Source organism: Microbacterium sp. cx-59 (assembly GCF_020805625.1).
GTDB lineage: Bacteria > Actinomycetota > Actinomycetes > Actinomycetales > Microbacteriaceae > Microbacterium.
The window spans coordinates 1-54,558 of record NZ_JAJHGO010000007.1 but is presented as its reverse complement, the minus strand read 5'-3'; the positions used below and the strand labels follow the sequence as shown (position 1 = coordinate 54,558).

Genomic DNA, 54,558 nt, shown 5'->3' with positions numbered 1-54,558 from the left:
GCCGAGGTGTGGTCGGGGCTGCAGGCGGCGTACGCCGACCTCGTCGCCGACGTGCGAGCGCGCTATGACGTGCCGATCGAGAACCTCGCGGCGATCGGTGTTTCGGCGATGATGCACGGCTACCTGCCGTTCGATCGTTCCGGCGAGCTGCTCGTGCCGTTCCGCACCTGGCGGAACACGAACACGGGAGCCGCGGCCGCAGAACTCAGCGCGCTGTTCGGCACCAACATCCCGCTCCGCTGGTCGATCGCACATCTCTATCAGGCGGTGCTCGACCGCGAGGCGCACGTGCCCGAGGTGAGCTTCGTGACGACCCTCGCGGGTTACGTGCACTGGCAGCTCACCGGGCGTCGAGTGCTCGGCGTCGGCGACGCGTCGGGCATGTTCCCGATCGATTCGTCGACCCGCGACTACGACCGCGAGCTGATCGCGCGTTTCGACGGCGTCGCGGCGGATGCGGCTCCCGGGCTCCGGGTCGCCGAGCTGCTGCCCGAGGTGCTCGTGGCAGGAGAGGCGGCCGGAAACCTGACCGCCGCGGGCGCTGCCCTGCTCGATCCCGCCGGCGTGCTCCGGCCCGGTGCCCTGTTCTGCCCGCCCGAGGGTGACGCCGGCACCGGGATGGTTGCGACGCAGTCGGTCGCACCGCGCACGGGAAATGTGAGCGCCGGGACGAGCATCTTCGCGATGGTCGTGCTCGAGAAGCCGCTCGCGCACGTGCACCACGAACTCGATCTCGTCACCACGCCGGCCGGAGACCCGGTCGCGATGGTGCACTGCAATAACGGCGCGAGCGAGCTCGCCGCCTGGGTCGAGATGTTCACGCGGTTCTCGGCCGCCGCGGGTGCGCCGGTCTCGGCCGATCAGGCGTTCGAGACGCTCTTCCGCGAAGCGCTCGCGGGAGAGGCGGATGCGGGCGGCCTGCTCGCCTACAACCACCTCGCCGGCGAACCGATCGCGGGCCTCACCGAGGGGCGGCCGCTCTTCGTCCGCACGCCCGACAGCAGGTTCACGCTCGCGAACGTGATGCGCGCTCAGCTCTACGGGGTGTTCGGAACGTTGGCGCTCGGCATGCGGGTGCTGGCGGACGAGGGCGTCGATCTCGACCGCATGTTCGCGCACGGCGGCATGTTCCGCACCGCCGGTGTCGCGCAGCGTTTCCTCGCCGGCGCGCTCGATGCGCCCGTCGCGGTCGCCGATACGGCGTCCGAGGGTGGCGCGTGGGGGATCGCGGTTCTCGCCGCGTTCGCGGCCGCCGCATCCGGACACAGCCTCGACGAGTTCCTGCGCGACCGCGTGTTCGCGGGCGCCGTGTTCGAGACCGCACACCCCGACCCGGAGGACGTCGCGGGCTTCGCGTCGTACCTCGACCGCTATCGCGCCGGCCTCGCTGTCGAAGCCGCCGCCGTCCAGTCCCTCTGACCCCGCCGCATCCGCGCAAGGAGAACCGTCATGACTCGCACCCCGTTGTCCACCTCGCTCGACCACTACGAAGTCTGGTTCGTCACCGGTAGCCAGAACCTCTACGGCGAGGAGACGCTCCGCCAGGTCGCCGAGCAGTCGCAGGCCGTCGTCGCCGGCCTCGAGGGGCTGCCCGTCACCGTCGTGTGGAAGCCGGTGCTGAAGGACTCAGACTCCATCCGCCGTCTCGCGCTCGAGGTGAACGGGCGCGACGACGTCATCGGCGTGATCGCGTGGATGCACACGTTCAGCCCCGCGAAGATGTGGATCTCGGGCCTCGACGCGCTCCGGAAGCCCCTCCTCCACCTGCACACGCAGGCCAACGTCGAGCTGCCCTGGGCCGACATCGACTTCGACTTCATGAACCTCAACCAGGCCGCCCACGGCGACCGCGAGTTCGGATACATCCAGACGCGTCTCGGCGTGGCTCGTAAGACCGTGGTCGGGCACGTGTCGAACCCGGTCGTGCGCCAGCAGATCGAGGACTGGGAGCGCGCCGCTGCCGGGTGGACCGCCGCCCGCACGTTGAAACTCGCCCGGTTCGGCGACAACATGCGCTACGTCGCCGTCACCGAGGGCGACAAGACCGAGGCTGAGCTGCGGTTCGGCGTGCAGGTCAACACGTGGGGTGTGAACGAGTTGGCGGATGCGGTGGCCGCCGCATCCGAATCCGAGATCGACGCCCTCATCGAGGTCTACGAGGCGGAGTACGACGTCGCCGACGAGCTCCGCCGCGGCGGGGAGCGGCACTCGTCGCTGCGCGACGGCGCGGCGATCGAGGTGGGGCTGCGCTCGTTCCTCGAGGAGGGCGGCTTCGGCGCCTTCACGACGAGCTTCGAAGACCTCGGCGCACTGACGCAACTCCCGGGCCTCGCGGTGCAGCGCCTGATGGCCGAGGGCTACGGCTTCGGCGCGGAGGGGGACTGGAAGACAGCGATCCTCGTGCGGGTCGCGAACGTCATGGGGGCGGGCCTGCCGGGAGGTGCGAGCCTCATGGAGGACTACACCTACGACCTCGTCGCGGGAGACGAGAAGATCCTCGGCGCGCACATGCTCGAGGTGGCTCCGTCGCTCACGACCGCGAAGCCGCGGCTCGAGATCCACCCGCTCGGCATCGGCGGCAAGGACGACCCGGTGCGCCTCGTCTTCACCGCCGACCCGGGGCCCGCGGTCGTCGTCGCGATGAGCGACATGCGCGATCGGTTCCGGCTCGTCGCCAACGTCGTCGAGAACGTCGAGGCTCCCGACCTGCCGAACCTGCCGGTGGGCCGCGCGATCTGGAAGCCCGCCCCCGACTTCGCCACCTCTGCCGCCTGCTGGCTCGCCGCCGGCGCGGCGCACCACACCGTCATGTCGACCGCGGTCGGCATCGAGGTGTTCCGCGACTTCGCCGACATCGCGAAGACCGAGCTCGTCGTCATCGACGAGTCGACGACGGTTCGCGACTTCCAGCGGGAGCTGCGCTGGAACCAGGCGTACTACCGCCTCGCTCAGGGGCTGTGATGGGCGGCATTCCGCTCTCGGGCACCCCGCACGTTCTGCGCTCGGGTGCGTACGAGGCGTCCATCTCGAGCGTGGGGGCGACGCTTCGCACCCTCACATTCGACGGACGCCACCTGGTCGTGCCGTTCGCGGCCGACGAGGTGCGTCCCGCCTACCGCGGTGCGACGCTCGCGCCCTGGCCGAATCGCGTCGTCGATGGCCGATACGAGTTCGCCGGCACGGAGTACGAACTCGCGCTCACCGAGCCGGGCCGCGGCCATGCCCTGCACGGGCTCGCCGCGTGGCTCGACTTCGAGGCGATCGACAAGGGCCCCGACCACGTGACGGTGAGCGCGGTCGTGGAGGCGCAATCCGGTTACCCGTGGCGCATCCGGATCGAGACGCGCTTCTCGCTCGATGCCGACGGTCTCACCCAGACGGTGCGCGCGACGAACGAATCGGATGCGGCGGCGCCCTACGGCACCGGTCCGCATCCGTACCTGGTGGCCGGCGCCGGTACCGTCGACGACTGGACGCTGGAGCTGCCCGCGGCGGACGTGCTGCACGTGACGCCCGACCGTCTCATCCCGACGGAGCTGCGCGCCGTGGACGCCGATGACCCCGCACGGTTCGACTACCGCATCCCGCGGACAATTGGGGACGCCGAGATCGATCACGCCTACACCGGGCTTCGTCGCGACGGCGACGGCATCGCGACCGTGCGGGTGACGGATGCGGACGGCTCCGGCGTGGCGATGACGTGGGATGCCGCGTGCGGCTGGGTGCAGGTGCACACGGCCGACCTGCCGATGACGTGGGATGCCGCGTGCGGCTGGGTGCAGGTGCACACGGCCGACCTGCCGACGCGCGGGCCGGGGCATCGCGGTGGCCTGGCCGTCGAGCCGATGACCTGCGCACCGGATGCGTTCCACGCATCCGCGTACCCGTTCGACACGGGGCTTCTCGTGGTGGGACCGGGGGAGTCCGTCGACGCGGGGTGGCGTATCGCCGCCATCTGAGCGGGATCGCTCGCGGGTCGTCCGGGGCCGAGGTCAGGATGACGGCGGGCCTTGGCCGATCAGTGCCCGTGGCCCGGGTCGACCATGTGCTCGCTGTGACTCGGGGCGAGCTGGCCCGCCTCGGTGGACGCGAGTGCGGGAGTCACGAGGGCGCCGACGACGGCGGCCCCGATCAGCACACCGATCGCGCTCGCGCGGGCGGTGCGGGGCGCTGCCGTCGGATCGGTCGCTCGTGCGGTGCGCCGTGCCTGCAGGGCGCACGCAACGCCCACGACGACCAGCATCCCGACGGCGACGCCGACCGCGAGGATGCTCGTGCGGGCAGGCTCGACCATCAGCATGGCCGTCAGGACGAGGATCGAAACCAGGGCTCCCAGCATCCCGAGTCGCGGACCGACGATCCGGCCGCGGGTCAGGGAGAACGCGGCCCAGCCGAGTGCTGCCGGTCCGAGGACCAGCAGCACTGCGGCCAGGACACCGGGGCCGGTGGCGCGCGATTCGCCTCCGGCCCCGGTGACGACGCCCGCCGCGATGGCGAGCTGGATCAGCCCCGCACCGACCGCGGCCAGCGATGGCCACGACCGGGTGAAGCCGACGTCCTCTTTCACGCCACGGCCGTCCGCGTGTCGCGGTAGCCGCGCTCGGTGCCGAGTCCGACGCCCAGGAGCACGAGGGCGCTCGCGAGGTGCAGGAAGTGGTCAGCCGTGTTCAGCGCAAGGATGTTGGCGGCGGTGCCGGCGAGGAAGAAGCCGACGATGCCGAGCAGCAGGTAGACCGCGCCGATCGTGACGTTGACCGACTTGGCGCCGCGGACGGACGAGAGTCCGGCGACGAGCAGTGCCGCTCCGATGAGCAGGTGCGCGATGTTGTGCAGCGGGTTGACCTCGAAGATGCCCAGCAGCAGGCCACCCTCGGTGGCGATGAAGTCGACGCCACTCGTGGCGGCGAAGCCGAGTGCGCCGACGAGCAGATAGACCGCGCCGAAGATGGTCGCGACGATCCGGTTCGGTGAAGAGCTCATGTTCGTCCTCTCTGATTGATGCAGTGTGAGCGACGAATGCCGCACCATGTATTCGGACCGAGGGCCCGAATGGATGTGAGTTGGCTGAATCATCCCTGTGAGCACCATCCGGCTGGCCCGAACGTATTGCCCCGGTCGGGGCCGGATCCTGGGCTTGCGCGTGCGCGGAGCGGTATGCATTCCGGGGGCGGCGGGAGCCCGCCATACTGTGCCGATGCGCTTCGAGACGACCCTGTCGCAGTTCGGGAACAACACCGGTGTCGAGGTGCCGGCGCACGTGATCGAGGCGCTCGGGGCCGGGAAACGCCCGGCCGTGCGGATCACGGTCAACGGGTACGAGTACCGCTCGACGGTCGGCGTCATGAACGGGCTGTCGTTGGTGCCGTTCAGTTCCGACAAGCGTGCCGCGACGGGGATCGCGGGCGGCGACCCGATCGCCGTCGACATCGACCTCGATACCGCACCGCGCGAGGTCGAGGTGCCGACCGATCTCGCGGGGGCGCTCGATGGGGCCGGGGTGCGGGCCGCGTTCGACGCGCTCGCGCCGAGCCGGCGGAAGGCCCATGTGGTCGCCGTCGAGGGGGCGAAGGCCGCGGAGACCCGTGCCCGGCGCATCGCAGCGGTCGTCAGCGCGCTCGGCGACTGAGCGCTCGCGTCGGAGTGCTCGCGGATCTCGGCTCACCCGGGGCGTGTCGGGGGCTCGCGGGTAAGATCGATGCGAGGGGAGTGTCGTGCCCGAAGATGAGGATGAGTCGGTCGCGCGCGGTGCGTTGAGCGCTGTGCGCGCGAAGCTGTCGCCCCGTCCGAGCCTCGCCGATATCGTCGCCGAGGGGCTGTACATCGCCGCGGCGGCCACGCGACTCGCGCTGAAGAACCGCATCCTGGTCGACATCCTCTCCGCCGGCGAAGGCTTCGACGCCGACCGGTTCGTTCCGGACGCGAAAGAGACGTTGCTGGCGCTGGCCGCCGAGGCGGAAGCGGATGCGGAACGGGCGGAGCGCGAGCGGAAACTGGCCCGCCGGCGCTTCAGTGATTCGGATGGCACGCACGATTACCGCAGCCGCGACGTGCGGAACCTGCGCCGCCGGCGCAAGCAGTCCGAGCGCATCGCACAGGAGCTTCGGGAACGCGCCGAAGACACCGACGAACTCGTCGCGCTGGTCGAGGCCGCGCGAGAAGCCGCGTGGTCTGAAGTCGCTCGCAACATCGACAGCACGCTGCGGATCGAAGCGGCGCGACCCGACCTCGAACCGGGTTACGCGCAGATGCGGCAGGCTCGGATGCAGAGCCTCCGCCTCGTCGATCTGCCACGGCTCGCGGCGCATCGTCGTCGGGTGAAGGACCGCACCCGCGCCGACCCGAAGAAGGACTGACCGCGAAGCCCGTCTCGATTCGCGACGCGCTCGCGGTTGGGGTAGTCTCTCCTAGTGCCCGCGCGCCGGTTCGGACGCGGCACGAGCGCCCGTAGCTCAATGGATAGAGCATCTGACTACGGATCAGAAGGTTAGGGGTTCGAGTCCCTTCGGGCGCACACTGTGTTGAGACAGTGAAGACCCGGGATGCGTCTGCATCCCGGGTCTTGTCTTTTTCCCGGGCGGCCGCTTCGCTCCGCCTGCGCGTCGCTGTCGCGTCGCGAGATTCGGAGATGCGACGGGATTCGGGCCGGATCGGGCGTCAGCATCCGAATCTCGCGACATCTCCGAATCTCGTGACGACTCAGAGCAACGGCGTCACTCGCAGGCGGGGCGCAGCTTCTCGGTCAGCGCCAGCAGGGTGCGTAGCTCGTCGTCGTCGAGCGCCGCCATCCGTTCGGCGATCGACCGGCCGTGCACCGCGGCGATCGACCGGAAGGTGCGCGCGCCCTCTTCGGTGGCGGCGACGAGGGCGCCGCGGCCGTCTTCGGGATCGGCGCACTTGCGCACGAGGCCGCGTGCCACCATCCGGTCGACGAGCCGGGACACGCTCGGCTGGCTGATGAGCATGTTGCGCGTGACATCGCGCAGCCGGGTGGTCATCTCGGGTGCGCGGGTGATGGTGAGGAGCACGTCGTACTCGCCTTGAAGCAGCCCGGTGCCCTCGAAATCCGCGCTGATCTCGCCGAAGATCTCGTGCTGGGCGCGGAACAGGCTCTCCCAGGCATCGATGGCGAGGCGGCGGTCGGTCATGCGGTTAAGCGTATCGGCGACCTAGGCTGTCGGCATGACGGAGCGACGGATGCCGCACGCCCTGGTTCGCTATCTTCTCGCCACCGCGGCGACCCTGCTGCTCGTGTGGGGCGTGGGGGTGGCGCCCGCATCCGCCGACGATGACGACGATGCGCTGAACGACTTCACCTTCACGAGTCTCGACGCCGACTACACGCTGACGCGTGCGGACGACGGGACGAGTCGGTTGCGGGTCGTCGAGACGTTCACGGCGGAGTTCCCGGATGCTGACCAGAACCACGGCATGCGACGCGCGATCCCGACCACGTACAACGGGCAGCCGCTGCATCCGGAATTGGTGTCCGTGACGGATGGCGACGGCGCTCCCCGCCCGGTCGAGACCGACACCGACGACGGCGCCTTCACGATGACGTCGGCCGATGAGGACTTCGTGCATGGCACGCAGGTGTACGTGTTCACCTACGACCTCGAGAACGTCACCTGGCGCTTCCCGAACACGGATGCCGACGAGTTCTACTGGGACGTCAACGGGGTCGACTGGCCGCAGGACTTCGGGCGCATCACGGCGACCGTGCACGTCGCCCCCGAGCTCGCCGGCGCGCTCACGGGCGATTCCGCCTGCTACATCGGGACGCAGGGCGAGCAGGATCGCACCTGCGATATCGACCTCGACCGCAACCCGGACGACGCGGTCGCGGTGGCGTCCGCATCCGGGGTCGCTCCCCACGAAACCGTGACCGTGGCCGTCGGCTTCGAGCGCGACACGTTCGTGCTCTACGACACGGGCTACTTCGCGTCGCCCTGGGGCTGGTGGCAGGCCGGCTCGTTCCTCGTGCTGCTGATCGGCCTCGCGTGGGGGATCGTTGTGCGGATGCGGGCTCTCCGCGATGCCCCCGGGCGGAGCGTCATCATCGCCGAGTACGAGCCGCCCGCCGGAGTGGATGCCCTGACGGGCGCCGTATTGCTCGGCAAGACCTCGAAGGCCATCCCGGCCGAAGTGCTCGAGCAGGCGGTGGTCGGCAGCATCCGCATCGAAGAGGGCGAGTCCTCGCGGTGGCGGGGCGCCAAGCTCCGGGCCGTGCTCGTCGACCGGTCCCGGGCCGACGGCGACGGCGCCCAGCTGCTCGACGGAATCTTCGGGGCGGATGCGGCGCCCGGCGCCGAGTTCGAATTCGGGTCGACCGACACGCGCCTGTCGTCGACCGCGCAGAAGCTGCTGGCATGGGCCGCGGGGCACCTCAAGGACGACGGGTACTACCGCGCGGTGCGACCCGGCACCCGGCTGATTCCCGCGGTGCTGGTCGGCATCGGCGCGCTCGCCACGCTCGGCTTCGGGATCGCGGCGCTTTTCGCGTTCGTCTCGCCGGCGCTGCCGGTCACGCTGCTCGTGCTCGCTCTGCTGCTCGCCGTAGTGCTCGGCATCGTCGTCGCGCATCGCCCGCTGAGCGTGCGCGGCGCCGAAGCGCGGGATCACCTCGAGGGCCTGCGCGAGTTCATCGCCTGGGCGGAGGCGGACCGCATCCGGATGCTGCAGTCCCCTCGCGGCGCGGAACGCACGCCGGTCGACACGGGCGATCCGGCGCAGGTGCTGAAGATCTACGAGCCGCTGCTCCCATATGCGGTCGTGTTCGGCCAGGAGAAGGAGTGGGCGGCGCGTCTCGCCGACCTCTACGGCGACGGCGTCTCGCCCGCGTGGTACGCGGGCGCGGCCGCATTCAACGCCTCGGCGTTCTCGTCCGGGATCGGGTCGCTGTCGGCCAGCGCGATGGCGTCCTCGAGCACGACCGGCGGGTCCACCGGCGGCGGTTCGGCCGGCGGGGGCGGGGGCGGCGGCGGAGGCGGCGGGGTCTGAGACCGGGCCGGCGTTGCCTTCGCCGAGCGGCCTGCGATGGATGCAGTAAGGGCCGGTCGGAGAGGCTTCCGACCGGCCCTTGTCCCTTTGCACCAAGAGAGTCCTGCAATCACATGTCGGTAGCTGCCACAGCAAAACAACTACCGTTCCTGAACTGTATAACGGCGAGGTAACGGAACGGAAGGGCGCGCCGTTATCTTTTCGTGATTCTTTGGTGACGCATAGCTTCGGCTCCGCGGATGCATAAGAAATCGGCCCGGCGCCTTCGTGGACCCGAGCGTGGCGGAGCTACCTCGTGGGTTTCGCCGTAGCATCGTCACGTGTTGACGGCCGTCGATCCGATCCCACTCCGGCCGCGACGCATCGTGGTGGCGGGGGTGGCCGGAGTCGGCAAGACGACGCTCGCGCGTCGCATCGCCGAGGTCGCGAAAGTGCCGCACATCGAGATCGACGCGCTCTTCCACGGGCCGAACTGGACCCCGCGCCCGACGTTCCTCGGCGACGTCGACAGACTCGTGGTTCAGGATGCGTGGGTCACCGAGTGGCAGTACGCGGCCGCGCGGCCGCTGCTCGCGGCCCACGCCGACGTGCTGGTGTGGCTGGATCTGCCCTTCTGGACCCTGACGTTCCCGCGTGTGGTGCGCCGCACCGTGCGTCGGCGCGTGCGACGCGAAGTGCTCTGGAACGGCAACATCGAACCACCGTTCCGGCGGATCGTGACCGACCCGGAGTACATCGTCCGGTGGGCGGTATCGACGCGGCACAAGTATCGCGATCGCATTCCTCAGCTCGATGCCGATATGCCCGGCCTGTCGGTGGTGCGGTTGAGGTCGGACCGAGACATCGAGCGATGGATGGCGGGCCCCCTCGCGCGCGCCGTCGCGCCGCACGCGTCATAGACGCGGGAGCGCCCGGGTATCCCTCTCGCAGACGCCCTGGTTGGATGGGCGGATGACCGAGGGTGCGCGCCGTCTTCGCGTCGGTCGCGCTTCTCCCCGGTCGGTCGATGACCTCGTTCAGACGTCGAAGGAGTGCAGTCCGAGGTCGGCGCTGAGCCGGTCGCTCACGCGGTGGCCGCGCACACTGGTCCCGCGTTCGTCCAGCGGCGGACTGACGACCGCCGCGCCCAGCACGCCCGGCGCGGCGAGCACGATCGCACCGGACACGCTCGACTTCGCGGGCACCCCGACCTCCCGCATCCAACGCCCGGAACCGTCGTAGACGCCGCAGGTCGCCATCACGGAGATCACGTCGCGGGCGACCTCGCGAGAGACGACGCGCTCGCCGGTGCGGGGGTTCACCCCGCCCGCCGCGAGGGTTGCGCCCATCGTCGCGAGAGCTTCTGCATCGACCAGCACCGCACAGGCACGGGCATAGACGAGGATCGCCTCGTCGGCGTCGACTTGCAGCGTGCCCTCCGCGCGCATGAGGTGCGCGAGGGCGTGGTTGCGATCGCCGAGCAGATGCTCGCTGGCAGCGATGTCGTCGTCGATCTCCAGTGATCGGCCGGCGAAGGCGGAGAGGCCCGAGACGATCCGCTCGGTGCGCGCATCGACATCGCCCCCGTCGACGATCGAGCTCGTGAGGATCGCGCCCGCGTTCACCATCGGGTTCGGCGGCCGGCCCGTGCCGCTCTCGAGCTTGATGGCGTCGAACGCCTCACCGGTCGGCTCGATACCGACCCGGCCCAGCGCCGCGCGACCGGTGTCGTGCAGCGCCAGTGCGAAGAGGAACGGCTTCGCCGCCGACTGGATGCTGAACGGCGCATCCGCATCCGGCGTCGTCCGCAGCTCGCCGTCGATCGTGACCACGGCGATCGCGCAGAGGTCCGGATCGGCATGTGCGAGCTGCGGGATGCTGTCGGACACGGTTCCCGAGGTCTCCGGCATCACGCGATCGCGGAGGGCGTCGAGGTCGTAGGTGAGGATGTCGGTGGCGGCAGTCACTCGTCCAGCCTGCGGGACGAGGCGGGCTTCGACGACCGCTTGCGTTGCCGCCGGCGTCTGCGCAGTCCGCGGCCGGAGTGCCGACATGGCCGTCGTCCGGGCAAGAAGAAGGGCCGGTCGAAGAGGCTTTCGACCGGCCCTATTCCCTCTGCACCAAGAGTTGTCCTGCAATCACATGTCGGTGACCGCCACAGCAAACGATCACCGTTCGATGACTATATAACGGAAAGATAACGGAAGGGAAGAGGTGTCGTTATCTTTTTGTGATCATGTGCTCGCGTTCGCCCGAATCCATTGTCCGATGACAACCCAGCTGTAGTTTCTGCCGTCGATTCTGTGGTTCTGACAGACGACCTGTAGTTTCTGCCAACCGATCTGTAGTTCGGGAGGTCAAGCAGGTCGCAGATCCAGTACGACTTCTGCGCGGGCGGGCCCGTCGTCGGCAGCGCGCATGACGGCCCGGCGCTCGGCATCGATGGGTCGAGGGGATTGGTCTGTCACCGACCTGGATCCGACCAGGTCCTCCGTCTCCATCGCGTGGACGATCACCGGCCCGTCGCCGGTGTCGATAAGCATCGCCGTCTCATGGGCGACGCCCTCCGCCGCGAGCGACTCGAGTGCTTCTGCGCGGCGCGGGCCGTCGACCTCGCCTAGCGAAGCTGCGACGCGGTCGCGCTGGTCGAGTCGGATCCGGCGGGCGACAAGGTGAATCACGACACCAGCGTACGAGTCGTTTGAGTGATGTAACGGTTAGTATCTGTTACATGACAGATGTCGCGACTCTATCGTTGAGTGAGTTGACGACGCTGTCGACGGCTGTGGCTCGCGAGATTCGCGCGCGGCGGTCGCCAAATCGGATATGCGCGGCTTGTGGGCGCGGCTTCGCAGCGCGCAGTGACGCGCTCTACTGCAGCGGTCGGTGTCGCGTAGCCCAGCACCGCCTGCGTCATCGGAAGGAACGAGACGTGAGCATCGAAGGAATCGGATACGAGGGGCAGGCCGTCGACGCTCTAGTCTCGAAGCTGCGTATTCGCGGAGTAGCGACGCTCGTCGACGTGCGACTTAACGCGATCTCTCGCAAACGTGGATTCAGCAAGCGTGCTCTCGCGGCCGCTCTCGCGGAGGCGGGCATCGCGTACGTCCACATGCCGGTGCTGGGCAACCAGCGCGACAACCGCGCTGGTTATGGCGAGCTCGACTCCCCGCTCGCCCGTCAGGTCCGCGAAAGGTTCACAGCGGAACTCGAAGCACAGGGCGCAAGGAAGGCTCTGGAGGAGCTGGCCGATCTCGCTCGAACGGGGCCCGTCGCGGTCTTCTGCTACGAAGCGGACGAGCAGCACTGCCACCGCGAGCAGGTGCTCGAGCAGGTGCGGGGGATCCGCGATCGCGATCTCGTCTCGCGCTAGAAGAGTGCCGGCTGGGGAGCGACGGCGTCTTCTGCCTTCGGCCAGTACACGCCCAACACGCTGAACTTGCCGCGGCGGGCCGCGAGTTCGAAGTTGCCCATGTAGAACCCCGTCCGCCGGTCCGAGGCGAACATCTGATCCAGGAACTTCTCTGTCACGCCAGCCTTGACGTCCTTCCCGTCGTGGCGGAGCCGGTTCTGCAGGGCCGTCAGTTCCCAGTCGAGGATTCGGCCCTGGTGTCCACGACAGGTTGTGCTCTCGCAGCGGTAGCGGTAGCGAACCTTGAACGCTGGCTCCTTCAACACGGAGGGTATGGAGCCGCTCATTGGAATGAGGGCCGTTGACTCCTTGAGAATGCGGTCCTGCATCTTCGCGAGTTGTTCCGGCGTCCACTTCGGGTGAGGCTCGAACTCGAGTCGGTCCACGTCGGCTGGGTAAACGAGTCCTAGGGACGTCGCCGCCGGGTCTGCGGATGCGGCGGTCATTAGCTCGCAGGTCGTGGTCACCGGGAGGCGGCCGATCACCTGGTGGCGCGACTTGCCTGGCCGGAGGTGGTTGATCTTGTGCCACGAGTCCTGGGCGGGGGAGTAGCTCTCCGTCCGGGTGTCGGAGTCTCGGCGGCGCACTTCGAGTTCGATGACGTCGTACTTCGCGAATTGAGACTCGCCGTCGAGCCATCGAAACGCGATCGGATAGAGGCGAATCCAGGTCGGCGCATCGCCGTCGATCCGGATGCCCGCGACGCACGATGTGTCGCCATAGCTCGCGGAAGGCTGTGGCGTTGCCTTCACTGTGACGAGCACCTGCGCCCGCTCTCCCTCGACTCGCATGGCGTGATCCTATGGCGGGGCACGGACACTGCCGCACGCTTTCTACTCCGCCGAGCGCTCGGGACTGCTGCACGAGTAGGTGACAAACCCACTGTCACCTACTCGTGCAGCAGTCCCGATCGTGTCACGAGGCAAAGCGGCCGTGGAAGCCGCATTCGGCATGCGCCAAAGGACCCACAACAAGCGACCCGCCGCCCTCGAAAAGGCACTCATCGCCAGCTCGCATCGTCACCGCAGTTGCCTGCTCCGACACCTCAGCACCGTCCGGATCCAGATCCGCCCGTTCACACCCGGTCTCGCCGCGCCCAAGAACAGCGTGCTAATCAACCGTCGACCGCAGCCCGACTGAGACTTCAGTCCACGCTGCACTGAGACGAGAGCTGCATGTGAATTAGTCCATCGATCGTTGTGGAGTCGCGGATGCTCATCTTCTCCACCGGCAACGCGTCGCTGTAGCGGATGTCCTCTTGCATGGCTTGGTCTGGGGAGTAGCCCTCGGCATCCCAGACTTGGAGGATTCGTGCCAGCGAGGAGCCGTTATCCGCGGTCGCAAATGTGAACCCGAGCCCACTTCGGGAACCGTCCTCCCCGCACGCGGTCGCCACTACTGAGAGCTCAGCGGGGTCGAGTAGCCCCCCTGAAGAGTCGCGCACCGGGCCGACCGCTGCCTCCAATGACGCCGCGATCATGTTCTGGAGGCCCGCTCGTGCCTCATCCGCGTCGTAGGTCGGCGTTGCGGGGGCTGGAGGGATAGGCGTACGTGCGCCTGTGCTGACCCCGCAAGAAAGCGTGCGGTCGGTGAGCTTCGGGACCGTGAACGCAGGGTCGCCGTCGGCGGACACCGGCGTTGCCGAGTAGTCGAAGGCGAAGCTGTACCAGACGTCGAGTGAATCGCCCGTATCGACCACGGTATACGCGCCGTCCGCGAAGGGGTGGTAACCGTCATCAGCGGTGAACTGGTCGACGGCGGTGACCAGCAGACCATCCCGCCGGTACACAGTCCCCCACGCCGCGAAAAGAAACGACTCCTCTTCGACTACGTATCCGGTTTCACAGCCCGCGGCCACCAGCGGCACGACGGTTGCCGAGGAAGTGAGTATCCACATGGCCCCGGTTAGCGCGGTGGCACCGATGGCTATGATGCGGGCAGGAATGAGCAGGAGGAGCCAAGCCCTACCTACTGGAATGACGCACAGTCCGACTGAGAGAGCGGCGAGAGCGATGCCAAGCGCAAGAGCGGCGAGTCGGTCCGAATCGAGAGTGCCGATTAGCACAGAGGTCTCGCCATCCGATGCTGTAGAGACGAGCAACAGCATCGCGAGCGCGGCGGTGGCGCACAGAAGGCTCGCTCCGGCGACCAAGAGAACGATGCGTCGACCTCTGCGCGGCAGCGGCGGCGGGTTGCCCTCAGCCGCAATTGCTGTCACAGGTGCAGCCGACACACTTAGAGAGTACGAGAAGCGCAGACCGAACCTGTCGCGGCCTCAATCGAATCCGCTACGGTCATGTCATGAAGCTCGCTGGCAAGGTCACTGCGGGGATCGCAGTTCTCGTCGTGGGCGGGCTCGTCGTCTTGGCTGCACCAGCCGTTGCTGCCGTGCATGGTGAGCTGTCGTCATGGAGGGTCTTCGCTCCAGTTGAAGAGGAAGAACCTGAGGTTGCGTCGGCAGACGACCCACTCGGTGAAAAGATGATCGACGAGCTGGGCGACGATTACGTGTACGTCGGGGGTGGGACCGCCATTCCGAAGGACAGTCCGCCCGGCTGCGATGAGCCCGCCTGGATGCATCTCGGTGCGATGAGTGCGAGCCTCAGCGGTAATCTCATCGACCGCGGCGCAAGCGACTTCGCGGCGGGGACCGTAGGCCTAGGTGAAGAAGGTCAGATCCTCACGTACACCGTGGAGGCCGGTGACGCGCTGTATTCGATCGGTGACAGATTCTGTATTGCGAATGCTCTGACGATCGCCACCCTCAATCACACTCGAACGATTCAACCTGGCGAGGTGCTTCTGCTCGCCCCAGACAGCTCCATCCCCTGGATCCCGTATTTCAACCCGGCTGACGCCCCCGCTGGTTATCAGCAGATCCCATATCAGCTGGCTGTCGAAGCGATGAGTTCCGCCGCGCAAGCGGGCGACGTCGGCGCGATGCGCGAGATCTTCGAAGGCGAGCTATCCGCGCTGTTCCCCAACTCAGCCGACGCTGACCTGATCGCCGATGCGCTCGAGACTGGCGATCTCAAAGTGCTGCGCCAGATGTTTGCATAGTCGACGGCAAGACGATTGTCGTCGGCTCCTCGCGGTGCCGAGCGCGAGTCTGCTTCCCAGGTCCAAGGTGCGCGCAGACTCCACTCCGCGGATCCAAGCTTCGATGACGAACTACAGGTCTAATGGCGCGCGACCGCGCCGGGCGATTGGCGCCTCAGTTGCAGGTGCCGCGAGTTCCTCCAGACTCAGCCACAACATCGTTGACACAAACTACTGATGGCTTGTCATTGGACATCCATCCGCGTCGGTCCCGCGCAGCGGCCGAGGCCGTTCACGTGGTCCGTGGGCCCGCGAGAGTCCTAAGTGCTGCGAAACCGGTCCGTAGATCTCCATCTAGCGAAGGAGGCCCAGCCAAGATGCTCCTCCTAACCTGGGAGACATGGACGACTTTCTTGGCTGGGGTGCGATCGTGGTTGTGCTCGCCATCCCGATCGTCTTCGGGGTGGTGGGAATCGCAACGCGCTGGCGCCATCGTGCAGGCGACGCTGGCGCGCCCTCATCCGCCGGTTTGCTCGGCTTTGATGAGCTCTTCCACCCGTCCGCTCACAACGCGCGGATCGCGTGGGAAGCCGAGCAGATGATTCCTGTCCCGGCACCGACGCCCGACAAGGGGCCGGGGGTCATCGACGGCGACAACAGGATCGTGATCGAGATCTCCGAATGATGCAGTCGTCGGACGACTGGCCTCGCTATCGCCAGAGCACATCTGCTCTGCGGAGGCGGGACACACGACACGGCGCATCCGGGATGTTCCCGGATGCGCCGTGTGATGGTGCGGTCGGCGTGCTTACGCCTGGATGAAGGCGAGCAGGTCGGGGTTGATGACGTCGGCGTGCGTGGTCAGCATCCCGTGCGGGTATCCCTCGTAGATCTTGAGCGTCGCGTTCGGGAGGAGCTCGGCCTGCTTGAGCGAGGCATCTTTGTACGGAACGACCTGGTCGTCGTCGCCCTGCGTGACCAGAACCGGCACCGTGATCGCCTTCAGGTCTTCGGTCTGGTCGGTCTCGGAGAACGCCTTGATGCCCTCGTAGTGGGCCAGCGCGCTACCGGTCATGCCCTGACGCCACCAGTTGTCGACGACCGGCTGCGAGAGCGTGACGCCGGGCCGGTTGAAGCCGTAGAACGGCCCCGAGGCGACGGCGACGTAGAACTCGGCGCGGTTCGCGGCCAGCGCGCTGCGGAATCCGTCGAAGACCGAGACCGGGGTTCCGTCGGGGTTCGCGTCGGTCTGCACCATGAGCGGCGGCACGGAGGAGACGAGGATCGCCTTCGCGACACGGCCCTGCGGCTCGCCGTACTTCGCGACGTAGCGCGCGACCTGCCCGCCCCCGGTGGAGTGCCCGATGTGGATGACGTTGCGGAGATCGAGGTGCTCGACGACCGCTGATGCGTCGCTGGCGTAGTGGTCCATGTCGTGGCCGGTACCGATCTGCGACGAACGACCGTGACCGCGGCGGTCGCTGGCGATGACGCGGTAACCCTTCGAGAGGAAGAAGAGCATCTGGGCGTCCCAGTCGTCGGAGGACAGTGGCCATCCGTGGTGGAACATGATCGGCTGGGCGTCGGTGCTGCCCCAGTCCTTGTAGAAGATTTCTGCGCCATCTTCTGTGGTCACAAACGGCATGATCGACCTCCGAGTTCGTCTCGCGCCGAGTCGTGCTCGGTACGATTCCTGGGAAATTCGCTCCTCGACGAATGCGAGGCGCGCGATCACCGTAACGCGGTGAGGGTGGCCGGGTCCCGGCTGCCGGCGAAGTCCCGACACCTGTCCAGTCGCGTTCGTTCCGATGTCGATTTCTCGGCGGATGCCGGTGCTGCCGAGTGACCGGCCCCGTGAGCGGGGTGGGGGCGGGTTCGCGCTCGAGCGCGGCGCGGGGCGTGCTCAAGTGGCGCAATACGTCGCCCCGGGCTGCGGATCGCGACACGTGAGCGGAGTGGGGGTGGGCTCAGGTGGCGCGATCTGTCGCCCCGGGCTGCGGATTGCGATACGTGAGCGGGGTGGGGGCGGGTTCAGGCTCGAGCGCGGAGTTGGGGGCGTGCTCAGGTGGCGCGATCTGTCGCCTCGGGCCGCGGATTGTGACACGCGAGTGGGGTGGGGTGGGGCACGGGGCATGGCGGATGTCGGACGCCCGCGCGATGATGGTCGCGTCAGCCCCTCGCCGATCGGAACCCCTCATGACCGAGCCCGCGCGCACCGTCGCATCGGACGCGCCCGTGCCCGGGCCCGCGACCATCCGGAACTTCTACCAGGTGCTCGTCAACACGCTGATCGCCAACGTCACGACGAGCTACCTCTGGTTCGCCCTCACCTTCTGGGCCTACCTCGAGACGCGGAACGTGCTCGCCACTTCGATCATCGGCGGCAGCTACATGCTGCTCGTCGCTGTCTTCGGAGTCGTGTTCGGGGCGATCGTCGACCATCTGAAGAAGAAGGCCGTCATGGTGCTCTCGAGCGTGATTACGCTCGTCACCTATCTCGCCGCCGGGGCGCTGTTCCTCGCGTTCCCCGAATCGACGCTCATCGACTGGGGCGGGCCATGGTTCTGGGTCTTCGCCGGGGTGATCCTGATCGGCGGTGTGGTCGAGAACCTCCGCAACATCGCGCTGTCGACGACGGTCACGCTGCTGGTCCCGGCAGACCGGCGCGACCGTGCCAACGGGCTCGTCGGCACGGTGCAGGGCGTCGCCTTCATGGTGACGAGCGTGTTCTCCGGGCTGTCGGTGGGCCTGCTGGGGATGGGGCCGACGGTCTTCATCGCGATCGCGGCGACAGCGGTCGCGCTCGTGCACCTGCTGTTCGTGCGCATTCCCGAACGCGGTGTGCTGCGCGATCCCGACGCCGCGCCGAAGAAGATCTCGTTCCGTGGCGTCATTCCGGCGATCCGATCGGTTCCGGGACTCATGCCGCTCATTCTGTTCACGACGCTCAACAACCTCGTCGGCGGCGTCTTCATGGCACTCATGGACCCCTACGGACTCACGCTCTTCTCGGTCGAGATCTGGGGTGTCGTGCTCGGGATCACCAGCATCGGGTTCATCATCGGCGGCGGGCTCGTGGCTAAGTTCGGGCTCGGCAAGAATCCGGTGCGCACCCTGCTGCTCGTGAACGTCGGGGTTTCGGTGCTCGGCCTGACCTTCGCGATCCGCGAATGGTGGTGGCTGTATGCGGCGGGGATGCTCGTGTTCATGGCGCTGATGCCGATCGCGGAAGCGGCGGAGCAGACCGTCATCCAGCGGGTCGTCCCCTTCGAAACGCAAGGTCGGGTGTTCGGGTTCGCCGCCAGCGTGGAATCGGCCGCGTCGCCGATCTCGGCATTCATGATCGGACCGCTGGCCCAGTTCTGGCTGATCCCGTACATGAACACGGATGCGGGGCGAAACGCCTGGGGGTGGCTGCTGGGTGACGGCGAGGCGCGGGGGATCGCGCTGGTGTTCGTGCTCGCGAGCCTCGTGATGCTCGTGCTCGTTCTGCTCGCCCTGATGTCGCCGCCGTACCGACGGCTGTCACGGTCGTACGCGAGTGCCGCGCCGCCCCTCCCGGCGGAGGTCCCGGCCTGAGCCGCGGCGGAGCAGGCGCCCCGGGCGGGGGAGGATGGAGGGGTGACCGCATCCGCATCCGCATCCGTTCCCGTGCTCGCTGACCGACTCGACCTGCGGCTCGTCGCCGTCGACATGGACGGCACTCTGCTCGACGAGCACGGCCAGGTGCCCGAGGGGCTGTGGCCGATGCTCGACCGGCTGCGAGAGCGCGGCATCCTCTTCGCCCCCGCCAGTGGCCGCCAGTACGCGACGTTGCGGCGAGAGTTCGGCGCCCACGGCGATGACATGGTGTTCATCGCCGAGAACGGAACGTACGTCGTGCAGCACGACGAGGAGATCAGCTCGGATGTGCTCACGCCCGCGGTCGTCGCCGACGTCCTCGCGGCAGCCCGCGCGCTCACGGTCGACGCCGGCGTCGTGCTGTGCGGCAAGCGTTCGGCGTACATCGAACGGACGGATGCCGCGTTCCGCGCCGAAGCCGACCGCTACTACGCCGAGCTCGCCCCGGTGTCGGACCTCGGCGCCGTCGACGACGACATCATCAAGATCGCGGTCTTCGTGTTCGGCAACGCCGAGACCGAGGTGGCGCCGGAACTCGAGCGCTTCCGCAGCTCGCTGCAGGTCGTCGTGTCGGGTGAGCACTGGGTGGACGTGATGAACCCGGGCGTCAACAAGGGCGAGGCGCTCCGGCGACTGCAGACCGCCCTCGGGGTGACCGCGGCGCAGACCGTCGTCTTCGGCGACTACCTCAACGATCTCGAGATGATGGATGCGGCTGAGCACTCCTACGCGATGGCGAACGCGCACCCCGACGTCCTGGCGCGAGCCCGCCATCGCGCCCCGTCGAACCGCGACCACGGCGTGATCCGCGTGCTCGAGCAGTTGCTCGATCGCTGACCCGGGCCGCATTCGCGCGACCGACTCGCCCCGCGCTGACCCGGCCCGCGATCGCGCCCCGCGGGGCGCCCGCTCAGGCGCTCCGAGACAGGCGCGGGAGAAGCACGGGAGTGCGCCGCTTGTACGCCTGATAGTCGTCGTCGCCACCCCACTTCCGCTCGGCCTTCGCCTCGAGCAGGGGGATGCCGCTGACCCGGGTGAGCAGCAGGATCACGAAGAGCGGCGAGATGACGGCGATCCACTGCCAGCCCGACAGCACCGGCGCGGCGACGAGGAACACCCCGATCCAGAGCACGATCTCGCCGAAATAGTTGGGATGCCGTGAGCGGGACCACAGACCCGACGCGATGAATCGCCCCGAGTGGGCGGGATCCGCCGTGAAGGCGTTCTTCTGCGCGTCGGCGATGACCTCGATCGTCATGCCGAGCACCCAGACGAGCACTCCCACGATCGTGAGCCAGCCGATCGGCTCGCGCGCGGTGCCGCTCATCGCGATCCAGGCGGCGGATGCGGTGAGGCTCACCCATGCGCCCTGGATCACCCAGACCTGCAGGAACCGCACCGGATCGCCCTTGATGTCATCGAAGCGGTCGTCGGCGCCCGAGCGGCGGATGCGCAGGAACAGGAACGAGCCGAGCCGTACCGCCCACAGCGTCACCATCGCGGCGAGGATTCCGCTCCGCACGTCGGCGCCGGGCGAAAGCACGAACAGCCCGATCGAGATGAGCGTGAAGGTCACGGCGCCGGTGAGGTCGAAGAAACGCTCTGTGCGCGCGATCACCGACGGGATGTAGACGAGAACCTGGATGCCGAACGCGGCGGCGACGGCGATCGCGAAGAGCGGGATGCCGCCGAGCGTGGCGCCGTTCGCACTGCCGGCGAGGGCGACGAGCGCGCCGATGACGAGGGCGACGACGATGGTCGCGATCGAGGTGCGGGTCTTCTTGGTTGCCATCCGTCGGAGGCCTTTCGGTGCAGAGGAGTGCGATTCGGATGCGGACGCGGTCCGCGGGGTCAGCGGTAGAGGTTCTCGATCGACGAGGCCGCGCGGGCGAGCACCGCACGGCGCTTGATCTTGAGCGTCTGGGTGACGAGCTCGGTGTCATCGAGGTCGGCGAGCACGATCGCGAAGCGTCGCACTTGCTCGCTGCGCGAGACCCGCGCGTTCGCGCTGTCGACGATCCCGCGCAGATGCGCGCGGAGACGCGTGTCGGTCACCTCGGTGAGAACGCCCGCCGCATCCCGCTCGAGCGCACTGCCCGCCGCATCCGCCCACGTACCGGCGGCAGCGGGGTCGAGCACGAGGAGCGCGGAAAGGTACGAGCGGCCCTCGCCGATCATCACCGCGTGGGCGACGAGCGGGCTCGCTTCGACGGCGCGTTCCCAGGCGCTCGGCACGACGGTCTTGCCGTTGCTCGTGACGATCACGTCTTTCAGGCGACCCTCGAGCACGACCCGGCCCTCTGCGTCGAGGCGACCGAGGTCGCCGGTGCGGAAGAACCCGTCGACGAAGGCGTCGGCCGTGTCCGCGGGATCGCGGTAGCCCGCGAACACGCCCACGCCGCGCGCGAGGATCTCGCCCTCGGCGGAGATACGCACGGTCGACCCGGGGAGCGGGCGGCCGACCGTGCCGGAGCGGATGTCGCGGGGCAGGTTGCCGGTGAGGGGCGCGGTCGTCTCGGTCAGCCCGTATCCCTCGATGACGGGAACGCCGATGCCGCCGAAGAACAGCGACAGCTCGGGGTCGAGAGCCGCGCCGCCGGAGAGCACGTAGTCGACTCGGCCGCCCATCACGGCGCGCAGCCTCCGGAAGAACAACCGGTCGAAAAGGGCGCGGCGGGCGCGCACCGAGAGGCGCGCAGGCGCGCGGTCCTCTGCGGCGGAGCCCGCGGTGACGGCCGTGGACACCGCGGCAGCCCACACCCGGCCGAGCCGCGCGTCGGCGGCTTTCTGCGCCGCCGCGGCCTGGATCTTCTCGAGCACGCGCGGCACGGCGACGAGGAACGTGGGGCGGATGGTGCCGAGCGTCTCGACGACGCGGGTCGTGTCGGAGAGGTGGGCGATCCGCATCCCGCTCGCGAGGCAGATGAGCTGCAGCCCGCGGGCCAGCACGTGGGCGAGGGGCAGGAAGATGATCGTGTTGCCGCCGGGATGCACGACCTCGCGGTAGGCGGCCGCGATGTTCAGCACCTGGCCGACGAAGTTGCGGTGGGTGAGGATCGCGCCCTTCGGCTCGCCGGTAGTACCCGACGTGTAGACGATGGTCGCCGGAGCATCGAGGTCGGCGTGAATACGTCGCCGCTCGAGTTCTTCGTCATCGACCTCCGCGCCACGAGTCGCGAGCAGGGCGACGCCGTCCGCCGCATCCATCGACCAGGCGCCGAGACCCCCAGTGCCGGTCTGGGTGAACGCCTCGCGGAGCACGTCGACCTGGGCCGCGCCTCCGATCGCCAGGCGCACCCGGGCGTCGCGCACGATCGCGGCCACCTGTGCCAGTGACGAGGTCTCGTACACGGGCACGACGACGCCCCCCGCGAACCACGACGCGAGATCGGCGACCGCCCAGGCGTACCGGGTGGGAGCCATGATCGCGATCGCATCGCCCGGCGCGATGCCCGTGGCGATCAATCCCTTCGCGAGTTGCCGCACCTCGGCGAGGAACGCCGCGGTGGTGACCGGATGCCACGGCGCGGCGGGGTCCGCATCCGGCACCTCGAAAGCCACGTGCTCGGGTGCTATCGCGGCGCGCTCGATGAGCAGATCGGTCACATTGCGCCGGTCGTCGATGTCGACGAGTGGTTCGGTGGTGTGCTCCTGCATAGCGCGGGTAGTCCTTCCTGCCGTGATCTGCCGTGCGCGCTGCGGTGACGACAGCGCGGGCGCACGCGGAAGCAGCCGCTTCCGCCCCGGAGCGCGATCGGCTCGGGCGCCCGCAAGGTCTTCGGAGCGGTCGGCTCAGCGGATGGCAGGAGGATGCAGCGGAGGGTTACGCGTTCTTGAATGCGCGCAGGCGCGCGAGCAGCGCGGGAGCGTTGCGATCGAATGAGCGACCGCCGAGGAACACCCCGCCCACCGCGAATACGGCGCCGAGACCGAACCCGGCGACCAGCGCGACCCAACCGAACAGCGCCTGTCCGGTGGCCGCGGCGAGGATGGCGGGCACGAGCGAGGGGAGCCCGAGCACACCGATTCCGAGCCAGATGCCGAGCATCGTCAGGCCGGCGAGGGCGTTCGTGCCGGGGACCCGCTTGAACGGGCTGTCGCCGGGCGCCGGAACCGGCACCACGATGTACGCCGACGTGACCGCGCTGACGCCGTATCCGGTGAGCAGAAGCCCGATGCTCGCACCGAGCACCGGCGGCAGCAGCTCCCAACGCCCCGACAGCCCCGTCGCGAGCAGGTCGATGGCGATGATCAGCGGCACGCCGATCGCGCTGGCGGCGAGGATCCGTCCGGCGCGGTCTTGACGGCCCCGGATGCCGGTGGTCAGCACCGTGGCGAACGCCGTGCCGTCGTACGACACGTCCGCGTAGGGCACGACCCCGAGGATGAACGCGACGAGCACCCCGGAGAATGCGAACAGCGGACTCGTCACGTCGCCGCCCGAGTAGAACAGCATGAGCAGCGGGAAGATCGGCACGACCAGCAGCTGCCGGAGGTAGCGCGGATCGTGCAGCCAGTAGGTCTGCGCGCGCGCCCAGGTGGCGCCGGTCGGGCTCGTCCGCATCCGCCCGAACCAGCCGAGCTTTCCGGACTTCACGGTCGCGGCGCTCCGGTGCGAGGGCGAGGTCAGCGCGGTGACGAGGCTGAGCCGCCAGAGCAGCCACAGTGCCACGAGGGTGGCGATCGCGATGAGCAGCTTGCCGAGCGCCGGCAGGAGAGCTCCGGCGGCGAGGTCGCCGGGCACGGCCCAGGCTGCGGCGAGCGGCGTCCACGAGAGTGTCGCGACGAACCCGCTGATCCGGCCGAGGGGGTCAGGTCCTGCCGTGACGCCCGCCTCGACGAGGTTCAGGATGCCGAGGGTGAGGGGGCCGGCGAGCAGGATCACGAGGAACGCGGCCCCGCCGATCAGCTCTCGCGTGCGCCGGTTGCCGCCGGCTCCGCTCGTGAGCGCGGCCACCAGGCGCGACGCGACGACGACCGTGAGCAGGCCCAGCGGAACGCACAGCACGGCGGCGGCTGCGGCGGCCGGCCAGCGGAAGTACGCCAGGAAGATGCCGAGCGCGCCCACGGTCGTGGCGAGGCCGGGAACGCCGGTCAGCCCGGCGAGGGTCAGGGCGCGCATCAGCTGACCGGTCGTGATGGGGAAGGGCGCGAGCTTGGCGGGATCGAGCGTCGTGTCGACACCGGCGATGAACAGCGGGCCGAGCGTCCACCCCAGGAGGAGCACGGCCCCGGCGATCGTCACGACGAGGCGACTCGCATCCAGTCCGGCGAAGCCGACCGCGAACAGGCCCGCCCAGACGAGCGCGAGCATGCCGAGCGCACCGAGGGTGCCGAGGATGAAGCCGACGAGCTGCCAGGGGCTCGAGGCGAGCGTGTTGCCGAGGACGCGGAACCGGATCCTCAGGAGAGTCGCAACCACTCGGGGCCTTCCGTGTGGTGGCGGCCGCCGACGAGTTCGACGAAGCGATCCTGCAGGGTGTTCGCCCCGCGCACCTCGTCGACGGTTCCGGCCGCGAGCACGCGCCCGCCGGCGATGACGGCGACGTGATCGCACATGCGCTGCACGAGGTCCATCGAGTGGCTGGAGACGATGACGGTTCCGCCGCTGCTCGTGTAGCTGCGGAGCACGTCCTCGATGTTCGCCGCAGAGACCGGGTCGACCGATTCGAAGGGCTCGTCGAGGACGAGGATGCGGGGCGCGTGCACGAGCGCGCAGGCGAGGGCCACCTTCTTGGTCATGCCGGCGGAGTAGTCGACGACGGGGGTGCCCGCGGCCTGACCGAGATCCATCAGCGCCAGAAGATCCGCGGTGCGACCGGCGAGTTGGTCGCGCGGGACGCCGAACATCATGCCCGTGTAGGTGATGAGCTGCTCGCCGGTCAGCCGGTCGAAGAGCCGTATGCCGTCGGCGAGGTTGCCGATCATGGCCTTCGCGGCGACCGGGTCGCGCCAGACATCCACTCCGTGCAGGACCGCCGCACCCGCGTCGGGGCGGAGAAGTCCGGTCGCCATGGACAGGGTGGTCGTCTTGCCGGCGCCGTTCGGGCCGACGAGTCCGTAGAACGACCCGGTCGGCACGTCCAGATCGAGCTGGTCGACCGCGACCTTCTCGCCGAACCGTTTGAGGAGACCGCGCAGCTGCAGCGCGGGCCCTGCGGCGGAGGGGACATCGATCGGAGGAATCGCGGCTGCCGGTGTCGTCACGGCCTCATCCTAGGAGGTCGCCGCGACCGGGATCCAGATTCCTCGCCCGGGCGACGCCGTTACAGCTGTGCGCCGTCGTCGTCGCGATCGTAGATTCCGACGTTGCGCCCGCGCCACGACTCGTAGGCGATCACCCAGCCGACCGAGACCGCGGCGGCGATCAGGAGGCCGACCCACACGCTCCCGAGGGCGAGGCCGACGAACACCCCGACCGCGAAGAGGAGGACGGTGCCGAGGGCCCATGTGGTGCGGCCACGCGGCCAGCCGGTTCCGGATGCGCTCATGGACTCAGGCTAGGGGACCGCGTCCGGATGCGGCGCATCACGCGTCGGCCGCCACCATCCACGGGATCCCGAAACGGTCGATGAGCATGCCGAACTTTCCGCCCCACGGCGGGATCTCGTACGGCAGCGTCACCGTTCCGTCTGCGGCGAGCCCGTCCCACGCGGCCTGCAGGGCCTCGCTGTCGTTGCCCGAAAGCGAAACCGAGACGCCCGCGGCCGCCTGATACGGCATGCCGGGCGGGGTGTCCGACGCCATCAGGACCAGGCCGCCCGGGGTGGTGAGCTGCGCGTGCATGACCAGATGCATGTCATCGGGCGAGATGCCCATCTCCTCGTAGCCCTCGAACGTGTCGATCACGAGGTCCCCACCCAGAACGGACTGGTAGAACTCCATCGCGGCACGGGTCTCGGCCTGGAACGACAGGTACGGATTGAGGCGCAGCATGGTTTCTCCTTCGAAACGGGTTCGGACACGGCCAGTGTGACCGCGGGGCCCGACGGCCACAAGAGGGGGTCAGCGCGCGCGGTGGTCCTCCGGATGCAGTCGAGGCCCTCGGCGCGGTTCCTGCACCCCGCTCGCGCCGATCAGCCGAATGACCCGCTGGCGGTGCCCGGCCCAGGGGGCGAGCAGCGCGAGCATGCCGTCGTCGTCGGTGCGGGTTCCGGTGAGGGCGTGACCCACCTGGTGCGCGAGGTGGTAATCGCCGACGCTGACCGCATCCGGATCCCCATAGGCGCGGATGCGGGTCTCGGCCGACGTCCACGGCCCGACTCCGCGGAGGGCGGTGAGAACCGATTCGCGCGCTTCGCCGCCCGCCGCGGCGTCGAGGGTGCGGACGAGGGAGGTTCCGCGCGCTGCGACCTGCACGACCGTCCGGGACTGGGGCGGCTCGAGGCCGGCACGGTGCCACGACCACGACGGAATTCGCCGCCACTGGTCGATCGAGGGCGGTGCGAACATGGGGCGCGGCGTCGGGCCGGGCGCGCGCTCACCGAACCACGTCACGATCCGTCGCCAGGCGCCGAACGCCTGCATCCCGGTGACCTTCTGCTCGAAGATCGCGCTCGCGAGGGCGTCGAAGACCAGGTCGGTGCGTCCGAGCCTGAGCCCGGGGTGGCGGTGATGGCTCGACGCGATGAGCGGATGCCGATCGGCGTCGAAGCCGTCGGGATCGTCGTGGGCGCCGCAGAGCGCGGGCAGTTGATCGAGCGCCCAGTCGGCGCCCGGTCCCCATGCCGCGGCGCGCACCGCGCCTCCCGCCGTGGCGCGCAGGGCGACCGTGGCGATCCCCGCCGGGGTGCGGCTCGCCCGCCAGATGACCGGCCCGTCGACGACGAGGCTCGGGTCGTTGCTCCCGTGCCGTTGGTGCACGACCGTGCGGTGCAGATCGAGCGCGTGCCGCGGCGTGTACGTCGTCTCGAGCCGGGCGTGCGGGGCCCGGGGCGCGTCTCGCTCCGCCGGTGCCGGTCGCTCGGCCTGCTCCGCTCGCTCCACCGGTGCCGCGCGCGGGGCAGTCGCGGTTCCGGTCGGGGTCATGGGCTCACCCTAAGCGTCCCCCGCCGACATCCGCCGCCCGCATCCGCCGTCCGCCCTGTCGATACCGGACCGCGAGACAGCAGTCGAGCGGCGAGACAGCGGCTCCCGACCAACGTCTCGCCGCGAAAGTGCAGTCTCGCGGTCAGAAGCGGTCGGGGGAGGGAGTGCCGTGGCCGTAGCGGATGGCGACGTCGGCGTGACGGTCGAAGCGGTAGCCGACACCGCGCACGGTGCGGACGATGTCTTCGAAGCGACCCAGCTTGGCGCGCAGACGCCGCACGTGCACGTCGATCGTGCGCTCGCCGGGGGCCTCGTCGTCGCCGAGCTGCCAGAGCGAGGAGACCAGCTCGGTGCGCTCGATCGTGCGTCCCTCGCGGAGCACGAGGTACTGCAGCAGCTCGAACTCCTTGAACGTGAAGGCGGCGGACTCGCCGTCGATCAGCACGCGCTTGCGAGAGATGTCGACGACGACGCCGGCCTCGGCGCGCTCTTCGACCTCGATCTCGGGCTTCGTGCGGGCGACCGCGGACGGCTCGTGCAGGGCCAGACGCACGACGTCGACGTCACGGCCACCGGCGCCGGCCGGGGCGAGCGCGACGGTCGCGTAGGTCTCGGCGTCGGGGGCGAGCTCGTGCAGCGTGCGGCGGAGGGCCTCGACGATCCGGCCGAGCGAGACACCGGATGCGGCGGCCTTCGCCTCGTCGAACCCGACGTACAGGCCGAACCCTCGCGGTGCGGTGCCGGCGGGGATGCTGCGGTCAGCGGCGGGCGCCTCGGGAGCGGGAGCGGATGCGGCGACGGATGCGTCGTCCACGATGCGGAGGGCGGGACGCGTGGCGGGGGCGGTGTGGTCGATGAGGGCAGTGGTCGACATGGCAGAAGTCCTTGCGGAGAGTGAGCCGGCGCGCGGCGCCCGGCTCTTCGTGTTGTTGTTCTCGGCCCGTCGTGGGGCCGGGTGCGCGGCACTCGCTCGAATGAGCGGCACCGGGGACTCGCTGCGAGGATTCAGCGGGCGAGTCCGACGGGGGTCACCGATTCAGCTGCACATTCGACAACACAGAACAATGCGACCGGCCATCATGGTGCCGGCAGTCCCGTTCGCCTCCCAGGCGGACAGAGAACGTGCATTGTCAGTCATGACCCCGATTATCACGGAGTCCGCTGTGCCCGTCAAACTGCGCCGCCCCGGCCCCGGCCGTGTGACGAATTATGACGGTGCCCGCGAACGGATCCGGGGCCTCCCCGGCGGCGTAGCCTGGGCGGGTGACCGATCTGCGATTCACGGACGAGAAGGATGCCTCGCGCTACACGCTGCACGATGGCAACGATCTGGTGAGCGTGCTCGATTACCGCGATGACGGCCGATCCGTGGCGATGACCCGGGCGTTCACCATCCCCACGTTCCGTGGTCACGGCTACGCGGGAGCGCTCGTCGAGCGGGCCGTCGCGTCGCTCGAACAGCAGGGCGACCGCGAGGTCATCCCGGTGTGCTGGTACGTCGCCGAGTGGTTCGACGCGCACCCGGAGCGCGCCGGAATCCTCCAGGCCCGCCGCTCCGCGTAAGCGGACTACCCGCCCGCGCCGCCCGCGCCTCCGTCGCGGTCGGCGGACCTACTCACCGCATCCGGCAGCGTCAATCCCCCGTCCCACGCACGCGCGGCCGAGGATGCTGGGGGCAACAAGAGGAGTACGCCATGGACGATCGTGATCTGCCCGAAGGTGTCAACAACGCGAACCCGCCCGGCGGATGGGAGAGCGGCGACGTCGCCGACGCGGAAACCGAAGCGCAGAACGCCGAGGCCATCGACTCACCCGAACTGATCGAGTCGGACGAGCCTGGACAGGCCGCCGACCCCGACCTCGCGACCGGAGAGTGACCATGGGCGACAACGAGAAGTACAGCGCCGACGCGCAGAACGAGCGGGAGGATGCCGCGGCCGCCACCGAGACGGATGCCGCACCGACCTTCACCGACCCGAACCAGTCCGACACCGAGGCCTCGTCGCCGCATCCAGGGGAGACGCAGGACGCGCCCCTGATGGATCAGCATGACGCGTCGATCGACGACAAGATCAACGGCATCGTCGCGCAGACGCGGATCGATGTGCCGGGCGCCGACCACGACCGCATCGTGGATGTGCTGCGGCAGCGGTTCTCGGATGCGGGCATCGGCGGCGTGGACGACGACCGGTTCGCCGCACTCGCGAAGCGCGTCGCGGCGGGCTGACCGCTCCCGCACGGCCCCGGGCGTCAGTGTGCGATCGCCGCGCCGCCCGGGAGCCCGGGGGACTCGGCGACCACGGTCGCGAGATCATCGCCGAACGTGAAGGTGGCGCCCGCCTGCCCGCCGCGGAGAACTCCGGGGAGCCACCGGCGGGCGTCGTCCCACATCCGCTCGAACGGCACGTCGTCGACCGCGAACCACGCGGGCACGATCTCCTCGGTCTCGGCGGGAGTTCCGGCGAACTGCCGGCAGACGAACACGTGCGATCGCTGCGACCACGACGGTTCGGCGGGGAACAGGTAGTCGAAGACCCCGACCGGTTCGAGATCGGCCGTCGAGATCTCCAGCTCGGTCTCTTCGCGCACTTCGCGGACGGCGGCATCCGCGATGCTCTCGCCGGGTTCGACCTTGCCGCCGATGCCGACGACGCGGCCGAGTCCAAGACCGGTGCGCTTGTAGCCGAGCAGAACCTCGTCTACCCCGGCGCTGCGGCGCAGGAGATAGACGACGCAGACCGCGCGCAGTTCCATGAGCGAAACCCTATGCGTCGTATGTTTCGTGTTCGTGTTTCGCCCGCCCGGGCGCGGGATCACGGCGGTGTCGGAGGCTCGACATAGCGTGAAGGCATGCGCATCCTGCACACCTCCGACTGGCACATCGGGCGCACCTTCCACGGGTGGTCGACGCTCGAGGCGCTCCGCGGTGTGCTCGAGACGCTCGTCACGCAGGTGCGCGAGAACGACGTCGACGTCGTGATCGTGGCGGGCGACGTGTTCGACTCCGCGACCCCCGCCGCCGAGTGCTACACGCTCCTCAGCGACACCCTGCGCGGTCTCGCTGATACCGGTGCGCGGGTCGTCGTCACGAGCGGCAACCACGATTCCGCCGCACGCCTCGGCTTTCAGGCCGGGCTCCTCCGTGAGGGCATCCACGTGGTCACCGACCCGCTGTCGGTGGGCTCGCCCATCACGATTCCGGATGCCGACGGCCCCGTGCATCTCTACGGCATCCCCTACCTCGAGCCCGCCCGCGTGCGCCACCTGTGGGACGGCGTCGAGCTGCGTACCCAGGCGCAGACCCTCGCGCACGCGATGGATCTCGTGCGGGCCGACCTCGCCGTCCGCGGCGGGCGCTCCGTCGCGATCGCGCACTGCTTCGCGGCCGGCATCGAGGCCACCCCGGGCGTCGAGCGCGAGATCCGACAGGGCAACCTCGACGTCGTGCCGCTGCACGTCTTCGATGGGCCCGACTACGTCGCGCTCGGGCACATCCACGGGCGTCAGCGGCTGTCGGAACGCGTGCGGTACGCCGGGGCGCCGCTGCACTACAGCTTCGGAGAGAAGGGGCGCCTGCGCGGGTCGTGGCTCGTGGATCTCGACGCGTCGGGGCTCGCCGACGTCACCTGGCTCGACCTGCCCGTGCCTCGCCGCCTCGAGGTGCTGCGGGCGCCGCTCGCCGAGCTGATCGAGAGCGATCTCTACGCGGGCGCCGCGGATGCATGGGTGTGCGTGGAGTACACCGACACCCTGCCGCAGCGCGACGTCATGCGCCGGTTGCAGGAGCGGTTCCCCTTCTGCGCGACCGTGAGCCACACTCCGGCCGTCGCGCCCGCCGATGACGGACGCACGTACGTCGACCGGGTGCGGGCCGCCCGCAGCGACCGCGAGCTGATCGACGCGTTCCTCGTGCACGTTCGCGAAGGCGAGGCGGCGAGCGAGCGCGAGGCCGAACTCATCGGCGACCTGATCGCCGACGACCGTCCGATCGCGGCCGTGCTCGCCGAGGCGCAGAGGTGAAACTGCACCGTCTGGAGCTCACCGGGTTCGGCCCGTTCCGCGACACCCAGACGGTGGACTTCGATCGGTTCGATGCCGACGGCATCTTCCTCATCTCGGGACGCACCGGCGCCGGCAAGTCCAGCGTGCTCGACGGCGTGTGCTTCGCGCTGTACGGCAACGTTCCCCGCTACGACGGGCCTGACCGCCGGCTCCGCAGCGACCACTGCCGACCCGACGACCCGACCGAAGTCCGGCTCGAATTCACGGTCGGTGGCTCCCGCTGGCGGGTGATCCGGGCGCCGGAGTACTCGCGCCCGAAGCTCCGCGGCGATGGAGAGACCCGCGAATCCGCGCGCGCCGAGCTGTTCGAGCTCACGGACGGTGGGTGGGTGGGTCGGGCGGGCAAGCCGCGCGACGTGGCCGAGGTGCTCGACGGGGTCCTCGGGCTGAATCTGCAGCAGTTCCAGCAGGTCATCCTGCTCGCGCAGAACAAGTTCTCGCGGTTCCTGCTCGCCAAGAACGATGAACGCCAGGCGCTCCTTCGCACCCTGTTCGGCACCCGTCGCTACGAGGACTACGCGCGGGCGCTCGATGAGCGGCGGAAGACGGCGCAGCAGCTCGTCCGCGACCGGGGCGTGGGCGCCGCGAGCTTGCTCGCCGAAGCCGAGCGGCTGGTCGCCGAGCAGCATCTGGAGGGCGTCGAACCGGCTCCTGCCGAGGATGATCTCGGCGCGCGGCGGCAGGCGGCGGTCACGGCCGTGCAGCGCGCCGAGTATCGCGTCGAGGTCCGCGCACAGGAGCGGACCGCCGCCGAGGCTGCAGCCGTCGTTGCGGCGGCCGAGCACGCCCGGGTCAGCGCGCTGCGTGCCGCGCAGACCGCACGGGATGCGGCGGCGACGCAACTCGCCGCGCTCGAGGCGGAAGCGGCCGACATCGACGCCGATCGAACGCGAATCGAACGCGCCGTCGCCGCCGAGACGCTGCGCGCGTCGCTCGACGCCGTCGCGCAGACGGCGGCGACGCAGACCGCCGCGTCGGATGCGGTGCGCGTCGCGGCCGATCGCTGGGAGGCGGGCGGCGACGACCCCGACGTCGACCTCGTTGCGCTGGATGCGCTCGATGACCAGCTGACGGGTGGCCTCGCCCGGTGGCAGGCGGCCGAGAGCGCCGAGCGCGACCTGGTGAGCGCGGAGGCGACGCACACGGCGCTCGTCGATCGCGCGGCGACCCAGGAGGCGGCGCTCGCGGCCCTGCGCGGCAGTCGCGCGACGGTGCCTGCCGAGCTGGCGTCGCTCGACGATGAGCTGGCGACCGCTCGCGCCGCGGCGGGTGCGGCCGAGGCCCTCCGCGCCGCGCTCGCGGCTCTCGCGCAGCGGCTCGAGGCGGCGCGATCCGCCGAGACGCTCCTCCCCGAGGTGGCGGCGGCGGATGCGGCCTATGCGGCGGCGCTGGATGCGTCCGCCGCGGCGGGGAGCGCCCTCACCGCACTCCTGCAGCGACGCCTCGCCGGCCACGCCGGCGAGCTCGCAGCGGCGCTGGTCGACGGCGAGCCCTGCGCCGTGTGCGGTGCGACCGCGCATCCGCATCCGGCGGCGCCGACCGACGAACCCGTCACCGACGACATGATCGCGGCGGCCGAGCGTGCCCGCGAGGAAGCGGTGGCGGCGGAGCGCCGTGCGGGAGACGAGGCGCGCGAGCATCGCAGTGCGCACGCCGCGCTCGCCGCGCGCGCCGGCGGGGAGCCCGTCGCCGACCTCGCCGCACAACTCGCGGAGGCCGAGGCTCAGGTCGCGGCCGCGACGGCCGCCGAGACCCAGCGGGACGCGCTGCAGGCGCGCCGCGCAGCGCTCGTGGAGCGCGAGGCCCAGGCGGCCCGCGATATCGAGTCGCTCGCGGCCGAACTCGCCGTCGTCCGCGAAGACGCCGCCCGCGCGGCGACCACGGCCGACGCCCTCCGCGGCGCGGTCGAGACCGCGCGCGGCGCGTTCGCGTCGGTCGCCGAGCGCGTGCAGGAGGCGACCGCGCGGCGGGAGCGCGCTCGCGCGCTGCGTGCCGCGATCCGCGCGCAGGCGACGGCGGATGCCGCGGCGGAGGCAGCCGCATCCGACCTCGCCGACCGCGTCGCCGCCTCGCCGTTCCCGGATGCGGAGGCCGTGACCGCAGCCCTCCTCCCGGCCCCGACGGTGCAGCGGCTGCGGGACCGGGTCGCGGAACACGACCAGCAGCTCGCGGTCGTGCGGGCGCGCCTGCTCGAGCTGCAACTGGAGCTGGCGGGCATCCCCGACGAGAGCGTCGACCTCACCCCGGCGGAGGTGGCGCTCGCGGCGGCCGATGCCGCGCGGGCCGCGTCCATCACGGCGTTGAGCGTCGCCCGCACGACCGCCGAGCGCCTCCGCGATCTGGTGCAGCGCACCGACACCGCGTACGCCGAGATCGCCCTCCTCGACGAAGATGCCGCCGTCGTCGCTCGGCTCGCCGACACCCTGCAGGGGCGCGCGCCCAACACCAAGCGCATGACGCTCGAAACGTTCGTGCTCGCCGCCGAACTCGAAGACATCGTGGGTGCCGCGAACCTGCGCCTGGCCGACATGTCGTCGGGTCGGTACTCGCTACTGCACACCGATTCGCTCGCCGCGCGCGGCGCTGCATCCGGGCTCGGCATCGAGGTCATGGACGCCCACACCGGGCAGTCCCGCCCACCGCAATCGCTGTCGGGCGGTGAGACCTTCCTCGCCTCGCTCTCGCTGGCGTTGGGCCTCGCGGAGGTCGTCACGAACCGAGCCGGCGGGTTGCGTCTCGATACGCTCTTCATCGACGAGGGCTTCGGTTCGCTCGATGCCGAGACGCTCGAGTTCGCGATGCGCGCGCTCGACGAGCTGCGCGCGGGAGGGCGAACGGTCGGAGTCATCAGCCACGTCGAGGCGATGAAGGAACAGCTTCCGGCGCAGTTGCTCGTGGAGGCGACACCGCAGGGACCCAGCGTGATTCGGATTCCCTCTGGCCGCGTCGTCACAGGTCGGTCGTAGGCTGGACCGGTGACAAAGAACAGCCTCTGGACTCTCCTCGGCGTGGTCGCAGCCATCGTGATCGGCTGGATCCTCGTCAACATCCTCTTCTCGGTGGTCGCGTTCCTCGTGAAGCTCGTGCTCGTCGCGATCGTCGCCCTCGTGGTGTTCTTCGTCCTGCGGTCGGTCTTCGCCCGGCGCGATCAGCCCTGATGCCCGGCGCCGCGAGCTCGCCGAACACCGGCGCGAACCCGATCACGACCGATATTCCGCTGTCGCCCGCCACCCGTTGGCGGGCGTTCTGGGTGTGCGTGGCGGTCGCGGGCCTGACGATCCTTGACCTGTCGAAGGTCAACGTGGCGCTGCCCTCGATCGAGACCGCGTTCGGTGCGGGCTCGACCGAACTGCAGCTGATCGTCTCCGGCTACGTGCTCACCTTCGGCCTGTTCCTCGTGCCGATGGGACGCATCGGCGACCAGCGGTCGCGTCGCGCGCTGTTCCTCATCGGGCTCTCGGTCTTCACCCTCGCGAGCGTCGCCTGCGCGGTCGCCCCGAACACGGGCGTGCTGCTCGCGGCCCGGCTCGTGCAAGGCATGGCGGCCGGCACGCAGATGCCGCAGGTGCTGGGGCTCATTCAGCAGCTGTTCCAGGGCAAGGAACGCGGGCGGGCGTTCGGGCTCTTCGGTGCGACGATCGGTGTCGCGACGGCCTTCGGCCCGACGCTCGGCGGCCTGCTGATCGCCGTCGGCGGCGAGACCGACGGATGGCGCCTCATCTTCTGGATGAACCTGCCCCTGGGGCTTGCCGCGATCGCGGCGGCCGTCTGGCTGCTGCCGACGACACGCACCCGATCGTCGCGCCCCCTCGCGCTCGATCCGATCGGCCTCGTGCTGTTCGGACTCACGATCGTGGCGCTGATGGCGCCATTCCTCTTCACGACGGGGTCGCCGAGCGATGATCCGCGCCGCTGGTGGCTGCTGGTTGCCTTCGTGCTCGTCGGGGCGGGTTTCATCGCGTGGGAGCGCCGGTACGCCGAGCGCGGTAAACAGCCGCTGATCCCTCTCGGCCTCTTCAAGATCGCGTCATACCGCAACGGCACGATTCTCCAGGCCGCCTACTTCACAGCCGCCCCATCGATGTTCCTGCTCACGACGCTCTATCTGCAGAGCGGGCTGCACATCGAACCCGTATTCGCGGGCATGGTCACGATCGGCTTCGCGCTCGCGAGCGCGGTCTCATCGTGGGTGGGCGGCAACCTGGTCGGCACCTACGGGCGCCCGGTCGTCGTCTGGGGGCTCGCGCTGGTGCTCGTCTGCGTCGCTGGTCTCGTCGCGACGGCGCTGTACGTGCCGGATGCGGCGACGCCCTACGTGATGGCGGGTGTCATGATCATCGGCGGTATCGGTGGCGGTCTCGTGATCTCGCCGAACCAGACCCTCACCCTCGCCGACATCCCGGTACGACAGGGGGGCCTCGCGGGTTCGGTCGGGCAACTCGGCCAGCGCATCGGCACCGCCGTCGGAACGGCGATCGCCCTCGCGCTGTTCTACGCCACGGTGTACCGCGAGCAAGACGTCGCGGTCGACGCGGTCGTCTTCCACGACGCGTACGGGTTCGGCATGGTGTCGGTCGGGATCGCGGTGGCGATCGCGTTCGTCATCTCGGTCGTCGACCTCTCCGTGCGCCGGCGTTCGCAGAAGCTGGCCGACGCGTCGTCCTGACCGCGTCGCCGCGGGCTATGGCGAAATGCACAGGCAAAGCTGTGCAGAGCGGCTCATCGGAGGCGCTCGGATGACGCATACTGGTAACGCACGTTCCCCGCGAAGGCTCGTGTGACATAGGTCCCGACCATCCGCACGATGGTCGGGACCTTCTTATGTCGCCGCATGAGCCACCCGCGAGCTCGAAACCAGTTCACCGCATCCGTGACGGATCCGGTATCGGTTATTTGGGGGACACGGAGCCGCCGGGTGCATCGTCGACCGACACCTCGACGTCGGGGCCTTCGAGCGAGGCCGCGTCGGTCGCGCCGAGGTTCTCGGCGATCTCGTCGCTGCCGTCACGGTTCTGCGGGTTCTCGGATCCGGACATGGGGTTCTCCTCCTGTGGGCGAACGAATGGTGCCTCGACCGTAGAACGCGGCGGGCCGGGCGCGCGGGGGTGGACACCGCCCGCGCGCGGCGCGTACCGTGCTCCGGTGTTTGCGAGGATGGGGGGATGCCGGCCCGCGCGCACCGTCGCAATGCCCCCGATGTCACCGTCGACGTCACCCGAGTGCGCCGCGGCGCGGTCTACGCGCGGGTGTCGACAATCGCCGCCGAGGGCGAGCGGGCCTTCGTCCTGGTCGCCGGCATCGGCGTCGCCGCGACGTACTTCGAGCGGCTCGCCCCGCACCTGAACGAGTTCGGGGCCGTGCACGCCCTCGACCTGCCGGGTTTCGGGGGCGTTCCGCATCCGGGTCGCGCCATGACGATCGCGCAGTACGCCGACCTGGTCGAGGCGGTGATCGACGATCTGCAACTCCATGATCCGATCCTGATCGGGCACTCGATGGGCACGCAGCTCGTGGCCGAGGTCGCCGCGCGTCGCGCCGACCTGCAGACCGTCGTCCTCATCGGTCCGGTCGTCGACCCGCACGCCCGACGACTCCCGGTTCTCGCCTGGCGGTTCCTGCGGGCCACCTGGCACGAACCGTTGAAGGTCAAGCTGCTCGCGTTGAGCGCCTACCTGACGTGCGGGTTCCGTTGGTTCTTCCGCATCCTGCCCGTGATGATGCGGTTTCCGATCGAGGACCGGTTCGCGAAGATCCGTGCGCGGACGCTCGTCATCCGTGGTGAGCACGACGCGGTCGTTCCGCGCGAGTGGGCGCAGCGGGTCGCCGAGAGCATCCCGTTCGCCTCGACGTGGGAGATCGGTGGCGCCGGTCACTCGGTCATGCACGGCCACGCGGACGGGGTCGCGAAGCTCTGCCTGGAGTTCGCACGGATGCCGCGCGACACCGACGACCTGTTGAACCGCATGTCGGATGCCGAGGCCGAGGTGCGCGAGCCGCTCGCGGCCACTCCGGGAGCCGCATTCCGTGCGCTCGTCGGCCGATTGCGCGAGACGGTCGGCGTCTGGCGGCGGGACGACCGCCTGATCGCCCGAGGGAAAACCGAGCACGCGCGGGCGATGGCCGAGGACCGCCCTCGATCCACGGTGGGGGACTGAGGCGTCAGCCGAGCACGGTGACGCGGGCGGATGCGGAATCCCACCGGCGGAGCGACACCAGCGCGCCCTCGATCTCGGGGCCGAGCAGGTCGAGCGCCTGCGGGAGCGTCTCGAGCCGGAGTCGCCGCGCGAGCGTGATGTGCGGCGTCCACGCGCCGGGAGCGGTGTGCGGCGCGTCCGCCTCGGTGTCAACCGCCGCCGTGTGCACACCGCGATGGACCGCGAGGAGATCGCCGGTCGGCACCACGTGGCGCGCGAGCACGCGACGGTCGCCCGCGCCGAAGAGCAGGGCGGCCCCCAGCCGCACCGGGATCGGCAAGCGCGCGACGACCCCCGAGACATCGAGGGCCGCGAGCGTCGGCCGGGCCAACAGGGTCAGGTGCGGGCGATTGCTCGGCGACGTGTGCGCGGCGAGGCTCGAGAACCCGGCATCCGCGAGACGTTGCCAGTCGGCGCGCACGGCGGCCTCGCTCTCGGGGTCCAGGAGCAGCTCCAGGCTGACGACATCGCTCACCGTGTCAGCGTAATTCGCTCCGATGCGGCGCCGGGAGGAGAATCGTGCCGTGACCACTGCGCTGCCCGACCTGACGTCGATGCCCGAACCCCAGTACGTCATGGCCGGTGACGGCCAGCGGATCGCGACCTATTCGTGGGGCGAGGACACCGGCCTCACCGTGCTGCTGGTGCACGGCTTCGCCTCGAGCACCCGCGACAACTGGGTGAACACGGGGTGGGTGCGCGATCTGCAGCGCGCCGGGTACCGCGTGCTCGCGCTCGACCAGCGTGGCCACGGCCGCAGCGACAAGCCGCACGATCCTCTGCAGTACGGGCTGCGCACGATGGCCGATGACGTCGAGGCCGTGCTCGACACGTACCTCGTCGACACCGCGTTCTACGTCGGCTACTCGCTCGGTGCCCGCGTCGGGTGGGAGGTCGCGCAGGACTTCCGCGGCCGGGTCGAGCGCGTCGTACTCGGGGGAGTGCCGGATGGTGTGCCCCTCAGCCGTCTCGATCTCGACCAGGCGCGGGCTTTCGTCGAGGACGGCACACCGGTCACCGACAAGGTCACGCAGAACTACGTGCAGCTGATCGAGCGCGTCGGCGGCAACGATCTCCGGGCGCTCCTCGCGATCGCGGAGGGGATGCGGGCATCGGGCGTCGCCGATCCGTCGCCGGACCGGGCGCCGACCCAGCCGGTGCTGTTCGCGACGGGCTCGCTCGACGGCATCCTGGAGGGCTCGAAGTCCCTCGCTGCCGCGTGCGAGAACGGACGATTCCTGGAGATTCCCGGGCGGCACCACTTCAACGCGCCGGGCTCCCGCGAGTTCCGCACCGCGGCGCTCGCGTTCCTCGCCGAAGCCTGACGCTCCCCGGTGCAGGGCCGAGGATGGTGCCGCGTCGCCCGCACGATTTCTCACGTACGCGGACACGTAACCTCGGCGAAAAGCTGCCGGGATAGCCTGCGGGTGACCGTGCCTCCGCGGTCGTCTTCCGCTTTGGAGAGGCTACGGCCATGACCCACTCGCGTTCCGACCAACGCAGCATCCGCGCGGCAGAGAAAGAGCGAGCGAAGGTGCATGCTCGCCATTCCCGATCGCGTGATGCGCGCATCCGGCGCCAGGTGTCTCAGCGCCGGCACTGGAGCGTGTACGTCGGCGTGACGATGCTCGCGCTCGGGGTCGTGGCGCTCGTGGTGGCGGCGATCATCACGCGCTGAGACCGCTGTCTCCCTCGAACGAGACATCCCCTCTCGCGACACCGCGAGAGGGGATGTGAGCGAAGAGGTCGAGACCTCGCCTAGCTCGGGGTGCTGCCTGTTCGGGCCTTCGCGGGGAGCGAACCGACAACGCTTATTCGTACCACACTGAACGGTTCACGTCCGCTCATTTCGGGCACGGTGGATAACTGATCAGGCGACGCGCGAGAGCGCGGGCTGCGGGCGACGGCTGCGGGTCGACATCTGCGCGGGCAGTTCGCCGGCCGCGTCGAGGTCGACGGTGAGTCCGGCGGTCGAGTTCGCCTGTTCGGCGAGCCCCCGGAGCACGGCTGGGTCGAGGCGAACGGGCTCGGCGGATTCGAACTGGAACCGGAGGGGGATGGAGGGCTGCAGCCACAGCGTCTCACGGCCGGCCTTGCCTCCGACGGTGCGTCGGAGCGTCAGCGTGAACGATTCGCTGCGGCGCAGCTTGGTCGATGCCACGACCTGGAGGTGTGCCAGCAGCGTGTCGTCGATCTCGACGGCGGTGTCGGTGTTGGCGTAGAAGAGCTGACCCATGGTGACGACTCCAGTGTGAGAGGGGGTTAGAGGAACGTGATCGACAGGGTGGCGGCGCACGCGGCGAGGGCTGCGGCGCCGCTGACGACGGCCGTGAGTGCCATCGTGGATGCGGTGATCTGCGGGGCGCGACGCGGCGCGGCAACGAAGGTCGCGCGGCGAGGGGCGCTCGGGCGGCCGGTCGTCGTGTGGAGAAGCGTCATGTCGAGTCCCTTGATCGGATCCGGTGTGCCCGGCGAGATTTACCTTAGCAAACTATCTAACGAACTTAGGTAAAAATCCGAGAGAGTTTGACTTATCCCTAAGTTCGTTAGGTAATCTCACGACTTATCGTCGGTTCTCGTGTCACGATGGACGGATGGTGAGTTCCACGACGCGCGAGTCTTCCCTGGCCCGCGCTCTGGCCCGGTACATCGACGCTCGAACCGACGCGCTGCGGGAAGCACGCAAGACGCTCGGCATCAACGAGATGGACGCGCGGGCGCTGCTGTTCATCGCCGAGAACCCGGGTCTGAAATCCGGCGAGCTGCGCGACCACTTGAACATCACGTCGGCCGGTGTGACGACCCTGATCGACCGGTTGGCCGAACGGGATGCGGTGCGCCGCGAGCCGGATGCATCCGATCGGCGGGTGAGCCGCATCCACCTCACGATCGACCTCCGGGCCGACCCGTGGAACATCCTGACCCGGTTCGACGACGACCTGACGGCGGCGGCACTCAGCAAAGGCGCCGAGGTCACGGATCCGTTCGCGGAGCTTCTCGAGGAACTGACGGCGTCCGCATCCGGGCGTTGACCCGGTCGCTCGGCGCCGGGCCGTGTCAGTGCGCGGCGGCGAGGAACTCCTCGGACTTCGCCTGAAGGAAGAAGCACAGCGCCGCGACGGTAGCGAGTTCGCCCGATAGCTTCTGCAGGCCGGCCGCGTCCAGCACGACGACGTCCTCGCGCGGTTCGAGCGTGACGATCCACTGCACCGATCCGGGAGCGGCGGGCTCGAGATAGGTCACGGTGCTCGCGTTCGCCAGCTGAACGCGGACGAGTCCGACCTCACCGTCGTCGTCGACATCCTGGCTCAACACCTTGAGCGCCCGAACCTCCGGGTGCCCCTGGGTGATGAACTCCGTCAACCACGACTGCAACGTCTCCATGCTCCGCAACGGCATCGCGTCCCCCATCCCCAGATCGTCGGCATCACCGCCGATACCTGATTATCACCCACGCGGGATGCCGAATCCGACGCGCGGGTGTGGGAAGTCGGAACGAGTCAGACCGCGGCCGGAAGAAGACCCTGCGCGCGGAGGTCATCGGCCTCTGCCCAGGTCGTCGCTCCGTGCGCGAATGCCCCGCGGTACCGGGCCGCGGGGTGGCGCTCGTTGAGCAGCGGCGACCCGAACAGCTTCTGGCGGAGCGGTCCCGGCGCGTACTCGCTCTGGGCGAGTCCGCGCTCGCGCAGCACCGGCAGCACCTTCTCGGCGAATTCTTCGAACGAACCCGGCAGCACCCAGTTGACGACGTTCACCCCGTCGATGCCGGCGGCCTGCCATTCGACGAGCCGGTCGGCGATCTGGTCGGGCGTGCCGACCACGCGTGAGCTTCGCCTACTGATCAGCGCGACATCCTCGACGAGCGGCTCTCGGTCGGTGACCGCCTGCGACGTCCACGACAAGAACCCGCGTGCCGTGTTCGTGTCGATGTCTTTCAACGGCGTCTTCGGGTCGTACACGCGACCGGTCTTATCGACCAGAGCGGAGTGCGCGAGGTAGCCCTCGGTGCTCGCGTACCGCTCGTACTCCTCGGCCTTCTCGTGCGCCTCGATCTCGGTGTCGCCGATGATGAAGCTCAGACCCTGGAAGAACGTGATGTCGTCGGGTTCGCGCCCGTACTCGACGGCTAGGGCGCGGGTCTCGTCGATCTGGCGCTTCGCGATCGCGGGCGAGGGCGCGATGATGAACGTCGCCTCGGCGTTCGCGGCGGCGAATCGGCGCCCCGACGCCGACGACCCGGCCTGGAACAGCAGGGGTGTGCGCTGCGGGGAAGGGGAGGGGAGGTGCGGACCCTCGACGCGGTAGCGCGGGCCCTCGTGGTAGATCTTGTGGATCTTGCTCGCGTCGGCGTAGATGCCGCGCTCCTTGTCTTTCAGGAGCGCTCCGTCGTCCCACGAGCCCTCCCACAGCTTGTAGACCACGTCGACGTACTCCTGCGCCCACCGGTAGCGCTCGCTGTGGTCTGTCAACTGCGGCAGCCCGAAGTTGCGCGCGCCGTTGTCTTGCGTGCCGGTGACGATGTTCCACGCGATCCGGCCGCGCGAGATGTGATCGAGGGTCGACACCTGCCGGGCGAAGTTGAACGGGTGGTTCTGCGCGACGTTCGAAGTGAGCGCGAGCCCGAGATCGATGGTCGAGACGGCGAGGGCGCCGAGCAGCACGGTCGGATCGTGGCTCGGAATCTGCAGGCCGTGCCGCGCGTAGACCTCGAAGTCCGCATCCGCGTCGCCGTAGAGCCCCGTCACGTCGGCGAAGAACATCGCGTCGAACTTGGCGTCCTCGAGAAGCCGGGCGAGGTCGATCCAGAGATCGACGTCCTGGAAGTCGACCTGCCGGGCGTCGGGTCGGCGCCAGTGGCCGTGCTGGATGTGGGAGTTCGTGTGCATCACGAAGGCGTTGAAACGCAGCGGGCGGGTCATGAGTTCGCTCTCTTCTGATCGAGGGGCTTCTGATCAAGGGTGGGCAGCGCTCCGACGAGCTCCTGCGTGTACGGATGCGCGGGCGCCACGAAGATCTGCTCGGACGTGCCGCTCTCCACGACCACGCCGTTCTTCATGACCAGCACACGGTCGCTCATGTGGTGGATGACGCCGAGGTCGTGCGAGATGAAGAGGTAGCTCAGGCCGTAGTCGTTCTGCAGATCCACGAGCAGGTCGAGGATCTGCGCCTGCACCGACACGTCGAGCGCGGACACGGCCTCGTCGAGCACGACGATCTCGGGGGAGGGGGCGAGCGCGCGGGCGATCGCGATGCGTTGACGCTGGCCCCCCGAGAGTCGCAGCGGGAACCGTCGCAGCGTCTCGGGCGGGAGGGCGACCTGTGCGAGCAGGTCCCGGGCGCGCTGCACGCGGGCGCCCCGCCCGAGGCCGGCGTCGGCGGGGATCGCATCGAGCAGGATGCGTTCGACGTTCCACCGGGGATCGAACGAGCTGAGCGGATCTTGCGAGACGACCGAGATGCGACGGCGGAGGACCCGCCGTCGTGATTCGGGCACGGCCGTCCACGGCTGGCCGAGCAACCGCACCTCGCCCGCATCCGCGGCCTCGAGCGCGAGCGCGATGCGCGCCGTCGTGCTCTTGCCCGACCCCGACTCGCCGACGATGCCGAGGGTTTCGCCCCGGTGCAGGGTGAAGCTGACGTCGTCGACCGCGACGGTGGGCGTGCCGTCGGGCGCCGCGAAGCGTTTGACGAGTCCGCGCGCCTCGAGCACGGGCTCGGCCCTGTCCGTCGTGGCGGTGCCGGAGAGCGTGTCGGCGCGCGCGAGATGGAGGCTCGGCGGCGCGAGGCGCTCGCCGCGGGTGTGTCCGCCCGGCACTGCGTCGATGAGGCTCCGCGTGTACGGATGCTGCGGATGCCGCAGCAGTACGTCGGCCGGCCCCTGCTCGACGACCTCGCCGCCGCGCATCACGAGGATCTCGTCGGCGAGGTGCGCGACCACGGAGAGGTCGTGGCTGATGAGAACGAGCGACGCGCCACGCGCCTTCATATCGTCGAGCAGGGCGAGCACCTGCGCCTGCACCGTGACATCGAGCGCGGTCGTGGGTTCGTCGGCGATCACGACGTCAGGGTCGAGGGCGATCGCGGAGGCGATCAGCGCACGCTGGCGGAGTCCCCCCGAGAGTTCGCCGGGCCGCTGCCGTGCGCGACGCTCGGGGGCGGGCACGTCGACGCTCGCGAGCAGTTCGACGGCCTTCGCCCGCCGGGCGGCGCGGTCGCCCCAGCCGTGCAGGCGCAGCGACTCCTCGATCTCGCGCCCGACGGGCCGGAGCGGGTCGAGCGAGACGAGGGCGTCCTGCTGGATGAACCCGATGCGCCGGCCCCGGATGCGGCGCCAGCCCCGCTCCGACTGCGCGGTCAGGTCGGCGACGTGTTCGTCACCCGGGTCATCGGCCGCGCCGAGCAGGACGCGTCCGCTCTGCACGCTGCCCGCGCCGGTGAGGCCGACGAGCGTGCGCGCCGTGACGCTCTTGCCGGAACCGGATTCGCCGACGATCGCGACGCAGCGGCCGGCGTGCAGGTCGAAGGACACCCCGCGAACCACCGACCGCGTCTCGCCGTCGCGGGTGAATCCGACCTCGAGGTTGTCGACGCGCAGGCGCCGTGCCGGGTCGACCGGACCGGCTGCGGCCGCGGGCTTCGTATCGAGCAGTGTCATGTCACTCTCCCGTTTCGAGGCGGTTCTGGATGAAGCGGCCGACCGTCGTCGCGGTGAGGGCGAGCACGAGGATCACGAGCCCCGGGATGACGGTGAGCCACGGCGCCTGCAGCAGGTAGGCGCGGCCGGCGTCGAGGAGGGCGCCCCATTCAGAGGACGGCGGGGCGACCCCGAGGCCGAGGAAGGCGAGGCCGGAGGCCCACACGATCGACTGGCCGATCGACATCGTGAAGATGGCGATGAGGGGGCGCATGGCGTTCGGCAGGATGTGCTGCCGGGTGATGCGCCACCGGCCGTGGCCGAGCGCCCGGGCGGCTTCGACGTAGCCGGCGTTCCGCTCCGACAGGATCTGACCGCGCACCATCCGGGCGTAACCGGGTGCGGTGCTGACGCCGACGGCGAGGATGGCGGTACCGGCCGAGGGGCCGAGGATCGCGACGAGCAGCAGCGAGAACAGCAGCGTCGGGAACGCGAACACGACCTCGAGCACGCGGTTCACGATCGCGGCGGTGACCCGGTCGCCGAGGGCGGCGAGCGTGCCGAGCACGAGCGCGATGACCATCGCGAGCCCGGCGGCGCCGACGCCGATCGCGAGCGACTCACGCGACCCGAAGACGACCCGGCTGTAGAGGTCGCGGCCGCCCTCGTCGGTGCCGAACCAGAACTGCAGCGACGGGGGCTGCAGAGCGTGCGCGAAGTCCTGCGCGGTCGGGGAGTGCGTGGCGAGCAGCGCCGGAGCGACGGCCGCCACGACGAAGAACACCAGTACGAGCACGGAGGCGGTCGCCCCGAGATCGATCCGGATGCGGCGACGCGGTGCGCGGGCCGCCGCATCCGTCCGGGGGGAATCGAAGGTCGTCATGACGTCGTGATCCTCGGGTCGATGATGGTGTACAGGATGTCGACGAGCACGTTCGCGAGCACGTAGACGAGAGCCACGAGCACGACGATCCCGGTGACGACGGGCAGATCCTGCGAGCTGACCGCGGTGACGAGGGTGTCGCCGATTCCGGGCCGGGAGAAGATCGACTCGACGATCACGGCGCCCGAGATGGTCGCGCCGATCGCCCAGCCGGTGAGCGTGATCGCGGGGATCGACGCGTGCCGGAGCACGTGCCGGAGCCGGATCTCGAGGTCGCCCATGCCCCGCATCCGGGCGCTCAGCACGAACGGCTGCTGCAGGACCCGTTCGAACTCGGCCCGGGTCGCCTGGCCCATGAAGCCGGCGAGCGGGATGGCGAGGGTCAGCGCGGGAAGCAGGAGCCCCTCGATACCCGAACCGCCCATGACGGGGAACCAGCGCAGCTGCAGGGCGAACACGAGCAGCAGCAGAATGCCGAGCCAGTACGGCGGGAGGCCGGCCGCCAGCGTGTCGACGCCCGAGCCGAACGCGCGGATGCGGGGGCTCCGACCCGCGGTGAGGGTGACCCAGAACACCATGATCAGCCACGCGAGGGCGATGCCACTGAGACTCAGGGCGAGCGTCGCGCCGAGCTGCTCGGAGATGATGTTCCACACCGGACGGAACTGCTGATACGACGTGCCGAGGTCGCCGCGGAGCAGCCCGCCGAGGTAGCCGAGGTACTGCGTGAGCACGGACTGGTCGAGTCCGTATTGCGCGATGATCGGGGCGAGCTCGTCGGGCGTGCGTTGCTGGGCCTGGCCGGTGCGGATGTTCAGGATGGCGGTCGCCCGGTCGCCGGGGAGGGCGAGCTGGGCGAGGAACGCCGCGGTCGCGGCGCCCCACAGCACGATGATCGCGCTGCCGATGCTGCCGACCAGGGGGCGAACGCGGCGGCCGAGACGTGAGCGGGAGCTCGAGGCCCGCGCGGGTGCGCGGACCTCGAGCGCGGGCTCACTCGACGAAGTGAGCGTCATAGAACGTCGGTCCTCCCTGTGCGTGCTCCTGCCAGACGCCCTGGAGGTCGGGGCTGACGGCGAGCGTGCTGAGCCGGTCGTAGAGGCCGACCGAGGTGGCGTGGTCGGCGATGTAGTTCTGCGCCTGGGCGTAGAGATCGTCTTGCGTTGCCGGGTCGGCCTCCGAGTTCGCGGCGAGGATGAGTCGCTCGAGTTCGGGGTCGCTGTAGAACGCGGAGTTCGAGTAGTTCGGATCGTCGTCCGTGCTCGGGCGCCAGTTGATGTAGAGGATGCCGGCGTTGATGGCGGTCCAGTACCCGACCGACAGGTCGTACGAGTCGGGGGTGCTGTAGTCGCCGCCCCAGAGATCGGCCTGGCTGAGCGGGCGCAGTTCGACCTTGAAGCCCACGGCCTTCGCCTGCTCCTGCACGGCCTGCAGGATCGAGGCGCCGTCGGTGTTGATGATGGAGCCGGCGCCGTAGGGGAGTAGGACGTCGAGCACCTCGCCGTCCTTCACGCGGTAGCCGTCGGCGTTGGTCTCGCTCCAGCCCGCCGCATCCAGCAGCTCGTCTGCCTTCTCCGGGTCGTACGTGTAGAGGTCGGCGGCTTCCTGGCTGTAGGCCGGGGTCGTCTGGCTGACGGCGCCGTTGCCCTCGTAAGGGATCACGCCCTGCCCGATCGTGTCGACGATCTGCTTTCGGTCGAGCGCGTAGACGAAGGCCTTCCGCACGTTCTCGTCGACGAACGGGCCCTCGGCGGTGTTGAACGAGATCTGCTGCGGGCGGCCCGCCGTCACGTATTTCTCGAGGGTGTACCCGGCGGTGTCGAGCGTCTCCCAGGAGGTCGCCGGTACGTCGTAGATGAGGTTCGCCTGGCCGGACTGGAGTGCCGCGACGCGCGTCGTCGGGTCGGCGACGAAGCGCCAGTCGACGGTGTCGACGTACGCCGGTCCGGTGTGCTCGGCGTTCGCGGGCCACGACGTGTAGTCGTCGTTGCGCGCGAGGATGACGTTCTGACCGCGGTTCCATTCCTCGACCGTGAACGCGCCGGAACCGATGGGCGCCGCGCAGTTCTCCTCGTCGGTGCGGGTTTCGAGCGCGTGCTGCGACTGGATGCCGAAGTAGCCCTGCGTGAGGTTCTGGATGAAGTTCGTGTACGGGCGCGACAGGTGGATGGCGACCGTCGTGTCGTCGACGGCCTCCGCGGACTCGTAGTAGCCGCCGAGCCAGACGCGGGCCGTGCTGTTGCCCCCGCCCACCCAGTAGTCGAAGTTGTACGCGACGGCCTCGGCGTTCACGGGGGTGCCGTCGGTGAACGAGACGCCCTTCTTCAGAGCGATCGTGTAGGTGAGTCCGTCGTCGGAGACCTCCCACGATTCGCCGAGCCACGGCACCGCGTTCCCGTCGGCGTCGAGCGAGAACAGGCTGTCGAGTACCTGGTACGAGATGTACGCCTGCTCGATCCAGCCGCCAAAGATGCAGGAGGGCTCCTGTTGGTGGGCGTAGACGATCGTGCCGCCCTTGACGAGTTGGGCGTCGGCGGCGGGCCGGGCGGCGGCGGAGCCGCTGCACGCGGTCAGCGCGAGAGCGGCGACGGATGCGGCGGCAGCCAGGGGGACGAGACGGCGAAGGGTGCGGTGGGCCATGGCCCCGAGCGTCGCACCGGGCGGTGCGGCGCCCCCACCGGGTGTGACGCATCCGGACTTCCGTCGTCATACGGGTTCATGTGCCGCGGCGCCGCGTCGCAGGGGCCCACGCGCCCGCAGCGGGGGGAACGCCGCGGGCTGCCATGCTCCCCCAGGACGTCATGCCAGCCCGCGGCTCCGTGCTGGCCGCCGCGTTCGCGCACGTCCCCCGACGGTGGGCGCGCGGCAGCATCTCGCACCCGCCGAACGTATCCCTTCGCCCCGCGCGGCGGCGGGCGTTTCGACGATTCCCGGACAATCTCGGACACCCCGGTCGCTAGGCTGCGATCGCGGGAACGACCGCGAGCACGAGACGCATGGGGCGGATGTGGACGACGGCACGAGCGAGACCTTCGACGACATCGCGGGCGATCTGCAGGCGCTGCGCGCCGATGCCGGTCACGTGTCGTACGCCGAGATCGCTCGACGCATCGCCGAGCGACGGCAGGCGGCCGGGATGCCGGCGTCGGCGGCCCGACTGGCGCGCAGCACCGTCTACGACGTCTTCCGCCCCGGTCGGGCGCGCATCAGCGCGACCCTCGTCGGCGAGATCGCCGCCGTGCTCGGCGAAGGCGACGCCGCGGTGGACCGCTGGGTCGCGCGGTGCCGCGCGGCGCGGGCCCGCGCCGAACGGCCGACGACGACCGCAGACACGGATGCCGTTACCGTGACGGGAGCCGGCACGGACACCCGCCGGCCTCTTTCCCGGGGGAGGTTCGTGGTCGCGGTGCTGGCCGCATCCGCGCTCGTGAACCTCATCGCGATCACGCTCGAACCGAGCCTCCACCTGCCGCTGTATCTCGACATGATCGGCACGTCGGTCGCCGCGATCGCGCTCGGGCCGTGGTTCGGCGTGCTGGTCGCGGTGATCACGAATCTCAGCGGTGCGGCAGTGGGCAACCCGGATGCGGCGCCCTTCGTGCTGGTGAACATCGCGGGCGCGCTCGTCTGGGGCTACGGCGCACGCCTCGGGCTCGCGCGCACCGTGCCGCGGTTCTTCGCGCTCAATCTGCTCGTCGCGGTGACGTGCACGCTCGTGGCGGTGCCCCTGCTGATGCTGATGTTCGAGGGCGGCGCCGGGCATTCTGCCGACACCCTGATGCACCGGATCCTGGGTCTGAGCGGTGCCATGGTCTGGTCGGTGTTCGTGTCGAACCTCATGGTGTCTGTGCCCGACAAGCTCATCGCGGGGTTCGTGGCGCTCGCGGTGGTCGACGGGGTGCAGCGGCGGTGGCGGGTCTCGATCCCCGTCGAGGTGCCGACGTCGGCGAGCACGCCGCCCCGCTGATCACGCTGCGGAGCGGAGCGCGGACGCACGGGGAAGGGCCGGCGGGCTGCCATCCCCCCACGACATGGCAGCCCACGCTTCGCGTCCGGCCGTCGCCGCTACGCGATCCCCACGGCGATGTTCTCCACGAGGTCGCGTTCTTGTTCCCCCGCAAGACGCGCTGACCATCGGTGAAGCGCATCGCCGCATGTCATTCGGAGCGGCGGCGGATTCGGATGGAGAAGTTGTCAACAAGAGCCGAGATCGCCCGCGCTCACCCCGCGGGGCAGAGCGGGATGCCGTCGAGCTTGTCGTTTGCGAGCGGCGTTCCGCCGAGCGCGGCGACGACGCGGACGGCGCGGTCCCAGTAGCGCGCGTAGTGGTTGGCGTCGGCGTTGATCTGCGTGTTGTGCGCGACGATCGTCGGATCGAGGGCGGCGCGGTCGGGAATGCGGGCCGCCATCGCCCGGTAGAAGAGAGTCGCTGCCGTGTACGCGTCGAGGCGTTGCTCGCGGGTTCCCCAGTTGTCCTGCTGCTGGAAGAGCCCGATCGAGGTCGTGCGCGAGCCGTCGGGGTTGGTGACCCCGCTCGTCTCCCAGTCGCCGTAGTCGATGTTGCGCAGCGACGACTCGCCCATGGCGGTCATGATCGCGATGGTCTGGTCGCGGTCGTCGAATCCGAGGTCGCGCCCCGCGCGCAGGATGGTGCACGCGTTGCCGAGCTGCTCGACGCCGTACCCGGCGATGTTCGGGGGAACGGGCGCCGGGGGGAGCGCTGCATCCGGGTCGAAGGCCGGCACCGTCACGCCGTCGACGGCGTCGTCGAGGGCGGCCGCGAGTGCGGTGAATGCGAAGCCGCCGCCCCAGACGAGGCCGCCGCCGATCAGGACGGGAATCAGGATGCCGAACGCGATGAGCCACGCCCGCCGGGTGCGCCGCCGTCGCGCGGGCTTTCGGCGGACGGGCCGCGCGGGAGGACGGGCGTGCATCCGTTCCCCTCCGGTCGGTGTGCGGGCGGCGTCGATCCAGCGTAGGGCGGACGGCTGGGCGATCTCCGCGAAGTGCCCCTCAGTCCGCGTGACCGCGTCGGTCGCGGGCCGCCGCGGCGCGGCACGACGCCGAGCAGTACTTGACCTCGTCCCATTGATCCCGGCCGCTCCACCGCTTCCGGTCGGTGAACGGGCGTCCGCAGTGTGCGCACGGCTTGCTGCGTTTCGGGCTGGTCATGACGGCTCACCGTATCGTGGCTCGGCGAGACGGCTCGGGCGTATCGTTCAGGCATGTCTCCGAAACATCGCGTTGCTGCGCTGGCCGCGAGTCTGGCCGTCGCCGCTCTCGGACTCACCGGGTGTGCGGGCGGTACGCGCTGGTCCGACCTCGACCGGGAGCCGTCGGCCGACGATGCGATTCCGGGGTCGGTGACCTGGGTTGACGGTGCGGACGAATCGAGCGTGCGGTTCGTGGGCGAGTACGAGGGGACGCGGTTGTGGCTGCTGCGCACCGAACGCGGAATCTGTCTCGTGCAGTACCCCGAGAGCAAGGAATGGGCGAGCGGCTGCACGGAACCTGCGGGCGAGTTCGCCACGAGCGGGCCGGGCGGCAGCTTCCGGGTGTACCCCGACGACGGGATCCCGCCCGACGGTGCGGTGCAGATCTCGGAGAACGTGTACGCGACCAGCTGATCCGGTCAGTCGGCGATGTGGATACCGAGCGCCTCGGCGAGAGCGGGCGCGAGCGCCTGCAGCTGATCGGTGCTGAGACTCGCGCCGCGCAGGCCCTCGATGCCGTCGATGCGCCCCGGGTCGAGGGTGCGCAGATCGACGTCGGTGAGGCGCGCGCCGTGCAGCGTGAGCGCGCGGACGGTCGTGTCGCGGAACGCCATCCGGCTGACGACCGCCGCACTCAGGTCGAGCTCGTCGATCGTGCAGTCGGTGAAGAGCAGGTCGGTGAGGCGCGCGGAGCGCAGGTTGAGGTAGCCGAGGCGGCATCCGGTGACGTGCACGGACTGCCAGGTGGAGTCGTAGAGTTCGGCGGATCCGATGCGGGAGTCCTGCACGACGACGTCGCGGAGCGAGAGGGACGCTGCCCCCAGCACCGGTGCGTCGACCCGCACGAGCCGGGTCTCGACGAGCGACGCGGAGCGCAGGTGCAGCTCGCGCGCCGAGATGTCGCGCAGAAGCGATTCGCTGAGCCCGATCCCCTCGAGGTCGACGCCGGTGAGGTCTCCCGAGATCTCGACCAGCTCGAGGTTCGAGTGCGTCAACAGGCTCGCGGACTCGATCGGTTCGCGCGTGACGTCGACGATCGGCGTGATGCGGGGCGGCCGGGGTCGCTCGGCCTGGGCGCGGCTGCGGTTCGTCACCGGTCGAGCTTACGACCCGCCGCCGCCCTACGCTCGAGGGAGCGAATCGAGGGGAACGACGATGGACGGCAACGATCAGGGCACCCCGGATGCGGTGTCCCCGGGCGTGTACGCGCACTTCCGCGGCGCGCGGTACGAAGTGATCGGCGTCGGTCGGCACAGCGAGACCGAGGAGTGGCACGTCTTCTACCGCCAGCTGTACGGCGACGGCGGGTCATGGGTGCGCCCCCTTCAAATGTTCGTGGAGGAGGTCGACCGCGACGGCTATCGCGGCCCCCGCTTCGCTCGCGTGAGCGACTGATCGCCGCGGCCGACGTGCTCAGCGGTAGCTGTTCGCCGAGCGGACGATGTCGGTGATCGAGTCGAGGGTGACCTCGATGGAGATTCCGACGATGATCCCGCCGGCGATCAATCCGGCGAGGTTTGCGAGGCCGACGGCCCACAGCACGCCCGCTCCGCGGCCCGTGCGCCGGATGCTGACGATCGCGCGCCCGACCGCGTAGACGGAGTTCAGGAACGCCCACGGCCACGGGAACGGCCGGTCGATTCCGCGGGCGCGCAGTTCGCGGTGGTCGAGATAGGCGAACCACACGATCAGTCCGCTGAGGACGATCCCGACGAACATCGCCAGCAGGTACCAGGGCGACGTGTAGATGCCGAGCGACGCGAACGGTGCGCGCCGCGGGTCCATGCTCGCCGCGATGGTCTCTTCCAGGATCGAGCGCCACGGCACGATCAGGATCGTGAGCACCGAGACCAGCGGCAGCAGCGCGATGAGCCAGATCCACACGGTCTGCGTGTTCACCTCGGGGGTGCGCGTGGGCGGCGCCTGCACGTGCGGCGTCCACGCGGCGCCGTCCCAGTAGCGGACGACGCCGGGCGCCCACGGATCGGCGTACCATCCCGCCGGCGTTGCGCCCGTCGGTGCACCGGATGCGGAGATGTTGTCGGTCACGAAGCTCCCCCTTCTCATCGACCCCTCCACCGTAACCGGCGCGCGGCCGGGAGTCAGGGGGTGAGGACGGTGACCCCCGCGGCGGATAGCGCCGCGGCGAGCCCGGAGGGCGGCTCCTGATCGGTGATCAGGTAGTCCACGCCGTCGAGCGGGGCGACCTGTGCGAACAGGCGGCGCTCGAGCTTCGTCGAGTCGGCGAGGATCGCGGTGCGGTCGGCGCGGCGCACCATCTCGGCCATCATCGACGCGTCGCCAAGGTTCGAGGCGGAGTAGCCCGATTCGTCGACCGCACCGACGGCGACGAGCGCGATGTCGCAGCGGATGTCGACCTCGGGGCTGGTGGCGCTCATCGGCAGCGAGACGGGTCCGGTCGTCGCCTGGGTCAGGGTGCGAACGGCCCCGCCGAAGATGTAGAGATCGCGGAAGACCGTGGGGGAGATCTCGCTCGGCACCCGCAGGTTGTTGGTCGCGATGGTCAGGTCGCGGTGGTTGCGCAGCGCCCGCGCGACGGCCAGGGTCGTCGTTCCCGCATTCAGCATCAGGACCGAGCCGTCCTTCACGAGCTCGACGGCGAGCTTCGCGATCTTGTCCTTCTCGGTGACCTGCATCCGGAGTCTGACATCGAGTCCGCGGTCGCGCCCGGGGCCCTCGGTGGCGCTCACCGCGCCGCCGTGCGTGCGCACGAGGGCGCCCTCGCGGTCGAGTTGATCGAGATCGCGCCGGATGGTGTCGATCGAGACACCGAAGTGGGCCGCGAGGTCGGCGACCGTGACCCGGCCGAACTGGCGGACGTACGCGGCCAGGTCGGCTTTGCGGCCGGCTGGAAGGCGGCGGCCTCGTTCGGGATTTTGAGCTTCCATCCCGACATATCTAGCACATTGCGGCAGATGCCGCGCAAATTCGTGCAGGAAACAGCACGCCGTCACGCGGCAACGGAGCCCCTCGCACGCAGGAAAGTTGTTGACTCGTTCGAGTTTCCCCTGCATACTCATGCTGAAAGAGGCAGAAACCCGCAGAAGAGCGCGTAATGCCGCAGGATCTCGAAGAGGAGACACCATGGCTACACATCGGCGCATGCACCGCCGAGCAGTGATGCTCGCAGGCATCGCAACCACCGCAGCGGCCGTCGTCGTATTGACGTCGTGCAGTTCCGGCGGATCAGGAGAGAGCGCGGACGGTGACGTCACCATCGAGTTCGCGCAGTGGTGGGAACCGGAGCTGCCCGACGGGGAGTTCCGTGCGCTGATCGACGACTTCGAAGCAGCGAACCCGGGCATCACCGTCGACCTCGTCAGCGGCCCGTACGCGTCGACGAAGGAGCAGCTATTCGCCGGGGCGGCGTCAGGAACGATGCCCGACGTCGTGGGTCTGGACGGCGCGTGGGTCAACGACTTCGCCTCGCAGGGCGTCATCGCCGACCTCAGCACGCTGATGGCCGACAGTGGCTACGACGACAGCGAACTGGCGAGCCAGGTGCAGGTCGACGGCAAGACGTACATGATCCCGGTGGTCAACTTCGTCTACCCGATGTTCACGAACGACGACCTGCTCGCGCAGGCAGGAATCGACGCCCCGCCGTCGACCCGCAGCGAGTTCGCGGATGCGGCCGAGAAGGTCTCGGCGCTCGGCGATGACGCATCCGGATGGGTGCTCCCGCTGTCGCTCGAGGCGCCGAACGGTGTGCAGAACGACGTCATGTCGTGGGTGTGGGCATCCGGCGGATCGATGCTCGCCGACGGTCAGCCCGACCTGACGAACGACGACGTGACCTCGGCCACCGAGTTCATCGGCGACCTGTGGGACTCGGGCGCGATCGCCTCCGGCAGCTTCACGATGAAGGAGCAGGACAAGGTCGAGGAGTTCACGAACGGCCGGGTCGGCATGATGATCGACTCGCTCGCGCACATCAACCTCATCCGCGAGACGAACCCCGACCTGAAGTTCTCGATCTCGGCCATCCCGGCCGAGGACGACTACACCGGTGAACGCGGCATCCCGTACGCGTCGTGGGGCATCGGCGTCGCCGAGAACTCCGAGCACAAAGACGCGGCGTTCAAGCTCGTCTCGTACCTGATGAGCGAGGAGACGAACTCGAAGCTGTCGACCATGGCGAACGCGTTCCCCGGCAACACGAAGTCGGTTCCCGAGTTCGTCGCCGACGACGACCTGTTCGCGACGGCGTTCGAGATCTACAAGGCGGGATACCCGGCGAACGAGTTCACCGGACTCCCCGTCGCCGAGGAGCTCATGCGCCAGTTCGGCGAGCAGTTCCAGGCGGCGCTGGATGGGCAGCAGTCCATCCCGGATGCGCTGGAGAAGGCGCAGACCGCCTGGACAGCCGAGTTCTGATCCCTCCCGACCGGGGCGGGGGGGGGGCCCCCCCCCGGGGGGGGGCCCCCCCCCCCCCCCCACCCCACCCCCCCCCCCCCCCCAAAAGCAACCGCCCC

General features: G+C 69.6%; 59 protein-coding genes and 1 tRNA gene (1 of these 60 only partly in view). 28 read left to right on the top strand and 32 right to left on the bottom strand.

The features are described 5' to 3' along the window. The 3 genes in view from LMI96_RS07695 to LMI96_RS07685 are tightly spaced (at most 30 nt apart) and all read left to right on the top strand, a layout consistent with a single transcriptional unit that may run on beyond the window. On the top strand, positions 1–1,419 hold the 3' portion of the coding sequence (locus LMI96_RS07695; RefSeq protein WP_228361063.1) for a xylulokinase. The gene continues 195 nt to the left of window position 1, outside the view; only the last 1,419 of its 1,614 coding nucleotides appear in the window; the start codon falls outside the window, past its left edge; it ends in the stop codon at positions 1,417–1,419. Positions 1,420–1,449: 30 nt separating this feature from the next. Next, positions 1,450–2,961, top strand: a complete 1,512-nt coding sequence (araA, locus tag LMI96_RS07690; RefSeq protein ID WP_228361062.1) for an L-arabinose isomerase — start codon at positions 1,450–1,452, stop codon at positions 2,959–2,961. Beyond that, positions 2,961–3,959 (top strand): aldose 1-epimerase family protein, encoded by a 999-nt coding sequence (locus LMI96_RS07685; protein ID WP_228361061.1) that lies wholly within the window; start codon positions 2,961–2,963, stop codon positions 3,957–3,959. Before araA ends, LMI96_RS07685 begins: the two co-directional genes overlap by 1 nt. Positions 3,960–4,018: 59 nt before the next feature. On the opposite strand, the gene LMI96_RS07680 is transcribed toward LMI96_RS07685, so the two are convergent. Then, positions 4,019–4,567: a hypothetical protein gene (locus LMI96_RS07680; protein ID WP_223722473.1), complete on the bottom strand. Its 549-nt coding sequence runs from the start codon at positions 4,565–4,567 to the stop codon at positions 4,019–4,021. After that, a complete protein-coding gene (locus tag LMI96_RS07675; protein WP_223722474.1) occupies positions 4,564–4,980 on the bottom strand; it encodes a DUF4383 domain-containing protein in 417 nt (138 codons plus the stop codon). Before LMI96_RS07675 ends, LMI96_RS07680 begins: the two co-directional genes overlap by 4 nt. Before the next feature lie 214 nt (positions 4,981–5,194). Here LMI96_RS07675 and LMI96_RS07670 point away from each other — a divergent pair, with 214 nt between their 5' ends. From LMI96_RS07670 to LMI96_RS07660, 3 genes are all read left to right on the top strand, one after another. Continuing rightward, positions 5,195–5,626, top strand: coding sequence for a YdeI/OmpD-associated family protein (locus LMI96_RS07670; protein WP_228361060.1), 432 nt, complete (start codon positions 5,195–5,197; stop codon positions 5,624–5,626). Positions 5,627–5,711: 85 nt separating this feature from the next. Then, a complete protein-coding gene (locus LMI96_RS07665; protein WP_223722476.1) occupies positions 5,712–6,353 on the top strand; it encodes an asparagine synthase in 642 nt (213 codons plus the stop codon). An 85-nt stretch (positions 6,354–6,438) separates the two neighbouring features. Beyond that, positions 6,439–6,511 (top strand) — tRNA-Arg (locus LMI96_RS07660). A gap of 199 nt (positions 6,512–6,710) precedes the next feature. Here the strand turns inward: LMI96_RS07660 and LMI96_RS07655 are convergent. Then, positions 6,711–7,145, bottom strand: coding sequence for a MarR family winged helix-turn-helix transcriptional regulator (locus LMI96_RS07655; protein ID WP_223722477.1), 435 nt, complete (start codon positions 7,143–7,145; stop codon positions 6,711–6,713). Between the two features lie 34 nt (positions 7,146–7,179). Here LMI96_RS07655 and LMI96_RS07650 point away from each other — a divergent pair, with 34 nt between their 5' ends. Together LMI96_RS07650 and LMI96_RS07645 are read left to right on the top strand one after the other, a co-directional pair. Beyond that, positions 7,180–8,997: a DUF2207 domain-containing protein gene (locus tag LMI96_RS07650; protein ID WP_228361059.1), complete on the top strand. Its 1,818-nt coding sequence runs from the start codon at positions 7,180–7,182 to the stop codon at positions 8,995–8,997. Positions 8,998–9,317: 320 nt separating this feature from the next. Then, entirely contained in the window at positions 9,318–9,896 is a 579-nt protein-coding gene (locus LMI96_RS07645) for an AAA family ATPase (RefSeq protein WP_223722479.1), read from the top strand. 117 nt (positions 9,897–10,013) lie between these two features. Here LMI96_RS07645 and glsA read toward each other — a convergent pair whose 3' ends face one another. Further along, entirely contained in the window at positions 10,014–10,943 is a 930-nt protein-coding gene (gene glsA, locus LMI96_RS07640; protein WP_228361058.1) for a glutaminase A, read from the bottom strand. 390 nt (positions 10,944–11,333) lie between these two features. Beyond that, complete coding sequence (locus tag LMI96_RS07635; RefSeq protein ID WP_228361057.1) at positions 11,334–11,657, bottom strand: DUF6176 family protein; 324 nt, start codon at positions 11,655–11,657, stop codon at positions 11,334–11,336. Positions 11,658–11,908: 251 nt separating this feature from the next. Here LMI96_RS07635 and LMI96_RS07630 point away from each other — a divergent pair, with 251 nt between their 5' ends. Beyond that, complete coding sequence (locus LMI96_RS07630) at positions 11,909–12,349, top strand: DUF488 family protein (protein ID WP_228361056.1); 441 nt, start codon at positions 11,909–11,911, stop codon at positions 12,347–12,349. Here the strand turns inward: LMI96_RS07630 and LMI96_RS07625 are convergent. Further along, positions 12,346–13,179, bottom strand: coding sequence for a hypothetical protein (locus LMI96_RS07625; RefSeq protein WP_228361055.1), 834 nt, complete (start codon positions 13,177–13,179; stop codon positions 12,346–12,348). The two genes, LMI96_RS07630 and LMI96_RS07625, sit on opposite strands and share 4 nt — an antisense overlap. Before the next feature lie 353 nt (positions 13,180–13,532). Beyond that, entirely contained in the window at positions 13,533–14,621 is a 1,089-nt protein-coding gene (locus tag LMI96_RS07620) for a hypothetical protein (RefSeq protein ID WP_228361054.1), read from the bottom strand. A gap of 68 nt (positions 14,622–14,689) precedes the next feature. Between LMI96_RS07620 and LMI96_RS07615 the strand changes: the two genes are divergently transcribed. Then, positions 14,690–15,448 (top strand): LysM domain-containing protein, encoded by a 759-nt coding sequence (locus LMI96_RS07615; RefSeq protein ID WP_223722485.1) that lies wholly within the window; start codon positions 14,690–14,692, stop codon positions 15,446–15,448. A gap of 379 nt (positions 15,449–15,827) precedes the next feature. Beyond that, positions 15,828–16,112: a hypothetical protein gene (locus tag LMI96_RS07610; protein WP_228361053.1), complete on the top strand. Its 285-nt coding sequence runs from the start codon at positions 15,828–15,830 to the stop codon at positions 16,110–16,112. A gap of 123 nt (positions 16,113–16,235) precedes the next feature. On the opposite strand, the gene LMI96_RS07605 is transcribed toward LMI96_RS07610, so the two are convergent. After that, positions 16,236–17,072, bottom strand: a complete 837-nt coding sequence (locus LMI96_RS07605) for an alpha/beta fold hydrolase (RefSeq protein WP_228361052.1) — start codon at positions 17,070–17,072, stop codon at positions 16,236–16,238. A 551-nt stretch (positions 17,073–17,623) separates the two neighbouring features. Here LMI96_RS07605 and LMI96_RS07600 point away from each other — a divergent pair. Then, positions 17,624–19,006 (top strand): MFS transporter, encoded by a 1,383-nt coding sequence (locus tag LMI96_RS07600; protein WP_267059338.1) that lies wholly within the window; start codon positions 17,624–17,626, stop codon positions 19,004–19,006. 42 nt (positions 19,007–19,048) lie between these two features. Continuing rightward, on the top strand, positions 19,049–19,885 hold the full coding sequence (locus LMI96_RS07595) for a Cof-type HAD-IIB family hydrolase (RefSeq protein WP_308015753.1): 837 nt from the start codon (positions 19,049–19,051) through the stop codon (positions 19,883–19,885). 73 nt (positions 19,886–19,958) lie between these two features. Here LMI96_RS07595 and LMI96_RS07590 read toward each other — a convergent pair whose 3' ends face one another. The 8 genes from LMI96_RS07590 to LMI96_RS07555 form a co-directional block, all read right to left on the bottom strand. Further along, positions 19,959–20,840, bottom strand: a complete 882-nt coding sequence (locus tag LMI96_RS07590) for a DUF1295 domain-containing protein (protein ID WP_228361051.1) — start codon at positions 20,838–20,840, stop codon at positions 19,959–19,961. Positions 20,841–20,899: 59 nt separating this feature from the next. Further along, entirely contained in the window at positions 20,900–22,705 is a 1,806-nt protein-coding gene (locus LMI96_RS07585) for a long-chain fatty acid--CoA ligase (RefSeq protein ID WP_228361050.1), read from the bottom strand. A gap of 166 nt (positions 22,706–22,871) precedes the next feature. Further along, a complete protein-coding gene (locus LMI96_RS07580; RefSeq protein ID WP_228361049.1) occupies positions 22,872–24,470 on the bottom strand; it encodes a hypothetical protein in 1,599 nt (532 codons plus the stop codon). Next, a complete protein-coding gene (locus LMI96_RS07575) occupies positions 24,452–25,255 on the bottom strand; it encodes an ABC transporter ATP-binding protein (protein ID WP_228361048.1) in 804 nt (267 codons plus the stop codon). Before LMI96_RS07575 ends, LMI96_RS07580 begins: the two co-directional genes overlap by 19 nt. Before the next feature lie 59 nt (positions 25,256–25,314). Continuing rightward, positions 25,315–25,539 carry a hypothetical protein gene (locus tag LMI96_RS07570; RefSeq protein WP_223722493.1) on the bottom strand — a complete coding sequence of 75 codons (225 nt, stop codon included), beginning with the start codon at positions 25,537–25,539 and terminating at the stop codon, positions 25,315–25,317. A 37-nt stretch (positions 25,540–25,576) separates the two neighbouring features. Next, positions 25,577–25,984, bottom strand: coding sequence for a VOC family protein (locus LMI96_RS07565; protein WP_223722494.1), 408 nt, complete (start codon positions 25,982–25,984; stop codon positions 25,577–25,579). Positions 25,985–26,053: 69 nt separating this feature from the next. Beyond that, complete coding sequence (locus LMI96_RS07560; protein ID WP_228361047.1) at positions 26,054–27,076, bottom strand: DNA-3-methyladenine glycosylase; 1,023 nt, start codon at positions 27,074–27,076, stop codon at positions 26,054–26,056. 142 nt (positions 27,077–27,218) lie between these two features. After that, entirely contained in the window at positions 27,219–27,950 is a 732-nt protein-coding gene (locus tag LMI96_RS07555; RefSeq protein ID WP_223722496.1) for a winged helix-turn-helix domain-containing protein, read from the bottom strand. A gap of 389 nt (positions 27,951–28,339) precedes the next feature. On the opposite strand from LMI96_RS07555, the gene LMI96_RS07550 reads away from it, so the two are divergent. The 3 genes from LMI96_RS07550 (at position 28,340) to LMI96_RS07540 (ending at position 29,303) form a co-directional block, all read left to right on the top strand. Next, positions 28,340–28,639, top strand: a complete 300-nt coding sequence (locus tag LMI96_RS07550; RefSeq protein WP_223722497.1) for a GNAT family N-acetyltransferase — start codon at positions 28,340–28,342, stop codon at positions 28,637–28,639. A gap of 131 nt (positions 28,640–28,770) precedes the next feature. Continuing rightward, positions 28,771–28,953 carry a hypothetical protein gene (locus LMI96_RS07545; protein ID WP_228361046.1) on the top strand — a complete coding sequence of 61 codons (183 nt, stop codon included), beginning with the start codon at positions 28,771–28,773 and terminating at the stop codon, positions 28,951–28,953. A 2-nt stretch (positions 28,954–28,955) separates the two neighbouring features. Beyond that, positions 28,956–29,303: a hypothetical protein gene (locus LMI96_RS07540; RefSeq protein ID WP_223722499.1), complete on the top strand. Its 348-nt coding sequence runs from the start codon at positions 28,956–28,958 to the stop codon at positions 29,301–29,303. 23 nt (positions 29,304–29,326) lie between these two features. Here the strand turns inward: LMI96_RS07540 and LMI96_RS07535 are convergent, their stop codons facing one another. Beyond that, positions 29,327–29,830, bottom strand: a complete 504-nt coding sequence (locus LMI96_RS07535) for an 8-oxo-dGTP diphosphatase (protein WP_228361045.1) — start codon at positions 29,828–29,830, stop codon at positions 29,327–29,329. Positions 29,831–29,926: 96 nt separating this feature from the next. Between LMI96_RS07535 and LMI96_RS07530 the strand changes: the two genes are divergently transcribed. From LMI96_RS07530 to LMI96_RS07515, 4 genes are read left to right on the top strand one after another with little or no spacing between them, the layout of a single operon-like run. After that, positions 29,927–31,096 carry an exonuclease SbcCD subunit D gene (locus LMI96_RS07530; RefSeq protein ID WP_228361044.1) on the top strand — a complete coding sequence of 390 codons (1,170 nt, stop codon included), beginning with the start codon at positions 29,927–29,929 and terminating at the stop codon, positions 31,094–31,096. Beyond that, entirely contained in the window at positions 31,093–34,104 is a 3,012-nt protein-coding gene (locus LMI96_RS07525) for an AAA family ATPase (protein ID WP_228361043.1), read from the top strand. Before LMI96_RS07530 ends, LMI96_RS07525 begins: the two co-directional genes overlap by 4 nt. Before the next feature lie 9 nt (positions 34,105–34,113). After that, the gene (locus LMI96_RS07520; protein ID WP_223722503.1) at positions 34,114–34,296 is read left to right on the top strand and encodes a hypothetical protein; all 183 of its coding nucleotides are present in this window, start codon (positions 34,114–34,116) and stop codon (positions 34,294–34,296) included. Further along, the gene (locus LMI96_RS07515) at positions 34,296–35,804 is read left to right on the top strand and encodes an MFS transporter (RefSeq protein ID WP_223722504.1); all 1,509 of its coding nucleotides are present in this window, start codon (positions 34,296–34,298) and stop codon (positions 35,802–35,804) included. Before LMI96_RS07520 ends, LMI96_RS07515 begins: the two co-directional genes overlap by 1 nt. 223 nt (positions 35,805–36,027) lie before the next feature. Here LMI96_RS07515 and LMI96_RS07510 read toward each other — a convergent pair whose 3' ends face one another. Then, positions 36,028–36,174: a hypothetical protein gene (locus LMI96_RS07510; RefSeq protein ID WP_223722505.1), complete on the bottom strand. Its 147-nt coding sequence runs from the start codon at positions 36,172–36,174 to the stop codon at positions 36,028–36,030. Between the two features lie 126 nt (positions 36,175–36,300). Between LMI96_RS07510 and LMI96_RS07505 the strand changes: the two genes are divergently transcribed. After that, complete coding sequence (locus LMI96_RS07505; RefSeq protein ID WP_228361042.1) at positions 36,301–37,293, top strand: alpha/beta fold hydrolase; 993 nt, start codon at positions 36,301–36,303, stop codon at positions 37,291–37,293. 4 nt (positions 37,294–37,297) lie between these two features. On the opposite strand, the gene LMI96_RS07500 is transcribed toward LMI96_RS07505, so the two are convergent. Next, the gene (locus tag LMI96_RS07500) at positions 37,298–37,807 is read right to left on the bottom strand and encodes a 2'-5' RNA ligase family protein (protein WP_228361041.1); all 510 of its coding nucleotides are present in this window, start codon (positions 37,805–37,807) and stop codon (positions 37,298–37,300) included. A 49-nt stretch (positions 37,808–37,856) separates the two neighbouring features. On the opposite strand from LMI96_RS07500, the gene LMI96_RS07495 reads away from it, so the two are divergent. Both LMI96_RS07495 and LMI96_RS07490 read left to right on the top strand, forming a co-directional pair. After that, complete coding sequence (locus LMI96_RS07495; RefSeq protein WP_223722508.1) at positions 37,857–38,657, top strand: alpha/beta fold hydrolase; 801 nt, start codon at positions 37,857–37,859, stop codon at positions 38,655–38,657. A 149-nt stretch (positions 38,658–38,806) separates the two neighbouring features. After that, positions 38,807–39,010 (top strand): hypothetical protein, encoded by a 204-nt coding sequence (locus LMI96_RS07490; RefSeq protein ID WP_223722509.1) that lies wholly within the window; start codon positions 38,807–38,809, stop codon positions 39,008–39,010. A gap of 192 nt (positions 39,011–39,202) precedes the next feature. Here the strand turns inward: LMI96_RS07490 and LMI96_RS07485 are convergent, their stop codons facing one another. Both LMI96_RS07485 and LMI96_RS07480 read right to left on the bottom strand, forming a co-directional pair. Next, positions 39,203–39,568: a hypothetical protein gene (locus LMI96_RS07485; protein WP_223722510.1), complete on the bottom strand. Its 366-nt coding sequence runs from the start codon at positions 39,566–39,568 to the stop codon at positions 39,203–39,205. Positions 39,569–39,594: 26 nt separating this feature from the next. Continuing rightward, positions 39,595–39,771 carry a hypothetical protein gene (locus LMI96_RS07480; RefSeq protein ID WP_223722511.1) on the bottom strand — a complete coding sequence of 59 codons (177 nt, stop codon included), beginning with the start codon at positions 39,769–39,771 and terminating at the stop codon, positions 39,595–39,597. A 155-nt stretch (positions 39,772–39,926) separates the two neighbouring features. On the opposite strand from LMI96_RS07480, the gene LMI96_RS07475 reads away from it, so the two are divergent. After that, entirely contained in the window at positions 39,927–40,364 is a 438-nt protein-coding gene (locus tag LMI96_RS07475; protein ID WP_223722512.1) for a MarR family winged helix-turn-helix transcriptional regulator, read from the top strand. 25 nt (positions 40,365–40,389) lie between these two features. On the opposite strand, the gene LMI96_RS07470 is transcribed toward LMI96_RS07475, so the two are convergent. The 6 genes from LMI96_RS07470 to LMI96_RS07440 form a co-directional block, all read right to left on the bottom strand. After that, on the bottom strand, positions 40,390–40,743 hold the full coding sequence (locus tag LMI96_RS07470) for a protein-L-isoaspartate carboxylmethyltransferase (protein WP_223722513.1): 354 nt from the start codon (positions 40,741–40,743) through the stop codon (positions 40,390–40,392). 89 nt (positions 40,744–40,832) lie between these two features. Next, on the bottom strand, positions 40,833–42,251 hold the full coding sequence (locus LMI96_RS07465; protein ID WP_228361040.1) for an NtaA/DmoA family FMN-dependent monooxygenase: 1,419 nt from the start codon (positions 42,249–42,251) through the stop codon (positions 40,833–40,835). Further along, positions 42,248–43,987, bottom strand: a complete 1,740-nt coding sequence (locus LMI96_RS16115) for an ABC transporter ATP-binding protein (protein WP_267059337.1) — start codon at positions 43,985–43,987, stop codon at positions 42,248–42,250. The genes LMI96_RS07465 and LMI96_RS16115 overlap by 4 nt, the downstream gene beginning before the upstream one ends. A 1-nt stretch (position 43,988) precedes the next feature. Continuing rightward, on the bottom strand, positions 43,989–44,849 hold the full coding sequence (locus LMI96_RS07450; protein ID WP_223722516.1) for an ABC transporter permease: 861 nt from the start codon (positions 44,847–44,849) through the stop codon (positions 43,989–43,991). Continuing rightward, complete coding sequence (locus tag LMI96_RS07445) at positions 44,846–45,865, bottom strand: ABC transporter permease (protein ID WP_228361039.1); 1,020 nt, start codon at positions 45,863–45,865, stop codon at positions 44,846–44,848. The genes LMI96_RS07450 and LMI96_RS07445 overlap by 4 nt, the downstream gene beginning before the upstream one ends. Continuing rightward, positions 45,843–47,489, bottom strand: a complete 1,647-nt coding sequence (locus LMI96_RS07440; RefSeq protein WP_228361038.1) for an ABC transporter substrate-binding protein — start codon at positions 47,487–47,489, stop codon at positions 45,843–45,845. Before LMI96_RS07440 ends, LMI96_RS07445 begins: the two co-directional genes overlap by 23 nt. A gap of 367 nt (positions 47,490–47,856) precedes the next feature. Between LMI96_RS07440 and LMI96_RS07435 the strand changes: the two genes are divergently transcribed. Continuing rightward, positions 47,857–48,816 carry a helix-turn-helix transcriptional regulator gene (locus LMI96_RS07435; RefSeq protein WP_228361037.1) on the top strand — a complete coding sequence of 320 codons (960 nt, stop codon included), beginning with the start codon at positions 47,857–47,859 and terminating at the stop codon, positions 48,814–48,816. A gap of 253 nt (positions 48,817–49,069) precedes the next feature. Here the strand turns inward: LMI96_RS07435 and LMI96_RS07430 are convergent, their stop codons facing one another. Both LMI96_RS07430 and LMI96_RS16410 read right to left on the bottom strand, forming a co-directional pair. Continuing rightward, positions 49,070–49,783, bottom strand: coding sequence for a peptidase M23 (locus tag LMI96_RS07430; RefSeq protein WP_228361036.1), 714 nt, complete (start codon positions 49,781–49,783; stop codon positions 49,070–49,072). A gap of 79 nt (positions 49,784–49,862) precedes the next feature. Next, on the bottom strand, positions 49,863–50,021 hold the full coding sequence (locus tag LMI96_RS16410) for a DUF2256 domain-containing protein (RefSeq protein WP_223722521.1): 159 nt from the start codon (positions 50,019–50,021) through the stop codon (positions 49,863–49,865). A 53-nt stretch (positions 50,022–50,074) separates the two neighbouring features. Here LMI96_RS16410 and LMI96_RS07425 point away from each other — a divergent pair, with 53 nt between their 5' ends. Beyond that, positions 50,075–50,476: a hypothetical protein gene (locus tag LMI96_RS07425; RefSeq protein ID WP_228361035.1), complete on the top strand. Its 402-nt coding sequence runs from the start codon at positions 50,075–50,077 to the stop codon at positions 50,474–50,476. Positions 50,477–50,481: 5 nt separating this feature from the next. Here the strand turns inward: LMI96_RS07425 and LMI96_RS07420 are convergent, their stop codons facing one another. Beyond that, the gene (locus LMI96_RS07420) at positions 50,482–51,156 is read right to left on the bottom strand and encodes a pentapeptide repeat-containing protein (protein ID WP_228361034.1); all 675 of its coding nucleotides are present in this window, start codon (positions 51,154–51,156) and stop codon (positions 50,482–50,484) included. A gap of 61 nt (positions 51,157–51,217) precedes the next feature. Here LMI96_RS07420 and LMI96_RS07415 point away from each other — a divergent pair, with 61 nt between their 5' ends. After that, positions 51,218–51,457: a DUF1653 domain-containing protein gene (locus LMI96_RS07415; protein WP_223722524.1), complete on the top strand. Its 240-nt coding sequence runs from the start codon at positions 51,218–51,220 to the stop codon at positions 51,455–51,457. A gap of 18 nt (positions 51,458–51,475) precedes the next feature. Here the strand turns inward: LMI96_RS07415 and LMI96_RS07410 are convergent, their stop codons facing one another. Both LMI96_RS07410 and LMI96_RS07405 read right to left on the bottom strand, forming a co-directional pair. After that, the gene (locus LMI96_RS07410; RefSeq protein ID WP_228361033.1) at positions 51,476–52,111 is read right to left on the bottom strand and encodes a DUF2510 domain-containing protein; all 636 of its coding nucleotides are present in this window, start codon (positions 52,109–52,111) and stop codon (positions 51,476–51,478) included. Between the two features lie 53 nt (positions 52,112–52,164). Next, positions 52,165–52,971 carry a DeoR/GlpR family DNA-binding transcription regulator gene (locus tag LMI96_RS07405; protein ID WP_223722526.1) on the bottom strand — a complete coding sequence of 269 codons (807 nt, stop codon included), beginning with the start codon at positions 52,969–52,971 and terminating at the stop codon, positions 52,165–52,167. 214 nt (positions 52,972–53,185) lie between these two features. Here LMI96_RS07405 and LMI96_RS07400 point away from each other — a divergent pair, with 214 nt between their 5' ends. Continuing rightward, on the top strand, positions 53,186–54,460 hold the full coding sequence (locus tag LMI96_RS07400; RefSeq protein ID WP_223722527.1) for a sugar ABC transporter substrate-binding protein: 1,275 nt from the start codon (positions 53,186–53,188) through the stop codon (positions 54,458–54,460). The last annotated feature ends 98 nt before the right edge of the window (positions 54,461–54,558 follow it).

Coding starts and splice junctions, on each gene's coding strand:
- araA (WP_228361062.1), top strand. CDS start 1,450: ATGACTCGCACCCCGTTGTCCACCTCGCTCGACCACTACGAAGTCTGG.
- LMI96_RS07685 (WP_228361061.1), top strand. CDS start 2,961: ATGGGCGGCATTCCGCTCTCGGGCACCCCGCACGTTCTGCGCTCGGGT.
- LMI96_RS07675 (WP_223722474.1), bottom strand. CDS start 4,980: ATGAGCTCTTCACCGAACCGGATCGTCGCGACCATCTTCGGCGCGGTC.
- LMI96_RS07670 (WP_228361060.1), top strand. CDS start 5,195: ATGCGCTTCGAGACGACCCTGTCGCAGTTCGGGAACAACACCGGTGTC.
- LMI96_RS07655 (WP_223722477.1), bottom strand. CDS start 7,145: ATGACCGACCGCCGCCTCGCCATCGATGCCTGGGAGAGCCTGTTCCGC.
- LMI96_RS07650 (WP_228361059.1), top strand. CDS start 7,180: ATGACGGAGCGACGGATGCCGCACGCCCTGGTTCGCTATCTTCTCGCC.
- LMI96_RS07625 (WP_228361055.1), bottom strand. CDS start 13,179: ATGCGAGTCGAGGGAGAGCGGGCGCAGGTGCTCGTCACAGTGAAGGCA.
- LMI96_RS07615 (WP_223722485.1), top strand. CDS start 14,690: ATGAAGCTCGCTGGCAAGGTCACTGCGGGGATCGCAGTTCTCGTCGTG.
- LMI96_RS07610 (WP_228361053.1), top strand. CDS start 15,828: ATGGACGACTTTCTTGGCTGGGGTGCGATCGTGGTTGTGCTCGCCATC.
- LMI96_RS07605 (WP_228361052.1), bottom strand. CDS start 17,072: ATGCCGTTTGTGACCACAGAAGATGGCGCAGAAATCTTCTACAAGGAC.
- LMI96_RS07600 (WP_267059338.1), top strand. CDS start 17,624: ATGACCGAGCCCGCGCGCACCGTCGCATCGGACGCGCCCGTGCCCGGG.
- LMI96_RS07590 (WP_228361051.1), bottom strand. CDS start 20,840: ATGGCAACCAAGAAGACCCGCACCTCGATCGCGACCATCGTCGTCGCC.
- LMI96_RS07585 (WP_228361050.1), bottom strand. CDS start 22,705: ATGCAGGAGCACACCACCGAACCACTCGTCGACATCGACGACCGGCGC.
- LMI96_RS07570 (WP_223722493.1), bottom strand. CDS start 25,539: ATGAGCGCATCCGGAACCGGCTGGCCGCGTGGCCGCACCACATGGGCC.
- LMI96_RS07565 (WP_223722494.1), bottom strand. CDS start 25,984: ATGCTGCGCCTCAATCCGTACCTGTCGTTCCAGGCCGAGACCCGTGCC.
- LMI96_RS07560 (WP_228361047.1), bottom strand. CDS start 27,076: ATGACCCCGACCGGAACCGCGACTGCCCCGCGCGCGGCACCGGTGGAG.
- LMI96_RS07555 (WP_223722496.1), bottom strand. CDS start 27,950: ATGTCGACCACTGCCCTCATCGACCACACCGCCCCCGCCACGCGTCCC.
- LMI96_RS07545 (WP_228361046.1), top strand. CDS start 28,771: ATGGACGATCGTGATCTGCCCGAAGGTGTCAACAACGCGAACCCGCCC.
- LMI96_RS07540 (WP_223722499.1), top strand. CDS start 28,956: ATGGGCGACAACGAGAAGTACAGCGCCGACGCGCAGAACGAGCGGGAG.
- LMI96_RS07535 (WP_228361045.1), bottom strand. CDS start 29,830: ATGGAACTGCGCGCGGTCTGCGTCGTCTATCTCCTGCGCCGCAGCGCC.
- LMI96_RS07530 (WP_228361044.1), top strand. CDS start 29,927: ATGCGCATCCTGCACACCTCCGACTGGCACATCGGGCGCACCTTCCAC.
- LMI96_RS07515 (WP_223722504.1), top strand. CDS start 34,296: ATGCCCGGCGCCGCGAGCTCGCCGAACACCGGCGCGAACCCGATCACG.
- LMI96_RS07510 (WP_223722505.1), bottom strand. CDS start 36,174: ATGTCCGGATCCGAGAACCCGCAGAACCGTGACGGCAGCGACGAGATC.
- LMI96_RS07505 (WP_228361042.1), top strand. CDS start 36,301: ATGCCGGCCCGCGCGCACCGTCGCAATGCCCCCGATGTCACCGTCGAC.
- LMI96_RS07490 (WP_223722509.1), top strand. CDS start 38,807: ATGACCCACTCGCGTTCCGACCAACGCAGCATCCGCGCGGCAGAGAAA.
- LMI96_RS07485 (WP_223722510.1), bottom strand. CDS start 39,568: ATGGGTCAGCTCTTCTACGCCAACACCGACACCGCCGTCGAGATCGAC.
- LMI96_RS07480 (WP_223722511.1), bottom strand. CDS start 39,771: ATGACGCTTCTCCACACGACGACCGGCCGCCCGAGCGCCCCTCGCCGC.
- LMI96_RS07475 (WP_223722512.1), top strand. CDS start 39,927: ATGGTGAGTTCCACGACGCGCGAGTCTTCCCTGGCCCGCGCTCTGGCC.
- LMI96_RS07470 (WP_223722513.1), bottom strand. CDS start 40,743: ATGGGGGACGCGATGCCGTTGCGGAGCATGGAGACGTTGCAGTCGTGG.
- LMI96_RS07465 (WP_228361040.1), bottom strand. CDS start 42,251: ATGACCCGCCCGCTGCGTTTCAACGCCTTCGTGATGCACACGAACTCC.
- LMI96_RS16115 (WP_267059337.1), bottom strand. CDS start 43,987: ATGACACTGCTCGATACGAAGCCCGCGGCCGCAGCCGGTCCGGTCGAC.
- LMI96_RS07450 (WP_223722516.1), bottom strand. CDS start 44,849: ATGACGACCTTCGATTCCCCCCGGACGGATGCGGCGGCCCGCGCACCG.
- LMI96_RS07445 (WP_228361039.1), bottom strand. CDS start 45,865: ATGACGCTCACTTCGTCGAGTGAGCCCGCGCTCGAGGTCCGCGCACCC.
- LMI96_RS07440 (WP_228361038.1), bottom strand. CDS start 47,489: ATGGCCCACCGCACCCTTCGCCGTCTCGTCCCCCTGGCTGCCGCCGCA.
- LMI96_RS07430 (WP_228361036.1), bottom strand. CDS start 49,783: ATGCACGCCCGTCCTCCCGCGCGGCCCGTCCGCCGAAAGCCCGCGCGA.
- LMI96_RS16410 (WP_223722521.1), bottom strand. CDS start 50,021: ATGACCAGCCCGAAACGCAGCAAGCCGTGCGCACACTGCGGACGCCCG.
- LMI96_RS07425 (WP_228361035.1), top strand. CDS start 50,075: ATGTCTCCGAAACATCGCGTTGCTGCGCTGGCCGCGAGTCTGGCCGTC.
- LMI96_RS07415 (WP_223722524.1), top strand. CDS start 51,218: ATGGACGGCAACGATCAGGGCACCCCGGATGCGGTGTCCCCGGGCGTG.
- LMI96_RS07405 (WP_223722526.1), bottom strand. CDS start 52,971: ATGGAAGCTCAAAATCCCGAACGAGGCCGCCGCCTTCCAGCCGGCCGC.
- LMI96_RS07400 (WP_223722527.1), top strand. CDS start 53,186: ATGCACCGCCGAGCAGTGATGCTCGCAGGCATCGCAACCACCGCAGCG.